The sequence below is a fragment of the Haemophilus sp. 27098_8_127 genome, assembly GCF_041433495.1.
In the GTDB taxonomy this organism is placed as follows: domain Bacteria; phylum Pseudomonadota; class Gammaproteobacteria; order Enterobacterales; family Pasteurellaceae; genus Haemophilus_D.
Window position 1 is genome coordinate 461,374 of the sequence record NZ_JAPWBP010000001.1, and the last position, 54,019, is coordinate 515,392.

71 protein-coding genes and 1 pseudogene (1 of these 72 cut by a window edge) are annotated in these 54,019 nt (G+C 41.9%); 6 read left to right on the forward strand and 66 right to left on the reverse strand.

Features of this window, described 5'->3' with window-relative positions; genetic code table 11:
* Nucleotides 1–42: 42 nt before the first annotated feature.
* From O3746_RS02160 to pheS, 3 genes are all read right to left on the reverse strand, one after another.
* A complete protein-coding gene (locus tag O3746_RS02160) occupies nt 43–342 on the reverse strand; it encodes an integration host factor subunit alpha (protein ID WP_005697518.1) in 300 nt (99 codons plus the stop codon).
* Between the two features lie 13 nt (nt 343–355).
* Entirely contained in the window at nt 356–2,746 is a 2,391-nt protein-coding gene (pheT, locus tag O3746_RS02165; protein WP_371447689.1) for a phenylalanine--tRNA ligase subunit beta, read from the reverse strand.
* 75 nt (nt 2,747–2,821) lie between these two features.
* Nucleotides 2,822–3,811 (reverse strand): phenylalanine--tRNA ligase subunit alpha, encoded by a 990-nt coding sequence (gene pheS, locus O3746_RS02170; RefSeq protein WP_049365446.1) that lies wholly within the window; start codon nt 3,809–3,811, stop codon nt 2,822–2,824.
* A 199-nt stretch (nt 3,812–4,010) separates the two neighbouring features.
* On the opposite strand from pheS, the gene O3746_RS02175 reads away from it, so the two are divergent.
* Entirely contained in the window at nt 4,011–4,874 is an 864-nt protein-coding gene (locus O3746_RS02175) for a fructosamine kinase family protein (RefSeq protein WP_049368722.1), read from the forward strand.
* A gap of 64 nt (nt 4,875–4,938) precedes the next feature.
* On the opposite strand, the gene O3746_RS02180 is transcribed toward O3746_RS02175, so the two are convergent.
* Together O3746_RS02180 and sohB are read right to left on the reverse strand one after the other, a co-directional pair.
* A complete protein-coding gene (locus O3746_RS02180; protein WP_049365443.1) occupies nt 4,939–5,796 on the reverse strand; it encodes an OmpA family protein in 858 nt (285 codons plus the stop codon).
* 213 nt (nt 5,797–6,009) lie between these two features.
* Nucleotides 6,010–7,065, reverse strand: a complete 1,056-nt coding sequence (gene sohB, locus O3746_RS02185; protein ID WP_371447690.1) for a protease SohB — start codon at nt 7,063–7,065, stop codon at nt 6,010–6,012.
* A gap of 140 nt (nt 7,066–7,205) precedes the next feature.
* Between sohB and asnS the strand changes: the two genes are divergently transcribed.
* Nucleotides 7,206–8,609 (forward strand): asparagine--tRNA ligase, encoded by a 1,404-nt coding sequence (gene asnS, locus O3746_RS02190; RefSeq protein ID WP_371447691.1) that lies wholly within the window; start codon nt 7,206–7,208, stop codon nt 8,607–8,609.
* 128 nt (nt 8,610–8,737) lie between these two features.
* On the forward strand, nt 8,738–9,427 hold the full coding sequence (gene can / locus O3746_RS02195) for a carbonate dehydratase (protein WP_371447692.1): 690 nt from the start codon (nt 8,738–8,740) through the stop codon (nt 9,425–9,427).
* A 192-nt stretch (nt 9,428–9,619) separates the two neighbouring features.
* On the opposite strand, the gene O3746_RS02200 is transcribed toward can, so the two are convergent.
* From O3746_RS02200 to O3746_RS02275, 16 genes are all read right to left on the reverse strand, one after another.
* Nucleotides 9,620–10,450 (reverse strand): hypothetical protein, encoded by an 831-nt coding sequence (locus O3746_RS02200; protein ID WP_371447693.1) that lies wholly within the window; start codon nt 10,448–10,450, stop codon nt 9,620–9,622.
* A gap of 62 nt (nt 10,451–10,512) precedes the next feature.
* Nucleotides 10,513–11,202, reverse strand: coding sequence for a hypothetical protein (locus tag O3746_RS02205; protein ID WP_371447694.1), 690 nt, complete (start codon nt 11,200–11,202; stop codon nt 10,513–10,515).
* Nucleotides 11,202–11,690, reverse strand: a complete 489-nt coding sequence (locus tag O3746_RS02210) for a hypothetical protein (RefSeq protein ID WP_371447695.1) — start codon at nt 11,688–11,690, stop codon at nt 11,202–11,204. Before O3746_RS02210 ends, O3746_RS02205 begins: the two co-directional genes overlap by 1 nt.
* A gap of 2 nt (nt 11,691–11,692) precedes the next feature.
* Nucleotides 11,693–11,842, reverse strand: a complete 150-nt coding sequence (locus tag O3746_RS02215) for a hypothetical protein (RefSeq protein WP_290915456.1) — start codon at nt 11,840–11,842, stop codon at nt 11,693–11,695.
* Entirely contained in the window at nt 11,835–12,215 is a 381-nt protein-coding gene (locus O3746_RS02220; protein WP_371447696.1) for a hypothetical protein, read from the reverse strand. Before O3746_RS02220 ends, O3746_RS02215 begins: the two co-directional genes overlap by 8 nt.
* Nucleotides 12,208–12,696 carry an enoyl-CoA hydratase gene (locus O3746_RS02225; RefSeq protein ID WP_371447697.1) on the reverse strand — a complete coding sequence of 163 codons (489 nt, stop codon included), beginning with the start codon at nt 12,694–12,696 and terminating at the stop codon, nt 12,208–12,210. The genes O3746_RS02220 and O3746_RS02225 overlap by 8 nt, the downstream gene beginning before the upstream one ends.
* Nucleotides 12,689–13,444: a hypothetical protein gene (locus O3746_RS02230; RefSeq protein ID WP_371447698.1), complete on the reverse strand. Its 756-nt coding sequence runs from the start codon at nt 13,442–13,444 to the stop codon at nt 12,689–12,691. Before O3746_RS02230 ends, O3746_RS02225 begins: the two co-directional genes overlap by 8 nt.
* Nucleotides 13,445–13,454: 10 nt before the next feature.
* A complete protein-coding gene (locus O3746_RS02235; RefSeq protein ID WP_371447699.1) occupies nt 13,455–14,393 on the reverse strand; it encodes a phage tail protein in 939 nt (312 codons plus the stop codon).
* Nucleotides 14,394–14,411: 18 nt separating this feature from the next.
* Nucleotides 14,412–14,990 (reverse strand): phage tail protein, encoded by a 579-nt coding sequence (locus O3746_RS02240; protein WP_371447700.1) that lies wholly within the window; start codon nt 14,988–14,990, stop codon nt 14,412–14,414.
* Entirely contained in the window at nt 14,983–16,083 is a 1,101-nt protein-coding gene (locus O3746_RS02245; protein ID WP_371447701.1) for a baseplate J/gp47 family protein, read from the reverse strand. Before O3746_RS02245 ends, O3746_RS02240 begins: the two co-directional genes overlap by 8 nt.
* Nucleotides 16,065–16,457, reverse strand: a complete 393-nt coding sequence (locus O3746_RS02250; RefSeq protein ID WP_371447702.1) for a GPW/gp25 family protein — start codon at nt 16,455–16,457, stop codon at nt 16,065–16,067. Before O3746_RS02250 ends, O3746_RS02245 begins: the two co-directional genes overlap by 19 nt.
* A 59-nt stretch (nt 16,458–16,516) precedes the next feature.
* Complete coding sequence (locus tag O3746_RS02255) at nt 16,517–17,065, reverse strand: phage baseplate assembly protein V (RefSeq protein ID WP_371447703.1); 549 nt, start codon at nt 17,063–17,065, stop codon at nt 16,517–16,519.
* Entirely contained in the window at nt 17,066–18,136 is a 1,071-nt protein-coding gene (locus O3746_RS02260; protein ID WP_371447704.1) for a phage late control D family protein, read from the reverse strand.
* A complete protein-coding gene (locus O3746_RS02265; RefSeq protein WP_048750473.1) occupies nt 18,129–18,362 on the reverse strand; it encodes a tail protein X in 234 nt (77 codons plus the stop codon). Before O3746_RS02265 ends, O3746_RS02260 begins: the two co-directional genes overlap by 8 nt.
* Nucleotides 18,340–19,281, reverse strand: a complete 942-nt coding sequence (locus tag O3746_RS02270; protein ID WP_371447705.1) for a phage tail protein — start codon at nt 19,279–19,281, stop codon at nt 18,340–18,342. The genes O3746_RS02265 and O3746_RS02270 overlap by 23 nt, the downstream gene beginning before the upstream one ends.
* Nucleotides 19,281–21,434: a phage tail tape measure protein gene (locus tag O3746_RS02275; protein ID WP_371447706.1), complete on the reverse strand. Its 2,154-nt coding sequence runs from the start codon at nt 21,432–21,434 to the stop codon at nt 19,281–19,283. Before O3746_RS02275 ends, O3746_RS02270 begins: the two co-directional genes overlap by 1 nt.
* A 162-nt stretch (nt 21,435–21,596) precedes the next feature.
* On the opposite strand from O3746_RS02275, the gene O3746_RS02280 reads away from it, so the two are divergent.
* Nucleotides 21,597–21,857 (forward strand): hypothetical protein, encoded by a 261-nt coding sequence (locus tag O3746_RS02280; RefSeq protein WP_371447707.1) that lies wholly within the window; start codon nt 21,597–21,599, stop codon nt 21,855–21,857.
* A gap of 12 nt (nt 21,858–21,869) precedes the next feature.
* Here O3746_RS02280 and O3746_RS02285 read toward each other — a convergent pair whose 3' ends face one another.
* From O3746_RS02285 to O3746_RS02455, 35 genes and pseudogenes are all read right to left on the reverse strand, one after another.
* Nucleotides 21,870–21,992 (reverse strand): GpE family phage tail protein, encoded by a 123-nt coding sequence (locus tag O3746_RS02285; protein WP_080970302.1) that lies wholly within the window; start codon nt 21,990–21,992, stop codon nt 21,870–21,872.
* Nucleotides 21,993–22,024: 32 nt separating this feature from the next.
* Nucleotides 22,025–22,273: a phage tail assembly protein gene (locus tag O3746_RS02290; RefSeq protein ID WP_290915493.1), complete on the reverse strand. Its 249-nt coding sequence runs from the start codon at nt 22,271–22,273 to the stop codon at nt 22,025–22,027.
* A gap of 100 nt (nt 22,274–22,373) precedes the next feature.
* On the reverse strand, nt 22,374–22,892 hold the full coding sequence (locus tag O3746_RS02295) for a phage major tail tube protein (protein WP_371447708.1): 519 nt from the start codon (nt 22,890–22,892) through the stop codon (nt 22,374–22,376).
* 13 nt (nt 22,893–22,905) lie between these two features.
* A complete protein-coding gene (locus O3746_RS02300) occupies nt 22,906–24,288 on the reverse strand; it encodes a phage tail sheath family protein (RefSeq protein WP_371447709.1) in 1,383 nt (460 codons plus the stop codon).
* Between the two features lie 9 nt (nt 24,289–24,297).
* Complete coding sequence (locus O3746_RS02305; RefSeq protein WP_371447710.1) at nt 24,298–24,783, reverse strand: Gp37 family protein; 486 nt, start codon at nt 24,781–24,783, stop codon at nt 24,298–24,300.
* 1 nt (nt 24,784) lies between these two features.
* A complete protein-coding gene (locus O3746_RS02310) occupies nt 24,785–25,219 on the reverse strand; it encodes a gp436 family protein (RefSeq protein WP_371447711.1) in 435 nt (144 codons plus the stop codon).
* Nucleotides 25,219–25,569, reverse strand: coding sequence for a hypothetical protein (locus O3746_RS02315; protein WP_371447712.1), 351 nt, complete (start codon nt 25,567–25,569; stop codon nt 25,219–25,221). The genes O3746_RS02310 and O3746_RS02315 overlap by 1 nt, the downstream gene beginning before the upstream one ends.
* A 70-nt stretch (nt 25,570–25,639) precedes the next feature.
* Entirely contained in the window at nt 25,640–26,566 is a 927-nt protein-coding gene (locus O3746_RS02320; RefSeq protein ID WP_126470430.1) for a hypothetical protein, read from the reverse strand.
* Nucleotides 26,567–26,577: 11 nt separating this feature from the next.
* A complete protein-coding gene (locus tag O3746_RS02325) occupies nt 26,578–27,681 on the reverse strand; it encodes a peptidase (RefSeq protein ID WP_371447713.1) in 1,104 nt (367 codons plus the stop codon).
* A 248-nt stretch (nt 27,682–27,929) separates the two neighbouring features.
* Entirely contained in the window at nt 27,930–28,394 is a 465-nt protein-coding gene (locus tag O3746_RS02330; RefSeq protein WP_371447714.1) for a phage virion morphogenesis protein, read from the reverse strand.
* Between the two features lie 125 nt (nt 28,395–28,519).
* Entirely contained in the window at nt 28,520–29,776 is a 1,257-nt protein-coding gene (locus tag O3746_RS02335; RefSeq protein WP_371447715.1) for a phage minor head protein, read from the reverse strand.
* A 1-nt stretch (nt 29,777) separates the two neighbouring features.
* Complete coding sequence (locus O3746_RS02340) at nt 29,778–31,205, reverse strand: DUF935 domain-containing protein (protein WP_371447716.1); 1,428 nt, start codon at nt 31,203–31,205, stop codon at nt 29,778–29,780.
* A 2-nt stretch (nt 31,206–31,207) separates the two neighbouring features.
* A complete protein-coding gene (locus tag O3746_RS02345; protein WP_371447717.1) occupies nt 31,208–32,437 on the reverse strand; it encodes a terminase large subunit domain-containing protein in 1,230 nt (409 codons plus the stop codon).
* Nucleotides 32,438–32,498: 61 nt separating this feature from the next.
* Nucleotides 32,499–33,068, reverse strand: a complete 570-nt coding sequence (locus O3746_RS02350) for a DUF3486 family protein (protein ID WP_049370702.1) — start codon at nt 33,066–33,068, stop codon at nt 32,499–32,501.
* Nucleotides 33,069–33,090: 22 nt separating this feature from the next.
* A complete protein-coding gene (locus tag O3746_RS02355) occupies nt 33,091–33,393 on the reverse strand; it encodes a hypothetical protein (RefSeq protein WP_371447746.1) in 303 nt (100 codons plus the stop codon).
* A complete protein-coding gene (locus tag O3746_RS02360) occupies nt 33,393–33,722 on the reverse strand; it encodes a DUF2730 family protein (protein ID WP_048750455.1) in 330 nt (109 codons plus the stop codon). Before O3746_RS02360 ends, O3746_RS02355 begins: the two co-directional genes overlap by 1 nt.
* A gap of 120 nt (nt 33,723–33,842) precedes the next feature.
* Nucleotides 33,843–34,094 (reverse strand): DUF2681 domain-containing protein, encoded by a 252-nt coding sequence (locus O3746_RS02365; RefSeq protein WP_053085468.1) that lies wholly within the window; start codon nt 34,092–34,094, stop codon nt 33,843–33,845.
* Entirely contained in the window at nt 34,087–34,323 is a 237-nt protein-coding gene (locus tag O3746_RS02370) for a DUF2644 domain-containing protein (protein WP_204699166.1), read from the reverse strand. The genes O3746_RS02365 and O3746_RS02370 overlap by 8 nt, the downstream gene beginning before the upstream one ends.
* Nucleotides 34,292–34,663, reverse strand: coding sequence for a hypothetical protein (locus O3746_RS02375; protein WP_371447718.1), 372 nt, complete (start codon nt 34,661–34,663; stop codon nt 34,292–34,294). The genes O3746_RS02370 and O3746_RS02375 overlap by 32 nt, the downstream gene beginning before the upstream one ends.
* Nucleotides 34,660–34,800, reverse strand: a complete 141-nt coding sequence (locus tag O3746_RS02380; protein ID WP_371447719.1) for a hypothetical protein — start codon at nt 34,798–34,800, stop codon at nt 34,660–34,662. Before O3746_RS02380 ends, O3746_RS02375 begins: the two co-directional genes overlap by 4 nt.
* Entirely contained in the window at nt 34,797–35,018 is a 222-nt protein-coding gene (locus O3746_RS02385; protein WP_371447720.1) for a hypothetical protein, read from the reverse strand. Before O3746_RS02385 ends, O3746_RS02380 begins: the two co-directional genes overlap by 4 nt.
* Nucleotides 35,019–35,020: 2 nt before the next feature.
* Nucleotides 35,021–35,572: an N-acetylmuramoyl-L-alanine amidase gene (locus tag O3746_RS02390; RefSeq protein ID WP_371447721.1), complete on the reverse strand. Its 552-nt coding sequence runs from the start codon at nt 35,570–35,572 to the stop codon at nt 35,021–35,023.
* 82 nt (nt 35,573–35,654) lie between these two features.
* The gene (locus O3746_RS02395; protein WP_053085469.1) at nt 35,655–36,218 is read right to left on the reverse strand and encodes a hypothetical protein; all 564 of its coding nucleotides are present in this window, start codon (nt 36,216–36,218) and stop codon (nt 35,655–35,657) included.
* 96 nt (nt 36,219–36,314) lie between these two features.
* Nucleotides 36,315–36,695 (reverse strand): Mor transcription activator family protein, encoded by a 381-nt coding sequence (locus tag O3746_RS02400; RefSeq protein ID WP_049370715.1) that lies wholly within the window; start codon nt 36,693–36,695, stop codon nt 36,315–36,317.
* A 153-nt stretch (nt 36,696–36,848) separates the two neighbouring features.
* Nucleotides 36,849–37,391, reverse strand: a pseudogene (locus O3746_RS02405) (hypothetical protein).
* Nucleotides 37,388–37,849, reverse strand: coding sequence for a gp16 family protein (locus O3746_RS02410; protein ID WP_371447722.1), 462 nt, complete (start codon nt 37,847–37,849; stop codon nt 37,388–37,390). The pseudogene O3746_RS02405 and the gene O3746_RS02410 overlap by 4 nt, the downstream one beginning before the upstream one ends.
* A gap of 72 nt (nt 37,850–37,921) precedes the next feature.
* Nucleotides 37,922–38,386 (reverse strand): hypothetical protein, encoded by a 465-nt coding sequence (locus tag O3746_RS02415; RefSeq protein WP_371447723.1) that lies wholly within the window; start codon nt 38,384–38,386, stop codon nt 37,922–37,924.
* Nucleotides 38,383–38,553, reverse strand: coding sequence for a hypothetical protein (locus O3746_RS02420; protein WP_371447724.1), 171 nt, complete (start codon nt 38,551–38,553; stop codon nt 38,383–38,385). Before O3746_RS02420 ends, O3746_RS02415 begins: the two co-directional genes overlap by 4 nt.
* The gene (locus O3746_RS02425) at nt 38,550–38,714 is read right to left on the reverse strand and encodes a hypothetical protein (RefSeq protein WP_162836983.1); all 165 of its coding nucleotides are present in this window, start codon (nt 38,712–38,714) and stop codon (nt 38,550–38,552) included. Before O3746_RS02425 ends, O3746_RS02420 begins: the two co-directional genes overlap by 4 nt.
* 9 nt (nt 38,715–38,723) lie before the next feature.
* A complete protein-coding gene (locus O3746_RS02430; protein ID WP_126470464.1) occupies nt 38,724–38,918 on the reverse strand; it encodes an ANR family transcriptional regulator in 195 nt (64 codons plus the stop codon).
* A 166-nt stretch (nt 38,919–39,084) separates the two neighbouring features.
* The gene (locus O3746_RS02435; RefSeq protein WP_371447725.1) at nt 39,085–39,606 is read right to left on the reverse strand and encodes a host-nuclease inhibitor Gam family protein; all 522 of its coding nucleotides are present in this window, start codon (nt 39,604–39,606) and stop codon (nt 39,085–39,087) included.
* 16 nt (nt 39,607–39,622) lie between these two features.
* A complete protein-coding gene (locus tag O3746_RS02440) occupies nt 39,623–39,949 on the reverse strand; it encodes a hypothetical protein (RefSeq protein WP_371447726.1) in 327 nt (108 codons plus the stop codon).
* Nucleotides 39,949–40,866 (reverse strand): AAA family ATPase, encoded by a 918-nt coding sequence (locus O3746_RS02445; protein WP_049370728.1) that lies wholly within the window; start codon nt 40,864–40,866, stop codon nt 39,949–39,951. Before O3746_RS02445 ends, O3746_RS02440 begins: the two co-directional genes overlap by 1 nt.
* Nucleotides 40,867–40,889: 23 nt before the next feature.
* On the reverse strand, nt 40,890–42,851 hold the full coding sequence (locus O3746_RS02450) for a transposase domain-containing protein (RefSeq protein ID WP_371447727.1): 1,962 nt from the start codon (nt 42,849–42,851) through the stop codon (nt 40,890–40,892).
* A 14-nt stretch (nt 42,852–42,865) separates the two neighbouring features.
* The gene (locus O3746_RS02455; RefSeq protein WP_118855492.1) at nt 42,866–43,087 is read right to left on the reverse strand and encodes a helix-turn-helix transcriptional regulator; all 222 of its coding nucleotides are present in this window, start codon (nt 43,085–43,087) and stop codon (nt 42,866–42,868) included.
* Between the two features lie 217 nt (nt 43,088–43,304).
* On the opposite strand from O3746_RS02455, the gene O3746_RS02460 reads away from it, so the two are divergent.
* Nucleotides 43,305–44,009, forward strand: coding sequence for a S24 family peptidase (locus O3746_RS02460; protein WP_371447728.1), 705 nt, complete (start codon nt 43,305–43,307; stop codon nt 44,007–44,009).
* A gap of 268 nt (nt 44,010–44,277) precedes the next feature.
* Here O3746_RS02460 and bioD read toward each other — a convergent pair whose 3' ends face one another.
* From bioD to rlmE, 9 genes are all read right to left on the reverse strand, one after another.
* Complete coding sequence (gene bioD / locus O3746_RS02465) at nt 44,278–45,012, reverse strand: dethiobiotin synthase (protein ID WP_371447729.1); 735 nt, start codon at nt 45,010–45,012, stop codon at nt 44,278–44,280.
* A 103-nt stretch (nt 45,013–45,115) separates the two neighbouring features.
* Nucleotides 45,116–45,382 carry a YcgL domain-containing protein gene (locus O3746_RS02470; RefSeq protein WP_265469480.1) on the reverse strand — a complete coding sequence of 89 codons (267 nt, stop codon included), beginning with the start codon at nt 45,380–45,382 and terminating at the stop codon, nt 45,116–45,118.
* A gap of 67 nt (nt 45,383–45,449) precedes the next feature.
* Entirely contained in the window at nt 45,450–46,061 is a 612-nt protein-coding gene (locus tag O3746_RS02475; RefSeq protein ID WP_371447730.1) for a histone, read from the reverse strand.
* A 302-nt stretch (nt 46,062–46,363) separates the two neighbouring features.
* Nucleotides 46,364–47,596 (reverse strand): hypothetical protein, encoded by a 1,233-nt coding sequence (locus O3746_RS02480; protein WP_371447731.1) that lies wholly within the window; start codon nt 47,594–47,596, stop codon nt 46,364–46,366.
* A gap of 180 nt (nt 47,597–47,776) precedes the next feature.
* Nucleotides 47,777–48,250: a phosphohistidine phosphatase SixA gene (gene sixA, locus O3746_RS02485; protein WP_371447732.1), complete on the reverse strand. Its 474-nt coding sequence runs from the start codon at nt 48,248–48,250 to the stop codon at nt 47,777–47,779.
* A gap of 70 nt (nt 48,251–48,320) precedes the next feature.
* Nucleotides 48,321–49,655, reverse strand: a complete 1,335-nt coding sequence (glmM, locus tag O3746_RS02490; protein WP_065242654.1) for a phosphoglucosamine mutase — start codon at nt 49,653–49,655, stop codon at nt 48,321–48,323.
* A 75-nt stretch (nt 49,656–49,730) separates the two neighbouring features.
* Nucleotides 49,731–50,558: a dihydropteroate synthase gene (gene folP / locus O3746_RS02495; protein ID WP_371447733.1), complete on the reverse strand. Its 828-nt coding sequence runs from the start codon at nt 50,556–50,558 to the stop codon at nt 49,731–49,733.
* Nucleotides 50,559–50,672: 114 nt separating this feature from the next.
* Nucleotides 50,673–52,571, reverse strand: a complete 1,899-nt coding sequence (gene ftsH, locus O3746_RS02500) for an ATP-dependent zinc metalloprotease FtsH (RefSeq protein ID WP_371447734.1) — start codon at nt 52,569–52,571, stop codon at nt 50,673–50,675.
* A gap of 96 nt (nt 52,572–52,667) precedes the next feature.
* Entirely contained in the window at nt 52,668–53,300 is a 633-nt protein-coding gene (gene rlmE / locus O3746_RS02505; protein ID WP_005697532.1) for a 23S rRNA (uridine(2552)-2'-O)-methyltransferase RlmE, read from the reverse strand.
* Between the two features lie 166 nt (nt 53,301–53,466).
* Here rlmE and yhbY point away from each other — a divergent pair, with 166 nt between their 5' ends.
* Nucleotides 53,467–53,766, forward strand: coding sequence for a ribosome assembly RNA-binding protein YhbY (yhbY, locus tag O3746_RS02510; protein ID WP_005696198.1), 300 nt, complete (start codon nt 53,467–53,469; stop codon nt 53,764–53,766).
* A gap of 33 nt (nt 53,767–53,799) precedes the next feature.
* On the opposite strand, the gene greA is transcribed toward yhbY, so the two are convergent.
* Nucleotides 53,800–54,019, reverse strand: partial view of a transcription elongation factor GreA gene (gene greA / locus O3746_RS02515; RefSeq protein ID WP_005697514.1) — the 3' end only. 257 nt of this gene lie beyond the right edge of the window; only the last 220 of its 477 coding nucleotides appear in the window; the start codon falls outside the window, past its right edge; the stop codon is at nt 53,800–53,802.

Here is a 54,019-nt window from a genome sequence, read left to right on the forward strand (position 1 = left end):
ATCCTGACAAAAGTGCGGTCAAAAACGACCGCACTTTTCTTACTATTGTTTTGGCTTGGTATTTTCCACACGAGCACGTAATTTTTGCCCTGGCTTGAATGCCACTACACGGCGCGCAGAAACAGGAATACTTTCACCTGTTTTTGGATTACGGCCTGGACGGGAAGCTTTATTACGAAGTTCAAAATTACCAAAACCGGATAATTTCACTTCACCACCAGATTCTAACGATAAACGAATTTCCTCAAAAAAGTCTTCCACTAATGCTTTAGCTTCCGCTTTTTGTAATTGATACTTATCTAATAAGTATTCAGTAATATCAATTTTTGTAATCGTTGCCATGTTAGTCTCCTGTTTAGTCTCTAAGCTCCGCATTAAAGCGTTGTTTAACTTCGTTTAATACAGCAGAGATTACCGCATTAATCTCATCATCTTCAAGCGTTTTTTCATTATCTTGAATGGTTAAACTGATTGCTAAGCTCTTATGTCCGCTAGCAACGCCAATGCCTTGATATACGTCGAATAAATTAACTTGTGTTAATTTTTCTCCGCCGGCTTGTTTACATGCTTCGATAATATCGCCTGCAGGGACATTATCTGCAACAACTAAAGCTAAGTCACGACGGTTCGCAGGGAATTTTGAAATCTCTTTGGCTTGAACCACACGACGATTTGCAATGGCATCCCATAAAATTTCAAAAACAACTGCTTTGCCATTTAATCCTAGTTTTTGAGCAATAAGTGGATGAATAGTTCCAGTAAAACCAATTTCTTTTCCATCTAATTCAATTGCAGCAGATTGACCTGGGTGCAAGGCACTGTACGCTTTTGCCACGAATTTAACTCGATTACCCACTTCGGTAAGAGAAAGAATACTTTCTAAATCACCTTTAAGATCAAAGAAATCAACCGTTTCGGCTTTACCTGTCCAACATTCTGATTTTGCTGTACCGGTAATCACACCTGCAAGAACAAATTCTTGGCGCACACCAAATTCTGCATTGGCATCAGGAACAAAACGTAATCCCGTTTCAAATAAACGCACGCGATTTTGTTGACGATTTTGGTTGTATAGTACCGCACCGAGTAATCCACTTAACAATGAAACGCGCATTGCTGACATTTCAACTGAAATTGGGTTTGGCAATACAAGCGCTTCAATTTCTGGATGAAGTAAAGTTTGTACTTTTGGATCAACGAAGCTATAAGTAATCGCCTCTTGATAATCTGCGTCAACAAGTGCGGTCTTAATTCGGCTTAAGTCTAAATCTGACTCTTTATGCTCACGCATACGAAGATGGGCTAATGGTGCATTATTTGGAATGCTGTTATAGCCATAAATACGTGCTACTTCTTCAATGAGATCTTCTTCAATTTCAATATCAAAACGCCAGCTTGCTGAAGTCACGGTCCAAACATCATTAGCATATTTCACGGCAAAACCTAAACGCTCAAAAATCTCTGTCACGGTTTCAGTTTCGATATGATGACCTAATAAGCTATCTAATTTTTCACGACGTAAAGTGACTTCATTGACTTTTGGTAAATATTGCTCGCTCACGACTTCACAAATTTCGCCTGCTTCACCACCACAAATTTCAAGTAACAATGCTGTTGCACGTTCCATTGCGTGACGTTGTAGCGTAAAATCAACACCGCGTTCAAAACGATGTGAAGAATCAGTGTGTAAACCGTATTGTCTTGCACGTCCAGCAATCGCTAATGGTGCGAAGAATGCTGCTTCTAAAATCACATCTTTTGTTGTTTCAGCATCAACACCACTTGCTTGACCACCAAAGATACCCGCCATTGCGAGTGGACCAGTTTGGTCTGCAATCACTAAAGTATTCGGTTGTAATTTTGCCGTTGTGCCATCTAATAAAACAAGTTCTTCGCCGTTATTGGCTAAACGTACTTGAACAGGTTGAGATACTTTTGATGCATCAAAAGCATGCATTGGTTGGCCTAATTCAAGTAAAACATAGTTGGTAATATCCACAATAGGATCGATAGAACGAATACCACAACGACGTAATTTTTCTTGCAACCAAATTGGTGATTGCGCTTTAACATTCACATTTTTCACCACGCGCAATAAATAACGAGGGCATGCTTCTGGTGCTTTTAATTCAATTTGAACTTTATCTGAAATCGTTGCAGGTACGGCATCAAAGTGCGGTTGATTAACAACTTGTTTATTCACCACACCAACTTCACGTGCAACACCTGCAATACTTAAACAATCTGCACGGTTTGGCGTTAAGCTGATTTCAATTGCTTTATCATCTAAATCTAAATATTCACGTAGATTTTTACCCACTGGTGCATCTAATGGTAGCTCAATAATACCATCTGCATCTACGTCAATGCCTAATTCAGAGAATGAGCAAAGCATCCCTTCTGAAGGTTGGCCACGTAATTTAGTCTTCTTAATTTTAAAATCACCAGGTAATACCGCACCTTCAGTTGCACATGCCACTTTTAAACCTTGACGGCAATTTGGTGCACCACAAACGATATCTAATAAACGGTCGCCACCAACATTTACTTTAGTGACACGTAATTTGTCTGCATCTGGGTGTTGAGCACATTCAACAACTTCACCTACAACAACACCTGTAAAGTCACCAGCTACCTTTTCAACGCCATCAACTTCTAAGCCAAGCATCGTGATTTGATCACATAACTGCTCTGTTGAAATTGATGGATTAACCCATTCTCTCACCCAATTTTCGCTAAATTTCATTATCTCTGTATCCTTTATTGATGAACGTGTTACGTTCTAAATTAATCATTATCGTCAATTTAACCAAACGGTTAATTACTTAAATTGTTTTAAAAAACGTAAGTCGTTTTCAAAGAATGAACGTAAATCTGTGACGTTGTAGCGTAACATGGTTAAACGCTCAACCCCCATGCCTACTGCGAAGCCAGAATATTCATTGGGATCAATACCTACGTTACGTAACACATTAGGATGCACCATACCACAACCTAATACTTCTAACCATTTACCATTTTTACCCATTACATCGACTTCTGCAGAAGGTTCGGTAAATGGGAAATAAGAAGGACGGAAACGAACTTGTAAATCTTCTTCAAAAAATGCACGTAAGAAATCGTGTAATAAACCTTTTAACTCGGTGAAGTTTGCTTTTTTATCTACATAAAGCAATTCAATTTGATGGAACATTGGCGTGTGTGTTTGATCGTAGTCGTTACGATATACACGACCTGGCGCCATAATACGAATAGGTGGCTGCATTTTTTCCATGGTACGAATTTGCACACCTGAGGTTTGTGTACGAAGTAATAATTCAGGATTAAACCAGAATGTATCGTGATCAGCACGTGCTGGGTGATGTTTAGGGATATTTAATGCATCGAAATTGTAATAATCACTTTCAATTTCGGGACCGGTTTCCACAGAAAAACCTAACTCTGAAAAGAATTTTGTTACGCGATTGATGGTAATGGTCACTGGGTGTAAACCACCAGTTTCTGTTTTACGACCTGGAAGGCTCACATCAATACGTTCTTTTTCTAATTTCGCATTGAGTTCAGCTTGTTCCCATTCTGCTTTTTTAGCATTTAAAAAATCTAACGCAGCTTGTTTCGCTTCATTGATTTTAGCGCCCATTGCGGGACGCTCTTCCGCAGCAACATTACGCAATTCCTGCATAAGTTGGGTAAAATGCCCTTTTTTACCAAAATATTCCACACGAATTTCATCTAATGTGGTTAAACTTTTATTTTCGATTTGTTCAATCGCCGATTTTGCTTTCTCAACAAGATCTTTCAGATGTTGCATAGTTTCCCCTGATTATCTTTTCTAACTAAAATACACCTAATGATAATACTAACTCATTAAAAAATCACGCGTTTATTGGTGAATTGATGTTTCAGATAAAAAATGACAAAAATTTTTGCTATTTTTTGAGATATATCACAGTAATTTTTAGTGCTTTCGTTAGAATGAAGAAGAATCGACCATGTCTAGGAGGCGTATTATGTGGAAATCAATTTCTCAAGTCTTAGCTGATCAATTTGGTGCTTACTATAACATCAAAGAAAAAAACAAAGTGCCTGGTGGCGAAGTAAATGAAACTTGGCTCATTACGGATGGAATCCAACCGGTCTTTGTTAAAGTGAATGAACGGTCCTATCGTTCAATGTTTCGTGCAGAAGCTGACCAATTAAACCTACTAGGCAAAACCAATACAATCCGACTTCCGCAAGTATATGGCGTAGGCTGTTCTCAAAACCATAGTTTCTTATTATTAGAAGCGCTTCCTATTACTCAACAAACCAATGCAACGCCACATTTTGCTGAAGAATTAGCAAAACTCCATCAAGTGTCTGGCACTAAAAACTATGGATTAGATTTTGATACTTGGCTTGGTCCTGAGTATCAGCCAAATAAATGGAATGGAAGTTGGGCGAAGTTTTTTGCAGAACAGCGTATTGGATGGCAATTACAACTCTGCAAAGATAAAGGTTTAGACTTTGGTCATATTGATTTAATTATTGAAAAAGTAAAACACAAACTTTCAAAACATAATCCTAAACCTTCTTTGTTACATGGTAACTTATGGATTGAAAATACCGCTATTGTAGGAAATCAAACCTTTACTTACGATCCTGCTTGCTACTGGGGTGATAGAGAGTGCGATTTAGCATTCAGTGAGCTTTTCCAACCTTTCTCAGCTGAATTCTATGAAATTTATGACCGTACTTTCCCACTTGATAAAGAAGGTTTTGAAGAAAGAAAACACCTTTATCAGCTCTATTATTTACTAAATTTCAGCCATCGTTTTAATGGAAGTTATATCAACTTAACCACTAAATTGATTGAAGAACTTTTACTTGAATAATTTCTTAACATAAAATAAAAAAGAGCGTAATTTTTATTACGCTCTTTTTGTCTTCTCTATCTAATTATTTTTGATAAAGAGGTGCTGGACCTTGAGTTCCACCGTTAACTTGACCACCTTCTTGTAATTTTAATACAGAACCAGAAGCAGTGATTTCTACACGACGGTTTGGACGTAAACAGTCTTTCTCAGCTTTACTTGCGTGTTTGTAACCATTACAAGCTTTAACTTGTGGCACTTTACCGTAACCAACAGCTGTAATTTCAGATGTTACGCCATCTTCAATTAAACGAGCTTTAACACGGTTTGCACGACGTTGAGAAAGATCTAAGTTGTAAGCATCAGAACCTAAACGGTCAGTATAACCTGCAACTTTAACTTCTTTAGCACCAGTTTCTTTTAATTGTGCTGCAACGTTATCAACAACTTCTTTACCACGTGGAGTTAAAGTATCTTTATCGAAGTCGAATAAGAAGTCACCACTTAAAGTAAATGCTGAGTTACCGTTACAACCGTTTGGATACCAGAAGAAGCTTTGAGCATTGTGGTTTTTGTCAAATAATATTTTGTATTGACAAATTTTGTGAACACCGTTCTCACGATAGTTGAACGCATAATCCCACTCTTCAACACCGTATAAACCTTCAGAGAAGTGTGGACGACCGATTAGGTTATATAATTGGTCTTTGTTCATACCACGTTCGATCATACGAACGTTATCCCAGTTTGGCCATGAACCAAATTGGCTACCGTCATGGTTGAAACCAGCTTTATCAATCTTAGGCCATACGAGTTGTGGTACTTGTTGACCATCAACTTCTTTATATTCTGGAGTACCAGCTTCTGTAACTTTGCTTAAGTTACCACAAGCAGCAACTGTCGCTACTGCTACTGCAGATAATAAAATACGAGATAATTTCATTTCTTTACCTTTTTACTGTTAAGGTGCAATCCTTGCAAGAAGAACCTACACAACTAAACTTTATAAATTTTACAAATAAAACTATAAAAAGTTTCATAGCGTATGGTAGTCATAATTCTTTAACTTGTAAATAAAAAAACATTAAAAAATGATTTTTTATGGAACTTTTTTGTAAAGTTGTGTAAAGAGTTGTCAAATAAGTAAATTTTTTTCTTATTGAATAAAATCCTGTCCATTTTTTGTTAAATTTCGATAGATAATTCCCTCAATACTCTCTTCAGCTTGCTTACCTATTTTTTGTAAAAGTGGCTTTTTCACTTTATATTTCACAGCGATCACAGACTTATCTTTCATTTTTTCAAGAATAATATCATCGCTAGTTGCTAACTCATCGACTAGCTGAAGCGCTAGAGCTTGCTGACCGAACCAATGCTCACCAGTTGCGACTTTATCCACATCTAAGTGCGGTCGATTTTGAGTGACAAATTGTTTAAATAATTGATGAGTTTCTTCAAGTTCGGCTTGGAATTTCTGTTTTCCTTTTTCAGTATTTTCACCTAATACTGTAACGGTGCGTTTAAATTCTCCTGCTGTCATCACATCAACATCAACATCATGTTTTTTTAATAAACGATGAATATTGGGAATTTGCGCAACCACACCAATAGAACCAATGATCGCAAAGGGCGCAGAAACAATTTTATCTGCCACACAAGCCATCATGTATCCACCACTTGCAGCGACCTTATCTACTGCAACCGTTAATTTAATCCCTTTTTGTTTTAAACGAGCTAACTGTGAAGCAGCTAAGCCATAACCATGAACAACACCACCAGGGCTTTCTAAACGTAATAAGACTTCATCATCGGCTTTTGCCACATTAATAATCGCCGAAATTTCCTCACGAAGTGCGGTTGTTTCTGATGCAGAAATATCACCCTTAAAATCGAGCACGTAAACACAAGGCTTAGGTGCTGCTTTCTCACCGTTTTTTAATTTTGCTTTTAAAGCCTTTGCTTCTTGTTTTTTGGCTTTCTTCTCTGTTTTTTCCGCTTGTTTAAGCTCTTCTTCTGAAAGTTGGAAATCGCGTAAATGCTTAACTGTTTCCTTAAATTCTTCAGAAAGATCTGTCACAACTAATTCACCATGATGTGCCGCATTACGTTGCTTTGCAGAAATAATCATTGCCACGATAGCTGCGATTACAAGTAAAATCGTTAAAATCTCCAAAATAAAAATGCCATAGCCGGTCAAAATATCAGACCACATAGTTTTCTCCTAAAATAAAGTGAAGGCATTATTTTACTGTGCAAGCCTGATTTACACTAACTTTTTATGGAAAATTTTGCGATTTAAGGTAAACTAACGCAGTTTTATTGCCTAATTTATAATGAATTACAGAGGTTTATATGTCTAAAGTTGCATCCATTGTTGATGTGTTACAAGGTAAAATCGCTATTGGCGAAAAAGTTACCGTACGCGGCTGGGTTCGTACCCGTCGTGATTCTAAAGCTGGTCTTTCTTTCCTCGCTGTTTATGACGGCTCTTGCTTTGATCCTATTCAAGTCATCGTCAATAACGATATTGAAAATTATGAAAGTGAAGTATTACGCTTAACAACGGGTTGTTCTGTTATCGTAACCGGTACTATTGTTAAGTCACCTGCTGAAGGTCAAGCTGTTGAACTTCAAGCTGAAAAAGTAGAAGTGACAGGGTTTGTAGAAGATCCTGACACTTATCCAATGGCAGCAAAACGTCACTCAATTGAATACTTACGTGAAGTAGCTCACTTACGTCCTCGTACCAATATTATCGGTGCCGTGGCGCGTGTTCGTCACTGCTTAGCACAAGCTATTCATCGTTTCTTCTATGAACAAGGCTTCTATTGGGTGGCTACCCCATTAATTACTGCATCTGATACTGAAGGTGCTGGTGAAATGTTCCGTGTTTCAACACTTGATTTAGAAAATCTTCCTCGTGGTGAAGATGGTAAAGTCGATTTCAGCCAAGATTTCTTCGGTAAAGAGTCATTTTTAACGGTTTCAGGTCAATTAAATGGTGAAACTTACGCGTGTGCATTAAGTAAAATCTATACTTTCGGTCCAACATTCCGTGCTGAAAATTCAAATACAACTCGTCACCTTGCAGAATTCTGGATGGTTGAACCTGAAGTCGCTTTTGCAACGCTTGCTGACAATGCTAAATTAGCAGAAGACATGTTGAAATATGTATTCCGCGCAGTGCTTGCTGAGCGAAAAGATGACTTAAAATTCTTTGAAAAACATGTAGATAAAGATGTTATTACTCGTTTAGAAAACTTCGTAAATTCTGATTTTGCTCAAATCGACTATACCGATGCGATCGATGTATTATTAAAATCAGGTAAAAAATTCGAGTTCCCAGTATCTTGGGGGATTGATTTGTCTTCTGAACATGAACGTTTCTTAGCGGAAGAATATTTCAAATCACCAGTTGTCGTGAAAAACTATCCGAAAGATATTAAAGCTTTCTATATGCGTTTAAATGATGATGGTAAAACCGTTGCAGCAATGGATGTTCTCGCCCCAGGAATTGGTGAAATCATCGGTGGTTCTCAACGTGAAGAACGTTTAGATATTTTAGATAAACGTATGGAAGAAATGGGCTTAAACCCTGAAGATTACTGGTGGTATCGTGATCTCCGTAAATACGGTACCGTACCACATTCAGGCTTTGGTCTTGGTTTTGAGCGCTTAATCGTTTATGTAACAGGCGTACAAAATATTCGCGATGTGATTCCATTCCCGCGCGCACCAAGAAATGCAAATTTCTAAAAATATTGTTTAAATTGACCGCACTTTCTTTAAAGTGCGGTTATCATTTTAGGCGATAAATTTTATCCCTATTTTATTTATTGTGTTTGAATCAATCTTTCAAATACATCATATTAAGGAAAGTTTAAATGGACAAAATTAAACAACTCTTTGCAAACAACTACAGTTGGGCGCAAAGAATGAAAGAAGAAAATTCCACTTATTTTAAAGAACTTGCCGATCACCAAACACCTCATTATCTTTGGATTGGCTGCTCTGATAGTCGTGTTCCTGCTGAAAAACTCACAAATCTTGAACCGGGCGAATTATTTGTTCATCGTAATGTTGCTAACCAAGTTATTCATACGGATTTTAACTGCCTTTCAGTTGTACAATATGCCGTTGATGTACTCAAAATTGAACATATCATTATCTGTGGCCACACAAATTGCGGTGGTATTAAAGCTGCTATGCAAGATCACGATCTAGGGTTAATCAATAACTGGTTGCTCCATATTCGTGATATTTGGTTTAAACACGGGCATCTATTAGGCAATCTTTCAGCAGAAAAACGTTCAGATATGCTCACTAAATTAAATGTTGCAGAGCAAGTTTATAACCTAGGACGCACATCTATCGTAAAAAGCGCTTGGGAACGTGGACAAAAACTCTCCCTACATGGCTGGGTATATGATGTAAATGATGGATTCTTAGTTGATCAAGGTGTAATTGCAACAAGCCGAGAAACCCTTGAAATCTCTTATCGCAATGCCATTGCTCGTTTATCTAGCCTAGCGGAAGAGGATATTCTGAAAAAAGAACTCTCTGAAGGTGAATAATAAAAAAGTGCGGTTAAAATCTAATAAGTTTTAACCGCTGTTGCCGTTCGCGAATTTTGAGAAACGTAACCGCTAAAAGTGAGAATTTTAAAATATCGCAAGTTTCTCATTTTTAGCGGTTAAAATCCAAGAATTTTGAGAAATAAAAAACGCCCTTTAAATCATCATTAAAGGGCGTTTAAATTTCAAGTCTTAAAACTTATAAACCATATTATCTTCGTATTTCCCGGAATAACTTGCTGAAGCCTTAACAACTACGCGCTCGGCGTTATAGAAAGCCTCCCAATTATCAACCTTATCCTCGACCATATACTCAATAAAACGAACAAACTCGCTCTTTGTTGAGCTGAAGAATACATAAGGCGGGCGAGTGATATTGATTAATCGGAGGAAGTCGATTAAATCAAAATACGTCGCCTGTTTATAGCTTTCCTGGCGCGTGCATAAATACGGCGGGTCTAGGATAAATAAGGCTTTAGGGTCGCTGCTAAATTTAGGTAAAAGCGTGTGGAATGACTCGTGCGTAATCTCAAGGCCGTCTAAATATCCATCCGCTTTTGGATAGTCTGACTGTCTAATACAATGCCAAAAATCATTCTGAAATAAGTCGTCCAATGTTGCCACTTGTTGGCCACTAAAAAGAAGCCAGCTCGCTAGACAATTTAAGTCAATATAGCCTTTGAAATTCTGAATGATTTTGACGCATTCTGCTTTACAATCCTTCGTTAATCTTTTGTTTTTTTGCGTAGCGTTACCGACTACCGCGTAAAGCTGCGCACGAAGCGCGTTAATGTCGTCAATATGAGACAATCGCTCAGCATACCCATCGAAGTCGTTATAAATTACGCGTGCTTTAGGCTTGAGTTGTTTAGCAACGTGGCTTAATAAACCGCTTCCGCCAAATGTATCAATGATAGTCCATCCCTCGCCATCGTTTTTAATATTAGCGTTTAACACTTCCTCGAAGTGTTTTAAAAACATTCGCTTTTGGCCAATGAATGGAAGTGGAGCTTGTTTAAACATAATACGTTCCGTTTGTTTGGTTGTTTGTTTGTTTGGTTGTCATTATTATTCCTTGGTTGAAATTAAGGTAGAGTTTCCGGAAATGGTTCGTCAGTTATCCAACTGACAACTGGCATTCTCATATAGTTGAGGTCTGCCGTTGGTACGCTATCCTTAAACCGCAACTCAATATAATTGCTATCAGCTCTGCTACCAATATATACCGTTGCAATGGCTTCACCGTCATCGCTATAAAAAGGAAGCATAATAGGGACGGAAGTGCGGAATCCAAGTGGTATTTTTGAATTGGGTAAAATATCCATCCGCTTGGCGTGGTTTTTTCTTCTAAAGTTAGAGCTACTACTCCCTAAAAAAGAAATGGTGTCCCATCGACCTTTACTGAAAGAACACTCCACGGTATTGTTTACTCGTCTTAGTGAAATAAAACCTTCTTTAATATTTACAGAAGTTTTTGACATATTTCTTGACCCAGTGTCAGCAGAAATAACAATCCATTTGTTATTCTGTTTATGCCACAAGTACGCGCCAACTCCAGCACCATTTGTTGAGTTATAAAAAGCTCCGTTCGGCTCGCTACCTGTAATCTTGCCGTTAGTAGTGTCAGGCTTATCCGGCCGTCCTTCGCCGGTAATAATCTGAGCGCTAGCTGGGCTATTGGATTGCCCGCCGACCGTTGGGATTTTGTTCTCAACTCGCCGAATCTCGCTACCTATATATTCGACTAATTCAGTTAAACTTGCCTCTATTGCCATTATCGGTTATATCCTCGGTTGTATGCATCCTTGAGGTTAATACCATCGAGAACGGTAAATCGTTGAACAAGTAATGTTAACGATTGGTTGGTTTGAGTCACTTTTTGGATCAGCTTATTAAGTCCATCCTCGCCGGTTTTAATGCCATTTAACATGTCACCAAGCTCTTTTAGAGTATCAATACTGGCATCCACTTCGCCGCCTAACAACTCATTTTTAACATCGGCTTTTGCCTGTTTTAATAGCTCGAGGATTTTTTTAGCTGATAGCGTCGATGCATCATCGGTTGCGCTATCATTGATACCGGCAGAGCGGCTTGATAGCGTGTTGATAGTTTGCTTCATCTCGTTCAACGCTCCAACTAACGTTGCTTTCTGCGTTGTTGTTAGGGTTTGCGGGTCGCCGATAAGTTGTCTGATTTCCTTATCTTTACCCCCCAAAAATTCGGCGAACTCTGTTAAAATCTGTGCGAAGTCTGGTCTTGCCATTGCTAAATTGCTCCTATATTAAAAAATGCCTTCAACTCTTCAAGAGTTGGTAATTTATCTGCTTGGTCGCTTTCAAGTTTGATAACCTCTCCCTTTTCTACAACCGCCACTATTTCTTGTGGTGGGTCAACCACTGCAACAATGTCATCCATTACGCGCCTCTGTCATATCAGGTGTAACATCAAATTTGAGGTTAATTCGACCACCTTGAATTGGCGTTTTAACCCGTCCTTTATTAGATACCGCCTGTAAATCATAGTCCGCTTGAGACCACGTCGCGTCTTTTGTTAAACTGTGACTAAACGTAATTTTTAAAACGCCGCCTGGGGCATCTACAACTTCGATTTCACCTGTTGTGGATGATAGTGTTAGCACAGACTTGTTTCTGACTGTAGCCCACAAATCAAAGCGAGCCATATCACTTAAATCAAACGGCTTTAATGATTTATCCAGCTGCTTTTCAAACAGGCGAACAATACATTCCTCATCATCACCACGGTAAAGGTTAATCGTTGTTTTATCCATTTTTACGCACCATCGCTGCAAGTTGGCTTGGGCTAAATCGCCAGCCTTCATCGCTGTTATAAATTGCGTTAAAGCACCATTCCGAGCAAAAATATTTGCTTCGTTTTTGTTTAATTCCAAGCACAATACCTAACGCGCCCCACCAGTCATATTTAGCGCCGGACGTGCGATTGTGATAAGATTTAATCTGTGCTTCTGTTACATTATCTAGTAAGACTAAATCCCACTTGTCTGTGTCTGACAAATCAATCTGCTTACATCGAACACCGCCATCACGCACGGACGCTGAATAGCAATCAAAAACTGTAACGTGTTCATAGTGGTCGCCTTGAGTAAATTCTAGTCGCTCAACTGCTATCTCGCAGTGTGAGTATTTACCTTTTGTAAAAAAGCGAGTCACTGCATCGGCCAAGGCTTTAAAAGGCTCTTTTAAGAAGCTGCGTTTGTATTTATAAAATGCAAGATAGATACGGTTAGCCATTGTTATAAGCCTCCATTAATGCGTCCATTTGCTTAATAATATCGTCATGGATTGACTGCATCTTTTCGATTGTCAATCCTGGTACTTTAAGCTCATACTTACGCATGCGCTGGTTGGCAAGCTCGACCTGTAATTTCTCAAGCCCAGCGGCTTGCACCAAAATCAAATCTGTTGCGACTTGGTTATTTAACCCTGCGCGTTTAGCAAAGTCCGTGATATATCGACTGCACTCGCCTTGATAGTTTGCACTTTTAAAAGCTTCAGCAGCTGCTTGGCGTTCACGATACTCAGACTCAAAACGTGTCCAAGTGTTGTAGATTTTTGCGGCGTGTTCATCAATGTTTGCGATAAATTGCGTTTGTTTTTTTGTAAAATTCTCAGCTATTTTCGCTTCATCTTTTACCCATTCTGAACCATTCCATTTGCATGGTTCAGCAAGAGGCTCAAGCGAGGTTAAATTTTCGGGCAATTCACCTAGTGCGGTATATTCAACCTTTTCGCCTGTTTCTTTGTTGTAATATGTGCCACGATGGTCGGCTTGGTATTGCCAACTATTATCTGTTCGGACAATGACAAAGCCTTGTTTCGGTTGAGGCGGAGCATCCAAATAACTGCCTACGGAAAGGCTTCCGCCTTCGCTCACATATTCGGTGGCACTGTGGCTGTAAATACCTTGGTTGTCAGTGCAATACACGGTGATTTCACCACTGGTTTCGGCAAAGCCTTCTTGGTTAAATGTTACGGTCATGTTGTACTCCTTATTCAGCTAGGCAGATGTAGTGATAGGCGATGTTGCGTGGGCGAGTTTCACTTCCACTGCCAATCCAGAATTTTTTAAACATATCATTGGCTTGTAGTTCTCTTAAACCTGCGCTAGTAGTGCTCCCGTTAATCGAATAGGAGTTATATTTATTTGAGTCTATTTTTTCCCAATTATTTGAGGCGCTATTCCATTGCCATGTTTCCTGTCTGGCGTCACCGCTTACGCTTGAAATATTAGAATCAGCAATATCTAATGTCTGGAATTCGAAAAAAGCCTCTTTGGTTTTATCGGTTTGATTGGATAACAACGCCCGCCCCTCATCTACACCACGCCCATTATCCAACCCACGAATAAATTCACCACGCATATCAGGGAGAGTGCCTGATGGGTATTTCTGTGCCAATTTTGGATAACGACGAGTATCAAACCGCTGTCCGTTCATGGCCAAGCAACCTGCAGGGACTGTAGAGAGCGGATAAGGAATAGGGATACCAATAAACAAATCATGTAAGGCATTAAAATCAGTGGCGTTGGCTTTTTTCCCGATTTCAGCGAGCAAAGTCGCTTTTAAGTTTGCATCGCCTGCTAATGCTCGTGCCAATTCTTCCAACGTGTCCAATGCTGCAGGGGCTGAACCTACCAATGCGGCGATTGCGTTTTTCACAAATGCGGTTGTGGCGATTTGTGTGCTGTTCGTGCCTGAATTAGCTGTTGGGGCGGTTGGGATACCGGTGAACGCTGGGCTTGCTTTTGGGGCGTAGCCTGTACGGTCTTGGTTGATACCGTCCACTTGGTCTTTTAAGTAATTGGTTCTCGCCCCTAGTTCTTTGGCTTGGCGATTATCCACACCATCAGGCCCGCCCATTACAGGGTCGGAGGTTTCCAGTTGATAGATGTTTTCCACCCATTGTCGGGATAAGGTTAAATTTGCCATTTTATTTCCTTTTTTTAGTTAAGCTGTGCCACGATTAAATCTGCCGTTACGCATTGCCATACCGTTGTGCCGAAGTGCTGCTTGACGGTAGTCTAAGCTCGCTAACACACAACGAGCAGGAGCGAAAACACGCAAAGTTTTTCGCAGTAAATCGGCTTGGTCGTTAGTAATGGTTTGTTGCATAATCACGCGGTAATGCGCCCATTTGGAGTGGTCGCCGTGAAAATATGTACCGTCTCGGGTAAATAAACCGTCGTGACGTTTATCGAATAAACCTTCAATAATCTCCACTTCCCCAAACCCAAGCTGGCGGATAATTTCACGCATTGACCACGGTGTGCCTTTGTAGCGGTGCAGTTCGACCGCTCGTTTAATCAGCTTACGTTTGGCATCAATACTTTCGGCGAGCAACCAGCCGTCATAGCCTGTCACACTCCATTTTTCAGCAAGCAGCTCTAAAAACTCGGTCGGGACTAAATCCACAAAACTAGTCATAATTTGCGATTTATCCAGCCGATTTAACCGATTGCCAAGGTCGGCAAGTGCGGTCAGTTTTGGCGATGTTTCAATGATAGATGGATATTGCAACTTAGCCATCTTTCCGCTCCGCGTTGATATTTATCGTAATGCTTTCGCACTCTGCCCATTGTTCAGGCGTGAGCTCGGTAAGTTGTGGGCTTGTTAAATGCACGTTATATACGCCTGCGACTTTCAGCACGCTTTGAATATCGAGCGGTACGATGTCCAGCCCCAATTTTTGCGTGCGTGATGATAGATAGGTTCTCAAAGCGGTTTCGGCTTTGGCTTTCACTTCATTTTCGGCGACGGTAGCGAGCAAATCTAAGTTAGCAACCACACGATAGCTTTTGCGTTCAGGCGCAGCCACAATCACGGTGTCGCACAGCGGTCGGCGTTTTTCGCCACTGATGTAATGGCGAATTTTCTCCTGTAAAATTGCTGACGGCAGCCCGTGCTTGGTAAGCACCGTGACTTTGACCGTGCCACCTTGAGGGGTGGAAATCACCACATCAGAAATCACTTGCGACACGCTACGAGTGTGATATTCGTAAGCGGCAACTGAACCGCAAGTGGTAAAGGCTTCAGGGGCGAGCAAAATACGCTTGCGGTAGTCATCATCGCTTTCATTGTCGATGCCATTTGCAGACACATCAATATTGGAGACGGTTACATCGGTTGGCAGTTCGCTTTTAAGTGTCTTTACTTGCCCGATTTGCCAGCCATTGCCACTTTCGCCTGTGGTTTTGCAAATGGCGGTAACGTCTACATATTGCTCGGTGGGGTTAATTCGCACCTCGGTTTGCGTAGCGAATAATAGGCTGTCGGTTGCACCAACCAGCGTGCCTTGTGGAATAACAATGGCGGAATGCGAACCACTCACGCTAAAACGCAAAGTGACTTCGGCAGCTTGGTCTGATAAGCGATAACAGCCCATCGGTTCGCCGCATAAATCCAACGCCAGCCCAGTGGCGAATTGCGGAAAGGTTTGCAAAAAAGCGTGGTTAATGCCTTGTCGCACCAGCATTTCTCGGTAAGCATAAGATTGAATAATAGAGCGTTCAATGTGTGCTGGTTGCAATGTTTTACCAGTGCGCTGCTCGTAATCGGCAATGGTATCAGCCAAAATTTGCTTAATATCATCGGAGACAATTTTCACATTTTCTTTTTCCATTTAGTTCCCCCGATTTGTACGCTGGTTTGATAAATTTCCCTATAGACATCGTCCACTAACGTCCAAAAAATCAAAAAATCAAAGTGCGGGGCAGTCCCTTCTACATTGACCGAGTCAACATTGATTCTTTTTTCCCAACGCTGAAGTGCTAACGTAACCTCGCGCACGATGTTTGGAATTGCAACATCTTCCGGTTGGTCGATATATTGAAAGTGATCACTACCAAATTCAGGTCGCAACACATCCGTCCCTTTCATCGTTGAAAGGATGTGGCCAATACATTGATGGATGTCATCAATACCTTGCACAACTTGATTTTCAATGTTAGGTGCAATCTGCCAGTGTGTTGTGATAAGAGTGCTTTGTGTGTTCATAGCCTTGATGATACAAGGCTATGCTAAAGAGTGCTTTTAAAGCGATTTAAAGAAGTGGGCTATTCCGGAAGGCCTGTTTTACCGCCGGAGTCGCCTGGGTGTTTGTGAGTACCAAGCTCAATAGAGCCTTGTTTAACTTTTGGAGCAGATACTTCTGTGCTGGACGTAATTTTTCCTGACACTGTTAGTTTCCCGCTAATTGACGTATCAGCATTGATTTTTACACCTCCGCCAGCGGTCACGGTAACGCTGCCGCTTGTGTTGATATTAATCTCGCCACTTTTACGATTGTGCGAAATCACTGTCCCGTTTGTGAACTTTTTCACCCACATGTTGTTATCATTCGCCGGCGTGGTGTCTTTCTCATTGTAAATTGCTCCAAGCACACAGCCACCTTCCCCGCGCGCATCAAGTAACACTGCCACCAATTCGCCCTCATCAGGCAGACAATAAAACTGATTTCCGCCAGCATTAGGTGTTAAATAAGACAGCCAGGCTGTTTCTAAATCTTCAAGGGCGGGAATTTTGCACCGCACTTTATGGTTCGCGGCATCAACTGCTGAAATAATGCCTTCTTGATAAGTTGCCCCAAAGTCATGCGTTTTCATTTATTCCCTCGCTTGATTTTCCGTTAGTGCGCCTGTGCTAAGCAAATCATCCGGGATAAACTCTAGCATTCGCACATCAATACTTGTGGTATAGCCGCCACCCCGGACAATACTATGCCGGGATGATTTTATTAAATATTTCCCACTAAAAATGCCAAGGTTGCGCAGTAATATTGTGCTGCCAGCCACGAGCTTAGGATTGCCGACCAGCATGATATTTCCCGCCGTTTGGTCGTCATTTTGCTCTGCCAACGCCGCATCAGCTCGTGCATCAATTTGCTCCTGGGTTTCCCCACGGGTAACAATCTTCAATGTATCCCCGCTTGCCGCCTGGGCTTGCTTCATCTTTTCGCGCAACGGCTTTGCTTTTTTACGCTTCTTGATGACCTTTTTCCCGGCAGCATCATATCCACTCACATCAACTTCCTTGGCCGTATCCTTGATTCTATCTCGCAAGGTAATCGATATCGTATCTCGCTCTTCAAGCGCCGCCACGGCTTCTTCTTTGCCTAGCTCGTCTTTATCCGTGAACACAAGCTGATCACCCACTATCTTAAAGCTGTGATGATATTCTCTTGCCAATCTTGCCAAAAACTCAACATCACGCTCTTGATATTGCGTCACGCGCTTAACCGGAATAGGCTTAATTGTCCCGACTACTTTTAACTTTAATTTTTCTGCAATAATGCCCACTATTTGCTTGAGTGTTGTGTTTTCATAGGCTTTAGGCTTTAACGTGCGATTTGCCTTTCCAATACCTGTACTCAACGCCTTGATTTGAATATATGAAGGTCGGTAGTTATATTCCACCTCGTCAATTTCAAACGCCCCAATATCGGCCAGCAGCGCCCCTTTGTAACCAATAGCCGCCTTTAATTTATCCCCTTGCGTTGGATACCACTGCCGCACCCATTTTCCGCTAATATCCTCAAACGTTAGCGTCAGCTCGTCTGACTCGCCCTCAAGATTATCGGTGTACGCTAGCTCAATTAAGTGGGGTTCAATGTCAGCGGTAATATTGGTCTTTTCGTATAAAATGGAAAAGTCAGGGGTTGGCACGTTACTATTCATTATTACCTCTTAACCACGGCGGCATTGATTCATTATTTGTAGGCTTAATATTTAGCACCGGAATATAAACCGTTGCCCCTGTTGGCAGCACTTCGCACAATCCTATGTGCGGGTTGGCATTAATAATGCGTTCAAAGTCCAATGCGTTGCCATAATAGTAATAGGCAAGGTTGTCCCAACGCTCGCCTTGTTTTACGGTATGTTTAAGTACGGTCTGTTGTGTCATCAATTACGTCCTCATCTTTGCGTAAAACGACCCAGGCTGTCATTTCTGCCACAGGTGCAGCTGCGTTATCAATCCGCTCATTAATATTGTCCAGCGCGCTATCGGCGGGCTTAAACCAGTTATTCCAATCAGCTCCACCGGATTGTTTTCCTAGCGTTAGACTATCTTTCATAGACATTAAATCTTCATAAATACCCGCACTTTCCCTGGCTAAATCGCTCGCCGCCGGCAGCACTTTATGCATGCCTTCCAGCAAATCTCTCATCCCGGTAAGCTCACCAAAATTACCAATCGCCCCGTCAAGATTTTTTAAAATACCAGGCAAATATGCCAACGCGGCAGCCGGGTCATCAGATAGTTGGCGAACAACGGCCACGGTATCTCTAACGCTGTCAATAATTTGTCGGCCTTGGTTAAATAACTCCGCACCTTTTTGCACGGTTTCTTTTACCTGGGATAACGCCTTTACCGCACCCGCTGGCAAAATAGATCCGAGCAAAGAGTTTCCACCAATATTTAATGCTGCACCTAAAGGGTTCTCTTCAATATCGCCTACAAATTCCCGCAAGCTAATATTCATCTCGCGGCATAGGGCGTTCCCGAGCTTATCTGTAAACAAGGTGACCGATGATATATCGGTGATCACAAAATTGCCCTTATACTTCCCGCGACCAATAATCAATGGCAGCGCGTCTTGTTTTGATTTTGCCCCCAACAATTCTTGATAACGACGCTCAACTCCGCCAAGCGTATGATGCAAACGAATTGCGAAATTAAGCTCGGTGAGCTTCTCGCCCATAGCTTGCAAGCGTGGTTTTCCTTTTAAGACTGCATGCTCAGCGAAATCTGCAGCATGGGTTTCGTTAAAATCAGTTAAATCAACAGGCTCAAATGACACACTTCCTAACATAAAATACATTAATATGCTCTCCGTTGTTGTTGGTCTAACACGCGCTTCAACATTATTTCAAACTCGCTTAAACTCATCTTTAAGCCTTGTTGAACCTGGTTTAAAACGCCGTTTCCGTCACCATTTGAGCCGCCATTGACGTTGATTGTCGGGTTAAAATTCACCACCACACTATTGGCAGCCCCAGCGGCTTGTGGCATGATGTCAGCACGATTGAGCGGCTGATAATTTGCAAGAACGCCAGTGTTATGGGTCACACCATTTAACCCCACATCCCCCGCAAGGTTATCTGACGCCGCTTCTGCGATGGATGTTGATTTATCCATCCCAATCGCCAACCCCTCTACAACATTCACACCATAGCCTTTAAACACTCGGCTTGGCGAATGAATACCCAGCTTATCAGCAAACCACCCCTTAATGCCGTCGCCTAAATCGGAAACAATCTTTTTCGCTTCTTCCCAGGCGTTTTTAATACCGTTCACTAATCCGTCTATCATATTTCGGCCAAAATCCATAAACTTAGCCGGCACATCAATTCCGAACCAGGAAAGCACAGAAGAAAAGACTTGCTGAAATAAAGCCAAAGGTGACCAGCTTAGAATGGTCGATGTGATATTTCCGATGCCGGATGTGAAGAAATTGCTGATATTTGTCCAGGCAGTTGAGCAGAAATTTGTGATACCGTTCCAGGCGTTAGAAAACACCCCAGAAACATTGCTCCATAATTCAGAGAACCATGGCCCAACTTTCGCCCAATTTTCATAAATTAAATACGCCGCAACCGCAATCCCCGTAACGATTAATCCGATTGGGTTGGTAAGCAAAGCACGACTCATAATTAAGATCGCTTTTCCAAACATCATCGCGCCCTTTATCACATAGCCTATTAAATAACCAAGCCCAAGTGACAGTTTGCTGATTGCTGAAAATAAAAATTTCCCTAGAATGACGCCAAGGAATTTTCCCGCTTTAATAAACGGCAATAATCCAGCCGCCACAAAAGAAAACGCTGAGTGAAGCGTTAATAAACCGCCCACCACAGCCGCAACACCGCCACCAATCGTCAAGACCCAGTCCATAATTTGCGGGTTAGTTTCCACCCATTTTGTGATGCTATAAATGACCGGCGTGATGTTTTCAACAAATGAAGAAATCACTGGCAAAAATGCAGACCCAATTTTTGTCGCCAATTCTGAAATGCTGCTTTTTAACTTGGTGAGCTTGTTTTCTGCTGTATTACTCCGATTCTCAAACTCGCGCTGCATAGAGCCGATATATTTTAAATTCCCTTGCTCATCGGTTTCTTGCAATAACCCTAACTGGCGGTTATATTCCCCGGTGTTTTGCGCGAGCAACAACACATCATCGGCATATTGTTTACCGAATATCTTGGCAAGAAGCGGATATTGCTTGTCATCAGGCATCTGTTTCACCTTTTTGATGAAAGAAGAAATCGCCCCTTGCGCATCTTTATTCATCGCAGCGGCGAAGCTTTTTGTCGTAAACCCTAGCTGTCTTAACTCTTTTGCATGCTCGCCAGCTTTAAGTTGTAAAAACGCTGCAGACATACCTTTTACTGATTGCGCAGCAAGCTCAGGTGCTTTCCCCATTGAAAGAAAGGTAGATCCTAGCGCGGCTGATTGTTTTTCGGAAAGCCCAAGCATTCGTGTATCAGAGCCGGCACGCGTAATGACATTTACAATATCTTTCGCTTTCGAGTTGGCATTATCGGATAGGTGGTTAATCACATCCCCAAATTGCGCCATCTCTGTTATTGGCTTGCCCAACACGTTAGCCATGGTTGCCATTGCCTCACCCGCATCCCCAGCCGCCATATCAAACGCCACGCCCATTGTGGCTGCGTCCTTAGCGTATCCGAGTAGATTTTCGCGCGCCACGCCGGATTGACCGCCAGCTGCAACGATAGCGGCAATTTCTTCCCCAGCCATAGGGATTGTGCGGGTTAGTTTAAGAATATCATCGCCCATCTCTTTAAATTGAGCCGGCGTATCAAAATTTACGACCTTTTTAACATCGGCCATCGCGCTTTCAAACTTAATTGCGGGGTCTGCCAACCCTCGAATAGTCCCCATAGTGGCTGTAACGGATGAAGCTAGCGCAGCAAACCCAGCCACACCTGTTTTTGCCAGCGCTCCCATCTTTTTAGACGTGCTAAGGCTTTGGTCTTGCAATATTTTAAAACTATTGCAAACAGAACGGATGCCCTTAACCGCACCTGTCACGCCGGCGGTAATGACTAATCCTATTGCTAGATTGTTTGACATGTTTTATAGTCCCGTTTAATTAATAAGGAGGAAGAAATGACAAGAGAAAAATGGGTGGAAAACACACAGGCTGTTTTATTGCTTGCACTTGTTTTAAGTTATCTCGGCAGCCTTTATCATTTTTTAGTTTTTTATTCAGAAAGTAACTCGCTCTCATGGATTTCCGTTTGCGTATCTGCTTTTTTATTTGCACTACCGTGGATATTGGTCGGCGTCCTGGTGATATTTTCGTGTAGAGTTATTATCATCTCGCTTTTTGGCTTATTCACCACGCTTCAAACCCTACTTAAACACTAAACAAAAAGCCGCTTAAATAGCGGCTTTTGTGTACCTTGCTTTTATCTGCCGCTCCGCTTGAATAATCCAACGTTCCACTTCATCAAGCGTCATCTCTTCCAGCTCGCTTGGCTGGAATCCAAACCAAAAGGCCAAGTCTGCCAGGGCTGCATTAAGGCTTTCCGCGACTACTTTCCCTTTTGCATTTTCTCAACAATTTTTGATGCGGCTTGGAAGTCGGCAATATCAAGCTCGTCAATATCTTCAGGCACTAAACCTGTGACGATTGCAAGCAAACTCACCGCCATTTCGGTTTCGGTTTTACCTGTCATTTTGCGGATATCACGTACTTTAGGACGGCGAATTTTTAACTCGGTGATGGTATTTCCTTGCCCGTCATGGAATGGGAACTCTAATTTAAGAATGGTTTCAGACATAAAAAAACTCCTTTGTGAGTCGATTTGTTTAACTTCACAAAGGAGAATACAACTTTGACCGGTTGAATGATTTTAAATAGATTTAAAGGTTTTCACCCCTTTATTGACCGATATTAGTGCGGTATTTTTGCAACACATCTTGGCCGTTTACACGGTAGATATTTGCAAGCACATCAATAAATAAGATCTCTTTGCCGGCCACGGTCTGTTTGATTGAATAAACATCTACCGTATCACCAAACTCTGAATTCTCTTTATTTTTCTGCGCCGTACCACCAATTTTGCTGGCTGACACATTCATAATGGTCACCATCGGCTCTTCAGCAGCTAACCCGCGTGAATCAAACACCTGTAGGTTTGAGCGGATCATTAGCTGTGAATTTTTATAAGGGTTCAACAACAACGCGCGCACTTCCGGGTAAAAGCTATCCCAGGTGATTTCTGCTTCGATAGCGTTCGTGCCGGCCGGAAGTTTAATTTCACCATGCAGCCCTAAGCCTTTGTGAGCAACCTTTTCAAACTCAATGTCCGGGATTTTCACTTCATTCGCACGCCCCATTTGACTGTTACCGTTAATGTACACGTTGCCGTTGACGATTTGATTAATAGAAATACTCATCGGTTTTTACTCCTTAGCGTTGTGAAACTAAATTCACTAAGTATTTACGGGTCATGACGGACTTGTTAGAAATCAATTCCGCTGGAAGTTTAGGGGTGTAGTCATAAACTAACGGCACGTGACCTTTGCTGAATTCATCAACTAAATCAGTGTCATAATCAAGACTTACGCTGTAGCCCACAATACTCGGAAGCGCACGCAAATAGGTATCTACCGTTTCAAGCAAGCTGTCAATTAATGCATCGTCGATTGGACGGTCAATGAATTGCAACTCTGTGCGGCGGATGCTTTCATCAATTAAGTCACCGGTGCGAAGCGCGGTTTCAAAGTTGATGATATGCGTTACGGTCGGATAATTTGATGAGCGGTTACCCCATAATCTGAAACCTGTACCGAAGCTGTTGAAAATGGTTGTAATGCCCACCGCATTTAACTGGTTGGTCTCTGATTGTTCATCATCAACGCGCGCAGTCAATGGGATTTCCATGCCAATCACCCCTTGTAATGGGCGGTTTGATGTCGAGAACCAGTACCCGTTTTCGGTATCGGTTTTCATTCGCAAGCCAGCCGCATGCACCGCAAGGCTTTCTAACGTATTGCTTGAGCCGATAGCATAAGGGAAGAAGTGGCGCGCACGCTCTGTGCTTGCAGACGCGTTGATTGTTCCCAATGGGCCACGGCCTTTGATTGCATCAGAATAACTTGTGCCTTTTGGTAATTGCACATAAGCCACCGCTTTCAACTGTTCTGCAAGCGTTATTAAAGCAGCCGCACAGCTTGCTGTTTTATCAAACTCAGGGCAGATTAAAATCTTCGCGTCAGCACCGTATAGGTTAAAACCATCGCGCAATAACTCAAACCCTTTGCGTTTACCGGTTGCAGAATCAATGCCACCTTTGATGTCGTCTTCCGTTACTTTTGTTGGGTCGGCGTATTCATAGGTCGCTTTTAATGTTTCGTGTTTTGCTTTAAATGTAATCTCACCTGTTTGCAAATCTACCGCATAGTCTTGACCGAGTGTCAATGGGCGATCAGTGCTTAAGGTTAAATTTAAAAGGCCAGGGTGTGCTGTTTTAGCGCGCAAGGTGTTTGCATCTTGCGTTAATGCTTCATCGGTAACGCTTGTTTTGTGTTTTGCCGGGTCTAAAACATTGACCACATACACTTTACCCGCTGAATAGCGCGATAAAACATCAAAGGCGTCAGGAAGCGTAAAGCCCTTGCCCAAGATTACGCCAAATTTTGAAAAATCTTTGGTTGTTTGACACACTGTCAATTCATTCACCGCGCCGATAGGTGCTGTACCAACGATACCAATAATTGCACCGTCGACAGTTTCCACTGCAACAGAACCACCTGCTACGCGAATTGTTTTCGTCCCGTGATGGAATGCCATAATTTTCTCCTATGGTTGTTTGGGATTAGGTTTATCCGCACGGCGATAGCGTGCGGTGGTAAATTTAGGTAAATTGCTTGGTTCGCAAAGCTCTACTTGCCATGTTTCGGTCTGCACTAAAAGCTGATACTGCCAAAGGCCGTCTGACTCGCCGCCAAACTCTTCACTCACTAAACTACACGCTGTGCAGTTAGTTGGTTTAAACCCAACTATTGCCAAGCGGAGTTGGTCTAACATTTCGATTGCCCCGTGGTCGTCATGCTGACTTCGAGCAATCACAGTAAGCGCAACCATCACCACTCGGCGTTGCTGGATAACATCCACGCTGTCGATGCTTTCAAACTTCGACCCAGCGTATTGCACCAAAACAGCACCGAATTCGTCTGTGAGATTGTAGTGATCCAAATCGTCAGGAAATAACTCAATGCTGAACTTGTCCGTTTTATGGGCTATCCGTTGTTGTATGCTTTCTAAAATAGGAAGCGTTGCACTCATATTAATATCCTGTCAAATCGAGCTTCTGTGGCGCGCGTGTGTTGAATTTCAGCGCAGTTGGGTAGTTGTCATCAGCCGCACTCCCGATTTCCGTTAGACCGAGATGCAGTTTGCCGTTTTGAATCCGCTCCAGGTCTTTCAAGGCTTGTGCATGGGTTTCGCGGACATTGTCCGGAAATCCTTTGCCGTCAGGGCGGCGGGAATACAACCAATGACGTGCGATTTGCAAACAAATATTGCGCACCAAGGTCGGCACTTGATTTAATGGCAAGACGTAACGCGAGCGCAAATAGCCGTCCACGGTTTCCGTGGCGTATTCGCAAGCCTTATCCAATGTCATCTGATTTGCGGTAGTCGCGCGTGATGTATCATTAGATAGAGCGATTAGCGTACTTTCACTCATTACATCTTCTAAATCTTGTGCCGTGATATACATTACTTATTTTTACCTTTGCTTGATTTTGGATTTTCGCCAGCTTCTTCGCCAGCTTCTTCGCCTGGCTCTTCCACAGACGTTTCAGCAGCCGCTTCTTCTGCAGACGTTTCAGCCGCCGCTTCTTCCGCATCGCTTTCAACCTGTTCAGCAGCAGTTAATTCATCACTTGCGGTTTGTTCAGCTTGCTCGCGTTGCTCGCTGTTAGTTTCGGCCGGCTTAATGTAAATCGCGAGCTTGTCGGCTTCATCTTCGGTAAGCTCAATAACATCATTTTGCTCATATCGCTTGCCGTTGTGTAAAATTGCCATCGCCGCGGCGACTAAAAATGCCGTTTTTTGTTTATCTGACATAATTCACCCTTAAAATAAGTTGAAATTAAACCGCACTTAAATCGCGTTTAAATGCGGTTCAAATTGGGGGTTAAATACAACCTTTGATTAAGTAACCCGCAGATTTACCCACGATGTATGGTTTATTGATATCGGTCGTGCGAACGATTTCAACTTTGCCACCCACTTCTGGGTAAGTATCTACATATAAGCCTTTTTTGCGGCGTACGGTATAACCAAATGATGGTTCGTAGATGTTTTGTTTTTGCTCTTTTGATGGCGGCGCAACATAAGCCAACACAATGGCTTTCGACCAAATATCTTTCAACTCACCGCTTTCTTCGTACACGGCTTCACCAACCACAACACGATCTACTTTGATTAATTTTGCAAAGTCTTCCGGCGTTAATACGGCAGTCGCCACGTATTTGATTTTTTCCAACACTTTCGGGTGTTCGCTTAATACTTCCCATACATCACCAGAAATTGCGCACACGTTCGGTTTACGACCGGTCGAACGTTTAATTGCACGAATACCGGTTTTAATCACACCAATAGGGTCTGAATTAGGGTCGGTAAATTGAGACGTGCCGCTTAAGGTCACTTTGTTTGTGGTTTCGTAATTAGCTTCGTTTAAAGCTAAGTCCGCACAAGCTTTTTCACGACCAAGCACGATGACATCTTGTGTCACACCTGTCGCAAATTGGCGTAATGGATAAACATCTTCGGTTTCATTCACTTCGCGAATGTCGATTGGGTATTCTATGTCGTTTTCTTCTAAAACAACGGTCAATGAGCCAATGTCTTCCGGCGTTAAGCGATTTGATGCTGCACGAAGCTCACGTTTTGTGGTTTGTAAACGGAACGCTAAGCGACCGAATGTAGGGATTTTGCCACCTTCTTTTTTAGCTTCTGCGATAGGGAACAACACTTCGGAAATCATGTTGCCGTTGTAATAACCTTGCGCAAGTTCGGTTAATACCGGGTCAACCACGCGTTGTTTTGATAAATCAGTCATGCATTTGCTCCTTATTGAGTGATTGCGTTAAATGCGGTTGTGTAGCCCACATTGTGTTCTTTCATATAAGCGCGGACTTTTTTGTCCATATCAATGGACTCAGCGCTTGTGCCTTCGGCGTATTCCACCGTGCCGTCTTCTGCGGTTGTGGCATTTTCTTTGGTAGCCACTTCGTTAAATTCAACGATAGCGGGCTGCGCTTCTAAAAACGCCTTGATTTTTCCGTGTAGGCTTTCACCTTCACCAAATTCAACCACGCCGCCAGCTGCGCTTGTTGAACCGAGATTTAATAAATCAATGGCCTGTTGTTTTGCCACCGGGGCTAATTTGCCCGCTTTTACTAAACCTTCGGCAAAGTCGGCATTGTCGGCTTTGGCTTGGTTGAGTGCTGCTTCAGCTTTTTCGGCTTTCAACTGTTGGTTTTCTGCCTTGAGCTGTTCAATTTCTTCAGGGGTCATTTCAGGTTCTCCTTGTGGTTCTGAAGGTTGTTCTAAAGTGGGTTCGTTAAAACTAGTAATAGGCGAGCCGACTTCCGTTTGGTTGATACGTTTATATTCGTTTCGGATGTACTCTTCTTGCACGCTTGACACGAGATAGTCCGGGATGGCTTTATCAGCTTCTTCCTGGCCGTGCGTGCCAATAAACCAATCGCGCAAGCGACGCCAAAGGCTGGCTTCTGCCCAATCAGAAAAATCAACCACGCCTTGCTCGTCTTCAGCAAATTCCGGGTTGCGTAGGCCTTTTACCGCTGGCGGCATAGCACCTAAAAATCCAACATGGCGCAAATACAGGTTGCCTGGGCAAGGGTTGTTTGGGCTGTCTGCTAAATAAAATGATGATGAGACTTTTTTGAATCGCCCTTTATCTACCATTTCGGCAAATTCAGGGTCTACCTGGTCGAATTCGGCTTTTAATACATCGCCGTCTAATTCAAGGCGTTTTACCCAACCATACGCGGGTGCGTTGTGTTTAGGATGGCCAATTACCGCCGGGGACTCATGAAAGTTTACGTTGTAGGCATTGACCGCTTGCTGCAAATCTTCTGTGGTAATTTCCACTTCTAAACCATTTGCGTCGGTGCGTTTGCCCGCTTTGAAAATCTCAATTAATTGCATAGGGTATCCTCGTTTGAATACCGCTAGCATAGAGAAAAAATGCGGACTTGAATTTTAAAGTGGTTGAAAGAATAAAAGAGGGATTTTTGACGCGGGATTAAAATGCACTTTATCTTTAAATTTAAAACGCTTTAAATGGCGTTCAAATCGCTTCAAATCGATTTAAATTTTTTCGGTCGATAAATTGCATTAATTTCAAATAAAAGCTCTGTGGCGCGAATTTGTGTCGTTATTTTGATTTTTTGCTTTTACTTTAAATTTTTGTCAATTTGTCGTTGTAAAAGTGCGGTAGATTTTTTTAGAAGTTTTTGACCATCACTTTCATTGATACCCAACCATGGGCGCGCGGGAATTTTAACTTTACGACCACGTCCGGCGTTTCCACCGAATTGATGTAGGCGAGCATATTTTGCATCACTACCAAACTCAACATGGTCATTATCGTAATTATACGCGGTTCTGTCTGATAGGTAACCATCTTGACGTAAAATCTTTGTGCTTTTCCCGCGTTTCATTTTTAACGCTTTCGTGTGTGGCGATAACGCTTGCCAGCGATTACCTTTTGGATCAATCTCAGCTTTAAATCGGGCATCATGAATTTTTTTCAATGTTTCACCCAGCAAGCCATACAGCTGACGTGGCTTTTCTAATTGATTTGCAATGCTTGTCAATTTCTGAATAGCTTGATTATCGTTAATGGTAATCTTTAACATAATTTTCTCTTGATAAAAATAATGCCTGGGCGTATAGTGAATTTGCGGTGGGGGTTTCCTACTGGAAAGGTTGCCTGGCATAAGCCCGCATTATCCTGTTCGAATCAGGCAAACCACCGCAATAATCACAACTCCCCATATAACACTTCGAAACGTCCTAACGAGCTTAAATCTTCTAAACGACTTGCTGTTCTGACCATGTTCAATTTATGCGGTAGCTTCTTCCCGCTCAACGCGTCTTTTAGCTTAATTTCATAGTCCATTTTAACCGCCACTTTGCCTTGTTCGGTTTCATAAACGAATAACAGGGTCGGTTGTTTTTGTTGGTCGTCCAATAAGATCGCTTTCGGGTGGCGCAGTTTTTCCGGTAATTGTTCCCAAAACTCCACCGGCAAGCTAATGCCTTTTGCTTGCTTGGTATCGCGTAATGCATGCAGCACATCTTCATCACGCACAGCGATTACCGCGCTCTGCGGAGCTTTTTCTAAATTATCCAGCTTAGTTAATACCGGTTCAGGAATCGCTCCCACATACTTCATATTGCCACGTGCGATTTTTTGCTGACTGACTGTGTCGACCATTTCTTTCATCGCGCCGTTTAATAGCACCATGGCTTTCGGGTTTTTCAATACATCATCAATTAACAGGCTCGCCAAATGCGGCTCGGCATTTGTCATTTTTTGTAATAACAACTTGTCCACATCAACATCGCGAGATTGCGTTAGGCGCTCAAAGTTATAAGGTGCAAATCCCACGTCATAACCTTTCGGCACGCGTACTGTTCGCGGATTGCCGGAGCGAACGCCTACCAGTTTTTCTTCCCACTCAATTTCAGGTGATGGACTCACTTTTCGTCCCATTTCGGCTAAATCATCGGCATCGTGAGCTGATACCGTGCAGTGGCAGCCGTACGCTTTAATTGGGTAATAGTAGCGCCAAAACGGATCTGTGGCGGGTAGAATTGTGCCGTCTAACGCGATATGTTCCTCGCGCGGGTGTTCATTATCATGGTGGTGATATTCCCAATAAGGCAATACATCAACCAAATCCAAATGCTGCGCCAAGCGCCCCCGGTTATATGCGCCATAAACGTTGGTGTCGTAAATAATCCGTGTGCGCCAGTTTCGCCCGCCGTTATATTGCCAGCCGGTATTTGCCACGATTTCATCAAAACGCTTGCGAAATCCCTCTAAGGTTTCACCATTTGCAATGGCATCATCTACCGCTTCGCGAAATGCCGTCAGCACTTCATTACGGTTTGCGCCGGCCACCATAAAAAAGTAGTCATGTTCTTCACCTAGCACGTCTAAATAGCTATTAGTAGGCAAATTGAGTTTTTTCTCAAAATATTTGACCTGCTCTTCAAAAGTGAATTTACTCATTTTATTTACGCTCATCTTCAACGGACTGACGACCGGCAAAGTGTGCTGCTGTTGATGCCCACGCCATTACTTTGCCGTATTCTGCAAAACTCAATTCAGGGATTAAGCTGTCTAACTGGTTGCGAAAATCTTCCAGACTTTCTGCTTGAGATAGCTTATCCTGGATAGCTTGCAGCCATTCTTCTACAAATGGTTCACCTTCGACTTCTAGCTGCTCCCCAATGGTTTCCACAATAGACTTAGGAATCGCCTCGGCGAAATCAGCCGTATTTTTGGCCGCACTTTTTTCAGGTGCTGCAACTACAATGTCGCCTTCTTCAAACCCATAGGTTCGCATGATGTATTGCTCGGTGAATTGAACGCCTAATACCGCCAATAATCCGTCGCGCTCGGCTTGTAATTTATCAATGCTTTCCTGTTCGTAAAGCTCAAATGTCGGCAGCGTGTCCACGTGGAAATTTAACTCACAAATCCAGGCTAATAATTGGTTAAATACACTTTCAACCATGCTGGCATCATCATCGCGAATATCGCGGGTCACTTCTAAGCCAGCTGTCGCGCTTGCACGATTTGCTTCAGCTTCTGTGGTTTGGTTTTGCCCCAATAACGCGATGGCGATTTCTGATTTGCAGTAGCGCAAGAAATCATCAAACACTTGTGATGAACCGCCTTTGCTTCCGCTTTCAAGCATATCAATAGAGCTGTCGTCCGGGATAGCTGCCACGGCCGTGCCGAGCATTTTTTCCATGCTATCTAACAACTCATCAATTTCATGAGCGTTAGCGTTTCGTGGGTATTTACCAACCAACCACGGCGAGCCGTATTTTTCAGCAAACTCTAACCAAAACTTGAACCCGCCTTTCTTAAAGGTCGCCGCCCAAAAACACATCGCCAGGTCTGCGCGACCGTATGGGTTCATATAGTCGGCCTGTTGGGTTGCGAGTAAAAATTTCTTTTCCGGCACAATGTCACCATTGCGGTTCTCTTTTGTGCGCAGCATTAAACGGTTATCTTCATCAAATACAAACCACTCTTGTGGCTTTCCGACTATTTCAGACGGGAGTAATAACCCGTTCTCGCTCGTCCACATTACCTCAAGCGCCTGGTAACCAAACAGGGTGGCGTCTAAAATTTGATTGATGATTTGATTTACAGGTAAACGGTCAAAAAGCGCGGCCAGGATTTCATCTGTTTTTTCATTCCCGGTTGGGGTAATGCGCCACTCTAAACCTTTAATTGCAGCTTTACGGCGGCGAACACAACCGCCCACATGACTATCTGACAAAATTTCGCGATAGACTGAAATGTCGCGCCCCATTTTCTTCAATACAGGATCAGGGTTTGGGAGGTAGTGCATAAACGACCAAAAGTCGATAGCCTTCGCGCGGGTAGCGATGACGCCGATTAAATCTTGTTTTTTTGTTGTCATAATTAATATCCTTGGGTCATTTTACGACTTGTTCGTTGTTTACGGCTGTACGCCTTGACCGGTTGCATAACTGCCTCCGTTGCGGCGGTTAAAGCTAAAAAGCACGCCCAGGTTCGGTCGGCGTGACCGTTGCTGTCGCTTTCTGCGGTAAACCGTGGTTGGCCGTTGCTGCCGGTTATTTTTTTGAGCTTGTGTAAATCTTCTCGCAAATCTGCGTCACCTTGCGGGATGCGAATTTTGCGGTCTTCAAATGCCGTTTTACCGATAGTGGCCATTTTTAGTTTTGTGGAAACGTTAAAAAGGACACCTTGAATTCGCTTGCCGTGTTCATATTGCGCGTCCTCGACCATTTTTTCACCCATGCCTGTTTGGTCGAGATTACCGCCTACCACGTGATACTGGCGCATGATGCGGTTTAATTCTTCTTGTTGTTGGCGTAATTGCACGCGTTTTAATGTCACAATCTCTCGCGTCCAATACACATCGCCTACCAATTCAACCACCCAAATCACCGTCAAGTCATTGCGCACCGCGATATCCATTCCCACAAAACAAGCACCGCCTTGATAGAGTTCAGGTTTGCCCGCGTCCGGATGTTCTACACCGTCAATTAAGTCGTATGATAGCCACGCGCTGGCTTCATCTAGCCATTTGAGTTCAAATTCTTGCGCCCAAGCGTCTTCATCATTTAAACCACGGCGAAGCTGTTCAACATCACGCGGTAATCCGTCTGCGACCGCCTGGTAAATATCAACTGTGTGGCGAGACCATTCGGTGTTATTGACATCGGTCATTAATTCGTAAAACTTATTCCCCTTGCCGTTTGGTGTTGATACCACGCGCAATTTCCAACCGGCAGAGATTACCGGGAATAAGGCTTTCCAAATCTCGCGGCTATCCGCATGGAAAGCAAACTCATCTAGGAATACATTCGCTGAGAAACCACGTGCTGTATCGGGGTTGGCTGGAAGTGCGGTGATTTTTGAGCCGCCTGGGAAAACAACTTCGAGTGCGTTGATTGTTGAATTAAACGGCACTTCTAATACTTCACAAACCATGCCTAATGCTTCAAGGTGGCGTTTTACCCCCTCGTTCATTGCTTCTTTTGCCTGCCGTTCCCCGCGAGATAAGATCACCCAGCGCGTGCGTTCACCCTTGGCTTCTGCCGCTAAACAATCCATCACAATTTCAAATGTGGTCGTAAATGTTTTACCCGTCTGACGAGCAAACATAGCCACCTTGAACCGGCTTTTATCATTTAGCCAGTTTTTCTGATAGTTATAGAGAACGGTTTTATTCGATGCCATAAACTGCTTTTACCATTTTTTGCACATCTTCAAGACTCACGCCTTGTTCTTTCCCAACTTCTTCTACGGCTTCTGCAGCACGCTTAATAGTTTCCTGGCGTATTGCTTGCTCACGTTTAAAACTTAAACTTTCAGCCTGTTCTAAGCGTTGAATGGCGGACGATAATAACGCAAGGTCTTTTGGTTCTGCCTGGCCGTTTTCACTCATACCGATGGACGTTTCAAACGCCAGGTTCTTAACAATTTCCATCAATAGCTTGCCAATATCACTCTGCGGTGCTTCACCGAATTGTTTCGTCCAAATTTCGGCGACTTCACGCGCATTGCGAATTTTGCTCGCCATTTGTTCCATGCGGCTGGCGTAACGGTTGAGGCCTGTGCGGCTTAATTGATAGCTGTCATCTAACCCGCAATCACGGATCAGGTCGTTGATTTCTTCAAGGATTTGCGCTTGTGAAAGGTGTTTGTCCCGCAACATCATTGCCAGTTGGGTTTTGATATTAGGTGGAAGCAAGTCCACTTTGCTTGCACGGCCGCGTGTATTTTTATCGGTCATTTAAACCTCCTTTAAATTGGGTTTAAATCTTTGGACTTGGCTTTTTTACGCCGTCCACAAAAGCGCGACCTTGTGCCACATCCAGCCCACGCTGCGTAATAGTAGCCACGAAGAAATCTTTGCCGTTATTGTTTAAACGAGCCAGCGTAATTAAGCCTTGCTCTTCAAGCCATAACAGGTGGTTTCGCACTAAGTCTCGGCTAATATCGTGGCCATACATATCTAAGCAATCATTTAAAATGCTTTCATTGGCATCATAACCACACTCTTCAAGCGAGCGCAGAATAACCAATCTTTGATCTTTGGTGAAAATATCTTGGCGCATCATTCTTTATTTACCTCTTTTTCAATTAACAACTTCACTTGATGGTTAAGGCTGCCAATGTTGGTATTTAATACGTCGGTTTTGCCTTTCATTTCCGTCATTAATAAACGCAAATCGGCCACTTCTTTTGAAGTTGGCAGATGTCTTAATTCGCCTTTCACTTCCGATAGGCTTTTTTCGTTGTTTTCAATCGCCTTGCGCAAGTCTGACACATCGGTTTTGCGCGCGTATTTGCTGTCCATGGTCAACCAAAAATAAGTCCACACAGCCCCGCCAATCGCCACAACGATTGCCCAATGACGTTGGATAAACTCCAGTGTTTCTAGCATTATTTAGGTTCCTTCTTTTGGCAGATCTTTTCATAAGTCAAGTTATGATTAAGCACCTGCCGTTTGGTTTCTTCTGTATCTTTACGGCTTGGATAAATAAGACCGAATGCTGAACATCCGCTAGTCTTCACGGAAATAACCTTTTGACTGCAGCTGCTCATCAACAGACTTGCTAGACAAAGTGCGGTTAGTTTCAGTAATGTTTTTTGCAGTGTTTGCATTTTCTAACTCCTGTGCGACTGCGGCCGCTTCACGTTTTACGAATTCGATCTCTTCTTGTTGCTTGCGAATTTTGGCCGCTTGCACGCGACCATGGATAAACACACCAGCCAAAACGGCGAAAGCCGCCCCTACAATGTAAAGATTAATCACCGTTACCTCCTTGCCCATTGCGGCTTTGCATTGCATTGGCGAAGCCTTTCGTTGCCGCGCCACCGCCGCAAAAAATAGCAAATGTCGTAAACAATTCGCCCACATAACTACGATCCAACCATACGGTATAGACCAGCACGCCGGCCATTAATAGCGCGCCAAAAAACTGGATGAACGCAGTCGTTGATAATCGTCCATCATTGTTGGTGATCAGTTCTTTCATTCCCATTTTCTGTTTCCTTATTGAAATAATCTTGTTGCGCTGAAACATACCCCCATAATGTCAGTACACTCGCGCAGAAAAAATAACCGTAATAGGCCAACATTAAGCCCAGCAGAGTGCTGGTTACCATTTCCCAATAAAACTTGGCTCTTGTATATTGGTATAGAGAAGAAGTACCACATAAAAGCGCCAACAACGAAATCGCTGTAAAAAAGTAAAACAACCACTCATAGGCTTGAACAAGGTTCTTTATTGCAAGCTCATTGGCAGATATAAAGCCACCAAAAATCATGATCTCCCATAACACTGAAAACAGTGTGATGCCACGTACTTCTCGCTCCATCATGGTCTCCAACGAGCATAAAAAACGGTGGCGGCGGTCATACCTTTATTTACAACTCGGTTGCGTTGCGCGTTATTGCTTGATTTCCAGCCGCGTGAAAATGATTTTTTAGCCTTTGCTGAATAGGTTGGCGCGCTCATTTCCCCTCCTGAATTTTTTGGCATTGATAGAAATTACCGCCCACATTAAATTTGCCGTAACTCTGGCAGGTGTCCTGAATGTTGATCATTGTGATGATAACGACAAAACAACATACCGCTCCGCCAGCGCACAAAAGTGCAGCAAACTCTTGGTCTATAATTAGTAAAATAACGGCTAAAAAGACGAACACGCCGAATAAAAACATTGCAAGCCCCATATTTACCCCCGAAATAAATGGTCAACGTTAATCACTTGCTCACTATCCAACCACGTCCAAACATCAAAACATGGGCAGTCTTTAATCCACTCATTCGGGGTGATTGTGCCGTCACCATTAACGTCTGGACTCAAATCACGATGTCCACAAATGCGTGCGCTGGGGTGTTCGCTCTCTAGTTTTTGCAATAATTTGTGCAAGGCGAGCCATTGTTCTTCGGTATATTCACCATGGTTTTTGCCAGTTGTGGTAATACCGCCAACAAGACAAATGCCTAGCGAGTGTTGATTATGACCTTTCACGTGCGCGCCAATTTCGCCAACCATTCGGCCTGTTTCAACCGTGCCGTCGGTGTCAATTACAAAGTGATAGCCAATATTAGGCAGGTGCGGGTTGAATTTTTTGGCTAAAATTGGGTCGCGTTTAAATCCGCGTTGAGAGTGCCAGTCATTAATACGCTGGGCGGCAGTTTGATTAACTGTTCTGAGTTGCTTGCCGTTACGAGTAGCGGAGCAATGGATCACAATTTTTGTGATAGGTAAGGATAAAGACATAAAAAAACTCCTTTTGTAAGACTACAAAGGAGTTTAAAACGGATGTTTTTTTATTGATTTTAAATTGATTTAAAGATAATCGTTACGAAAAAATCTTATATACGGCCCAGATAATTGCTAGAAATATGATAAGCCCAATTATATCACTAGGCTTAGTGGGTTCGTTTTTAGCTTTATTAATACCAGTTTTTAGAGCTTGAATAATTGACAATGGTTTCTCTGAATCCTCAATTGGTTCAGATTTTGATGTGTTTTCTGTAAAAGAAAGCGTTTTGGGAAGTTCTAAAATATAGCTACGTCCAGCTTTCTTCCTTATAACCTCTCCACGATAATCCGCATAATAAAGTACATAACGTAACAATTCCGCGCCTCTTTCGCCGTGATCCTGTTTAACTATATTAGTGAGTTTACTTTGTAATAAAGGCTCCTTTTCTAACATAATTTGACTTATAACTAACTTTAAAATCTCCTGATACATAGGGTCTTCACCGGCAAAAATCGACACTTCTTTTGTGAATGCTTCCTTTTCCGGCTCAGTAAAGTAGTTGTAACCATACGCTACTTGTTGGTAGAAATCCCGTGCGGCATTGTAGTCTTTTTTTTTCCATGCTTTTCTTGCTATGTTTAATATATCTTCGTCAATCATAAATTAATCCTTAGATTGCTAAATTGAAATCTCATGATATAAAAATTCTGCCCACAAAAAAACGCCCTTTCGGACGTTTTTTGTCATTTTTATCGGTTATGAGTTGCCAAACATATCAAACTGACGTCTTGCGATTTCTTCTTTTGTGATTTTCTTCACAATCTGATAAATCCACTGCATTGATACGTTGTATTTTCGCGCAAGTTCACGGTGATTTGTGCCGTTGAATTCGTTAAAAATCTTACGGTCACGCTCGTTTAGTAATAAAACAAGGTTGCGCGGGATATAAATCACCTCACCGCCCCAGCATTGTGCGATATGGTTTGCCACTTCAATGCTGATTTGCTGGGCGAGTTTTGGCTCAATATCAGCGATTTTTTCTTTAATTTTTACTTCTGTATGTTTTGCTAAATCCGCCAAAATTTCAGGCGCTTTCTCATTAAACGTTTCAATTTGTTCATTGCTTGCATTCAACATAGCCACCCCTACTGGTTGGACGATCACTATTGTTCAAAATTATAGCGATTTTACAATGCGTTGTGCGGATTATTTTTGCAAGTCAAGTCTTTGTTTGAAAATAATTACTTGATTTATAAATAAAAAAACCGCCTTTCGGCGGTTAAAAAAAGTTCATTTTTGCTGTTTATCTTTCCACTTTTTCCATACTTCATAGCCTGGCAAGTGTTCCACCGGTTGGCCTAGCTGATAAAAACGCTCAATATATAAAATGGTGTTTTCAATATCATCATTGCCGTGATTGGCGCGCTCTGCCTGTTGGCGTTCCGCGTTGTTTACGGCAGCCGAGCCTGTACCGGAAAAGAGTGGTCGGTTCGTTTCCATCACTTGCATTAAGTAGCGGTGATTGTTAAGCGGGGCGAGATTTCGGCTTTCTCGGCGCTTTTTCTGCACTGAATTGACCGTTTCACTCAAACAGTGGGCTAATAATTGAGAAGGCGGGAATAAATCCAGCACTTCGCGCATTAATTTAACCGCTCTTGAGTTGCTTAGCGCTGATTTATCTGGGCGAAATAGTGCAATGTATTAAACTAAAGGGCGGGCTACGCCATATTTTAACTCAGTGAGCAGCCCTAAAATTTCGCGCCCCGCTTCATCTTCTAAAAGTTGGTCTAAATGAATATCGGAGTGGCATACAGGACAGCGGCATAATTTCATAGACCACCTCTTGCTTGCCATTTTTTCAATCGCTCAAGCACTAGACTGGCCATATCATCGCGTAAAGCGCCCACGTTAAGCACTTGAATATTCATCCCACGCTTAGCGTAAATTGGGTTCACTACGCCGCGCACAAACGCATTGAGCGCGTTTTCTGAGCCGTCTCGCACAAGCCCTTGTTTGCTCATTTCAATCCAAATGGCGCGAATTTTGTACGCAATATTGCTTTTTACAACCGCACTTTTTCCGCTTGGCGAATGATTTCGGCGGCTGGTTTTCTTAAATCCTTTGGCTTCCATTTCCGCTTCCACTTTCATTAACTCTGCCACGCTCATTTCTTTGCATGATGTTTTCCCGGTAACGCGCTCAAGCATGGCGCGGTAGCTATATTCATCCATTGCCAGTTTTTGCTTGGCTATATGAATTAGCTGGATCAGCTTTGGTTTAGTTTTATGCATTGTTTATTCCTTTTTAAAACACATTATTCAGCCCACTTAAACGTGGCTTAAATGGGCTGTAAATGGGTTTTATTACTTATAATTCGGATATTTACTTCTCAAAATCAGATAACAATTTGTCTTTAACTCAAAAATGCTTCTCGGCAGAGCGTTAATTGTTAAGGTTTTACAGGCTTTCCCTGTGTCGTCCATACCATACGGCACACCGATTGCACGCCAACATCGTGCGGCTTGTACCGCTACGTCTTTAATCACATCTGAGTTAATCACAAAGATATTTGGCCCAATGCGTTGCAATAAAATGCCTTGTGCCATTAGTTTTTTAACCCGTTTCCTAAATTGACTATCGCTTAATCCGGATCCTGCAATAAGTTGGCTTACACTCAATGTTGCAAAGTTTTCTGCGTCTTTCGCCGCATGCTCGTCGCTATATGTACCAACGAAGCCACCGATATAATTCACTAAAGTTCCTTGCGCAATCCTGTCTAATGTTTCGTCCCAGATATATTCAAGGATGTGTTCATCTAGCACTTTCATACTTTCACCAATCTCATTCTTAAACCGGGCAGCAAGTTTTGTACGTTGCCAACATAAACCGCTGCGTGTTGATTTTGCCCCATGCGTAACGCGCGGAGCGCGTGTGTGAGCTGTTTTGCCGCTTGTTCTAATTGCTCGTCTAAGCGCATTTTTTCTTGCTCAGTCATACTTCCTCCACTTCAACCACATCGTCAATTTCTGTAATGGTGTGTGGCAGTTTATTTACATCGCATACATTTAGGTCGCACATATCTAAAACTTGTTCGTTGCTTTCTGCTTCAACAACGGCTTCTACTAAACAGTAAAAACGTGCTATATATTTCGCCATAATTTCCTCCTAGAAAGGTTTTCTAATTACTCGGTCACAAAATGCGCCACGCCATTTGCACCATTCTTTATTTTTTTGGCCGCTCGCATTTAACTCTGCGATTGCCCATTGTTCCTTGGCATCTTGTAAGTCGCCTTGGCGTTCACTTTCTGCCGCTTTTTCACTGTAATATTTGAAGCGGTTAAACTTGTGGATGTTTTCCATTTTTTGTTTCCTTTTATGGTTGGTTAAAACTTATTATGAACGCCCCTTAAATTAGGGTTTAAAGAGCGTTTAAATAGGCTTTATTCCTGGTCTAATAAGCCCACGATTAGGCTTAGAATTACCCCGATAATCAAATATGACACCGGGTTCAATGCCCAGGTCGGCATTATTTCGCCTCCTGTTCAAAAGGGGTGATCACAAAATCTTCCACACCGGTTTTAATTGTTACACCCGCCACTGTTGCGGCTAAGTCAGGCTCATTTAACATGGCCTCTTTGTTGACTTCTTCCTTGGTGCGAATAAAACGAACCAGGCCTAACGTGTGCAAACTTTCAATCACGCTCTCTGTGCCGCGAATACCGACTGACGGTGGGCGTTGTCGCCATTGCACTTCACCGGTGTTGAAAGTGCCTGTTTTGGTTTTGCCGTTTAATGTCAATTCATCTCGGCGGCTTTCACACCAGGCTTGCACCGCATCTTGTTTTGGCGCGAGCTTTTCTTTGATTGCGTTCATCAACGGGGCGTATTCTTCGGTGATTGCGGCCAAGCGGTCGTTTTGTTCAATCGCTAGGCGTTCTAATTCGCGGTTTAAATCGCCGATCTCTTTAATTGCCACTTCCACTTCATCGCGCGTTTGATAACGCACTGCAAAGGTGTCGGTTTTAATTCGGGTTGGTTTTTTTGCCATTTTTTCCTCCTGGTTTTTAGTGTAAATAACTGCGCCAAATTACCTTGATGCCTTCGACCATCATTTGATATTCGGTAAAATGCACGCCGTCGTTGCCTTGGATATACGCAAGCGCCTGGCCTGTTTTTTCAAATTTCTTCGTTAATACGTTCGGTTCAATGCGCACGCGCGGTTTGATTTTGTCAAACTCAATGCTTAATACATGCAACCCCATTTTGTTTAACTCAAACACGCATTTTTGCGTTTGTGATAAGTAACCTAGGGCAATTTTGTTGCAGCCACCAAACACTGGATGTGGTTTAGTTTGCTCGCGCAAGGAGTTGTTTTTTGTAATGCTTGTCATTAGTTCGCTCCTTTCATTTGTGCTTGGGCGGTTAAAATTAGGTCTAGTGTGATGACAGTGCCTTGTCCTTTCGCTGTCATGCCGGCTAGGCGTAAATATTGCGTTAAAGCGCGTAAGCCGCCCGCCTTGCCACCGATGTCATAAAGGACGGTCATTAAATCCTTATCGGCTATATCAAGCCCCCAGGCTTGCGCGATGGCTTTAATATCGCCTTTTGTGCTAGCTTTAACGCCGCAGTTGTTACCAATTCGTGACCAAAGACGCGCGTATTCATGCGCCTGGTTCACGCCGCCTTGGATGCGGGTGTAAACTTTATCGTTACCAATTAATGCAAAGCCTACTTCAGCTTCTTCTTGGATAATTCGGATCTCTTCTAACGCGTCATAAGGAAGGTGGTCGCTTTCATCAATGATGACCAAACCCTGTGTGCCTTTGAGCTTTTTAGTAATTAGGCGTGATAGGCGGTCTTTACGGCGTGGCGCATCGTTAATACCTAACTCAAGGGCTAACTCATACAAAATACTGCTTAATGTTGCACGCGCTGGGCTTGCGGTAATCATCCACACGTTTTGGTTGGCTTTTTTGTATTCTTGGCATGCTTTTGTTTTACCTACACCGCTCGCGCCGTAAACGGTCACCATGGTTGGCAAAATCTTGGCCATATCTAACGCTGAAAAAACTTTCTTGGCGGTCGGAATTTCGATAAAGTGCGGTGCTTCTACAAACACTTTTTCTTTTTTCTCGCGGGTTGAAAGCCAGTTTTTTAATGCAACTTCTACGTTTTCCACGTTCCCGGTATAAGTGCCTTTTAAATATGCACTCAAAGCACCGGCTGAAATCCCAGCTTGCGCGGCAATTTCGCGCTGCGTGTGGACTTGGTTGTCTAAAAGTTGTTTGATTTGTTCAATTAAAGTCATGTTTAACGCTCCTTAAATGCGGCTTAAAGCCCTTTTTCTTCTTTCAGCATGGCTAATCCTTTGCGCCAGCCTTGTTCAAAATCGTTGGTATCTTCATCGTCATCTAATACCGCTTCGTGTTTGCGCACTGCGTTACCTTCTTGTCGGAATAGCTCGATGATTTTCGGTTCTAGCGGTTCTTCTTCCTCGAATTGAGGCTGATAACGCGCAGCTTCTTGTGCATTCATAGTGAGTGTGGCTTTCGCTTGTGCTTTCACCGCTTTCACCATTTGTTTGCGTGCTTTATCGTGTTCGCGGCCTTTCGCTTTATCACCAAATGCCACTGCATCTGTACATTTCGCCTCGGCTAAGAACACACCATCCAAACCGTAAACCCACACTTTGTTGTGCAAGTCTTGCGGGTCGAATTTCACCACCACCTTGCGGTGCGCTGTGGCAATAAGCTCGCTCGCTAAATAGCGGTTTTTGCGATTATTGACCTTGCCACCAGCTTCTAACTCAAATGTGCCGTCTTTTCTCAATGTAACGGCCTCGCTCATCAACATTAAAAACCGCATTTGTTCTGCGCTTGCCTTGCGAATTTGCGCCTTGGCGTAATCGCGCTCAAACACTTGGCTGAAACTGTAAATACCTTGGCATATTTCGGTTTGTCTGCCTTCGCGTTCGTTGAAAGTGCGGATGCCATCTTCTATGGCTAAAATAAATGTGTCGTAATCTACGCCGTCTTTGCCGCCGTTATAGTTGTCAGGTTTGCTGTAAACATTTTCCCCGGCGTAAAAGCCAGCCAGGCTTGGGTGTTTATCAACTAACTCGCCTAAACCACCGTGTGAAAACGCACGTTCGATTGGTTTTGCTTGCCCGTGACCTTTGCCAAATTGCACCGATGTCCACAACAATTCGATGCCAAGCATCGGGATAATCCCGGTCACATCATCTTCTTTTACTTTGAAGCGGTAGCGGTTCTTAACGCCCCCTGTCATCCATTTATTTGCCGCTGCGCGGGTGTTATCAATGGTGCATTTTTTCGGGATGCCGTATTTCCAAATCAGATCCATCAAACTTAATCGGATGGTGTCGCTGTTTTCGCTTAAATCTACGCGGTAGGCGAGAATTTTGCGGGTGCGAATGTCTTGCCAAATCCAGGTTTTAGGGCGGACAATTTCGCCGTTATGCCAACGCACAAATACGTTGTGTTGATAACCGTCGCCGTTAATCCACTCAAGGGCTTCAATTTCGGCCACTGTGCGGCGCATTGATGGATAATATTGCATGACTGCATGGTCACCTTCGCGTAATTGCACTTGCACTAATTTCGGCACTTCTCGCGCGATTTTGCGCTTAATGCTGCTCGCTGACGGAATTGACCAGCCGTTTTCTCGTGCAGCGCGTTTTAAACGCTCGTAACAACTGCCAAATTGCGGGCATTCAGGTCTAAAATAGTCGGCCTTAAATGCCTCCCAGGCTTCTTCTGTGAAGTCTGCTTCTTTGCCAGCTTTTTTGTTGCTGTGTTTATCCAACAATAAAGGTAACCAATCCGGGCGTTCAAAAGACCGCACTTTGTAATACCAACGTTTGAGCGACCCTTTTGCGATTTCATACTCGGTAGAAACCGCATCAAGCGCCATCATTAATGCCACGTTGTTTCTCACTAAATCGTCTAGCTTGTGCAGCGGGGCGAGTTTCGCTTTTGCTTCTTCCTTTTGTTTATCGGTCGCTTTTTCATAAGGCTTCCAAATAACTTCCGGTAGGTAGTTGAGTTCTTTTTGTTTTTTTGGAATTTCTACTGTCTGGCTTTGTTTTAATAAGAGTTCTGCTTGGACTTCTTCCGGTAATGAATTAAAAGAGAATTCATAACTAACCCCTTTCGCCCCTTCCACCTGTCTAAATTCCCAAGATAGGCTTTTGGCTTTTCGAGTTACATTACTTGGGCTACTTGGCAACCCGCCAACACCAGCAAGTTCTTTAGAGTTAAACCATTCTTTCATAATGCCTCCAAACCTTACTCGCGATAGCGGCTAGGCCAAATATCTGAAGGTTTAAGCCCTAATGCATTTGCAATTATCCATTCTCCTTTTGGATATGGTTTATCCAAGGCATTACGAACCGTTGTTCTTGATAACCCGTTCTCAATTCCAAGCTGAGCTAATGATGTTCCTTTTTTCTCTAACTCCGCTCGAATATCTGCGCGATGCATGTCAATAATTCTTTTTTTTCCTGCCATTTTGTGAGATCCTTGGTTAGTTTTAACACTAGCTCACGAAGTACATTTTGATGTAGTTCGCTAACTATGATTTGAATAATATAGTGAATTCTTTGTGAAATCAACTAAGGAATTCAAAAGAATTCACAAATTTTTACTCTATTTTTCTATGCTCTTGATTTTAAATTAGTTTTAAAGAAACTCTTTTTGAATTCAAGATGAATTTAAAAGGTATCATATGAATTCACAACCTAAACAAGAATGGTTTACAGCTTTTGAGTTAGAAGGGATAGGGAATTTGCCAGGCAAGGCTACTAACATCACCAGACGCGCAACTAAAGAAAACTGGAAAAAGAAACAAGTTCAAGGAAAGAAAGGAGTGGCTTATGAATATCACTATTCGTCACTTCCTCCAGAAGTACAAAAAGAGCTAGGCTTTTATCCCGCTGAAACGCGCATGCACGTTCCGGATATTGCAGAAACGGCGGGGCGTTATATAAAAGAAGCCTTAAATAAAGCCACTGAGCTTGTTAGCGTGCCTTTTTATAAGACGTTCGCTTCTGCCGGCTTTGGGGCGTTTAATGATGACGTGTATGAACCGGATGATTTTGTTGGGCTAAGCGCGCGCTGGTTGCAGCAACGCGGCCTTCAAAAGAATAAGCTGGCATTTATTCTAACCTCCGGCGATAGCATGACCCCAACAATCCACCACGGCGATATGTTATTAATCAACCGAGCCGTAACCACGCCGCGTGATGGGCAGATATATGTTATCCGTTCAGGCGATCAGCTTTGGGTTAAGCGCGTCCAGGGTATTCCTGGCGGCATTCGCTTGATTAGCGATAATAAAGAAATCTACGCCCCGATAGAGTTGATGTTTGAAGATAATTTAAACTTTGAAGTGCTGGGCCAGGTTGTTTTTATAGGCCACGACTTAATTTAAAGATTTAAACCTAAATTTAAAGGCATTTAAACCGCGTTTAATGTTTCCCATTTTTAGCGGTTAAACTGCCAATATTTAGAAAAATTTTCTCATTTCATTATTTCTATTTTTTAGCTAATAAAAAAGGGGCTGGCACACCGCCAAGCCCCGTTTTATCTATATTCATCCCGCTTAATCCCGAAAATTCCCGCCCAATCCCTATTTGTTTTTATGTTTCTCATATTTAGTGGTTGGATACAACCGCACTTTTACTTTTTATTTAAAGTGACTATTTAACTAATTCTGTCTGCATATACATTAAGCGATCAATATTCGTTAAATAATGCCCTAACTCTTGGGATTCTGGTCTATGAATGTAAGGGATTTTTCCTAACAATGGCGCATCAATCTGAGCTTCTAAAATCTCTATAACTTCTTTGTAGTGGCCTAAGCAAGGATTAATTCGATTTGCAATCCACCCCAGTAAAGGCACGCCAAGTTGTTTAATTACTTGAGCGGTAAGTAGTGCATGGTTGATACAGCCTTCCTTAATACCAACAACCAATACAATAGGCATTTTATGCTCAACAACCCAATCAGCAAAGCTTTTACCTTCCGCCATGGGGGTGAGTAAGCCAAATGAGCCTTCCACGACAACAGATTGATATTTTTTCACTAATGTCGTTAAAGTCTGATCAATCTTGCTTAATTTAATGCGTGATTTATCGCGAGTCAGCATCGGCATAGGATGTGCAAAAGTATAACTATTCACTTCCTGATAGGATACAGGCTCATTTGTTGCATCCATTAAAGCCAACACATCTGAATTATTTTCAGCATCATAATCTGTTTCAGATTCATCAGCTTGATTTTCTATAGGATAGATACCAGCTTCACAGCTATAAGCAATCGGCTTATAACCCACAATTCGTACGCCCTTTGCTTGTAATGCCTGAATAATGGCACGACAGGCGGTGGTCTTACCCACGTCAGTATCTGTACCTGCCACAAAGAAACTACTCATTTTTATTCTCCTTTTAAAAGTGCAGTCAATTCTAAAGGAGTTTTTTGAAGAAAATATTGAGATAACTCAAGATTTAAAGATTTTTAGGAAAAAAATAAAAGGCTTATTTGATCTCACTCAAACTATTAAACAAGCCATCATCTTGTTTTGGCATTTGGAGATAAAATCCTTGCTGAGTAATTTTTTCCATTACCTCATTTTTATCTGCATGAACAAGTGGTTTGCTTCCCTTCAAATTAAATGGCATAAGAAAATGAGGCTTGCCAAAACTTTGCATTAATACCTCTGGTACAGCTGAAAAATCATCTCGTTTCGAAATATAGAGGTAGCAGCCTGGCTTACGTAAACTTTTATAAATTGCACATAACATTTTATTACTCCAAAAGAAAAAACCTACCAGATAATCTCTGATAGGTTTTCATTTTACAAAAGTTTAATTATTTAGTCACAGCATCTTTCACTTCAGCTGCTTTGTCAGATGTAGCCTCTTTTGCTTCAGCCGCTTTATTAGCTGCGGCATCTTTCATTTCAGCTGCTTTATCTACTACAGCATCTTTTGTTTCTGAAACTGAGTTTTTTGCTGCTTCCATTTTAGAAGACATTGCTTCTTTTGCTTCAGCCATTTTATCTGCTGCTGCATCTTTCATTTCAACTGCTTTATCTGCTGCTGCATCTTTTGCTTCAGAAGCTGCATTTTTTACTTCTTCCATTTTAGAAGACATTGCATCTTTTGCCTCTGCCATTTTATTTGCAGCAGCATCTTTCATTTCAGAAGTTTTATCAGCTACAGCTTCCTTTGTTTCAGCCATTTTATTTGCAGCTGAATCTTTTGCATCAATTGCCGCATTTTTAACATCAGTTGCAACTTCTTTTGCTGCATCTTTAACATCAGTTGCAACTTCTTTTGCTGCATCTTTAACTTGTGTTGCTGCATTTGCTGTTGCATCTTTTGCTGCTTCAACTTTTTGAGCTGTTTCTTGTTTATCGAAACAACCAGTTACGGCTAAAGATGCACCTAATACTAATACGGCTAATACTGATTTTTTCATTGTCATTCTCCATTTTATAATTAAGAATTAATCCAAAGCTATTTGCTTTGTGTGATCTAGTTTACGTAAAAAAACTTAAAATAAAACATCTTCCAAAAAAATTTACATTTCTAAAGATATAGTTTTTTTATAACACCTTTCTAAAACAACTATAACCCTATGAATTTAAAAGACTTGTAAAAAAGTTCATTATAAAAATTTTATTTTTTGTAAAGATAAAAAATTACTTTTTTTGTGTTTTTTTTGAACAACCCCAACTCAGTTAATTTGAATAATCCTTAACCATTGCTTTTACTTTTCAGTTACTTTTTTACGGCTGCAGATTGATCTTTTGTTTCAGAATCTACATTTTTTACTTCCTCTGCTTTAGAGCACACAGCATCTTTTGCTTCAGTCATTTTATTTTCCGCAACATGTTTAACATAGTTAGCTGCTGCAACCAAAGCATCTTTAACTTGTACTGCCGCGCTTACTGTTGCATCTTTTGCAGCTTCAACTTTAGAAGACATTACATCTTTTGCCTCTGAAAGCGAATCTTTTACTTCAGCAACTTTATCTTCAGCTGCATCTTTTAGCTCAGCTGCTTTATCTGCCACTTCATCTTTTGCTTTTGAAACTGCTTTTTTTACTTCTGATGCTTTATCTTCAGCTTCATCTTTTAACTCAGCTGCTTTATCTGCTGCTTCATCTTTTGCTTCAAAAACTGCATGTTTTACTTCAGCAACTTTATCTACAACAGCATCTTTTAATTTAGCTACTTTGCCTAAGACCGTATCTTTTGCTTCTGACGCTTTATCTTCAGCTTCATCTTTTAGCTCAGCTGCTTTATCTGCCACTTCATCTTTTGCTTCTGAAACTGCTTTTTTCACTTCTGATGCTTTATCTGCTGCTTCATCTTTTGCTTCTGAAACTGCTTTTTTTACTTCTGATGCTTTATCTTCAGCTTCATCTTTTAACTCAGCTGCTTTATCTGCTGCTTCATCTTTTGCTTCAAAAACTGCATTTTTTACTTCTGCAACTTTATCTACAACTGTATCTTTTAATTTAACTACTTTGTCTACAAGTGTATCTTTTACTTCAGAAACTGCTCCTTTTGCTTCTGATACTTTGTCTTCAGCCGCATCTTTCATTTCAGCAACTTTGTCTTCAGCTGCATCTTTTAGCTCTGCTGCTTTATCTGCCGCTTCATCTGTAGCTTCTGAAACTGCTTTTTTCACTTCTGATGCTTTATCTTCGACGGCTCTTTTTACTTCAGAAAATTTGTCATCGATTGCTTTTTTCATTTCAGTAGCTTTATCATCGATTGCTTCTTTTGCTTCAGAAACTGCTTTTCTTACTTCAGATACTTTATCTTCAGTTACATCTTTCACTTCAGTAGCTTTGTCTTCAACCACTTCTTTTGCCTCAGACGCTTTATGTGTCACAGCATCTTTAATATAGTTAGCCGCTGCAACTAATGCATCTTTAACTTGTGTTGCAGCATTCACTGTCGTATCTTTTACTTCAGTTGCTTTATCTTCGATTTTATTGTTCATAGCTACTCTCCTTGTGTCATTATGATGGCTTAATTTAAGCTATTTATTTATAGCTCATTTTCAGTCTATCAAAAAAAATTTAAAAAAACACCTAAAAATACACATTTTTAGGTGTTGTTTATTTTTGACTGCTTTTAAAAAGTAAATCATATAAACTTTGTTTTTCGTATTTTAGCCATTCTATTTTGGATAATGGAAAGTTTCAATGGTGCCTTTTTCACCATTCCAGTCAATTTGAACAATCGTTGAGGGATAAAAACTGATTGGATTTCGCTTGCCATAAAGCTCTGAAACAATACTTCCTACTAAAGGTAAATGAGAAACAAGCAGAACACTTTCAACACCTTGTTCCTGCAAAACAGATAAATAATCTGCTACCAGCGTCGCATTCCCATAAGGTGTAATCCCACTCCAAGTTTCAACATCATTAAGAATATTGTCTAACGCTGAATTGACGAGTTCAAACGTTTCTTGAGCACGAACATAAGGACTGACAATCACTTTCTGAACTGAAAGTGCGGTTGAATTTAGATGCTCTTTAAACCATTGACCTTGTGATATTGATTGTTTGCGTCCATACTCGGTTAAATGCCGCGCCTCATCTGATGAAGCGACAACTTCAGCTTCCCCATGTCGCATAATAAAAACTTTCATCTCTTTGCTTTCCTAAAAATAATAAAAGATAAATTTTATGATCAAAAATGGGGGCAAGCCCCCCATTCAATTAATTCGCTTTAACTGTTTCTGCAATTTCTTCTGCACATTGTTTTGCAAGTGTGCCGTCTTCACATTCCACCATTACGCGAATAAGTGGTTCAGTACCTGACTTACGCAGTAAAATTCGACCTTTACCTTCTAAGCGTTTTTCCACATCAGCGGCTACCGCTTTTACCGCTTCGCTTTCTAATGGATTTGCACCGCCCGCAAAACGAACATTAATCAGCACTTGAGGGAACAACTTCACCGCACTTGCAAGCTCGTTTAATGATAAACGATGTTGAACCATTGCGCTTAATACCGCTAATGATGCAATAATACCATCACCTGTTGTGTTTTTATCAGCAATGATAATATGACCTGAGTTTTCTCCGCCTAATGTCCAGTTATGTTCTACCATTTTTTCTAGCACATAACGGTCGCCAACGTTGGCACGCACAAAAGGTACACCTAACATTTTTAACGCAATCTCTAAGCTCATATTACTCATTAATGTGCCCACTACGCCACCTTTTAGCTGACCTGAACGTAAAGCTTCACGAGCAATAATGAAAAGGATTTGGTCACCATCTACTTTATTACCTAAGTGATCCACCATCATAATGCGGTCACCATCACCATCATAAGCGAGACCAACATCCGCTTTAGTTTCAAGCACTTTTTCCTGTAACGCTTTTACATCGGTTGCACCACATTTTTCATTGATATTGATTCCGTTTGGATCAGTACCAATTTCAATCACTTCCGCGCCTAATTCACGTAATACATTTGGCGCAATATGATAGGTCGCACCATTTGCGCAATCCACCACGATTTTATAACCATCTAAACCTAAATGAGCAGGGAAAGTGCTTTTACAAAATTCAATATAACGTCCTGCGGCATCACTGATACGGCTTGCTTTACCTAAATCAGCAGACTCCACACAATCCATTGGCTGATCAAGCATGGCTTCAATCGCTTCTTCAATATCATCTGGTAATTTTGTGCCTTGTGAAGAAAAGAATTTAATCCCGTTATCATAATAAGGGTTATGTGATGCCGAAATGACAATACCCGCTTCTAAACGGAAAGTGCGGGTTAAATACGCCACGGCAGGTGTTGGCATTGGACCGGTAAATGCAGCAGTTAATCCTGCCGCAGCTAAACCTGCTTCAAGTGCAGATTCCAACATATAACCTGAAATACGGGTATCTTTCCCGATTAATACCGTGCGAGAACCTTGAGAGGCTAAAACCTTACCCGCAGCCCAACCTAATTTCAATGCGAAATCTGGCGTGATTGGATATGTACCTACTTTGCCACGTACACCATCAGTACCAAAATATTTACGATTTGCCATGTTTATTCCTTATTAAATTTGAATAATGATGTTGCAGAAATCATTAGTTCTACAACATATAAAATCTGTTAGTTTTTACGCTTGTTGCGTTGCTTGCCATACTTTTAAAGCATCTGCTGTTGCAGCTACATCATGTACACGCAAAATAGTCGCACCATTTTGAGCAGCAATTAATGCCCCAGCTACACTTCCTACAACACGTTCAGTCACGGGCTTATCCAATACAGCACCAATCATCGATTTGCGTGAAAGCCCTGCTAAAACAGGATATCCGCTTTCACAGAATTGAGCCAACTGTTGTAAAAGCTTGTAGTTATGCTGTACTGTTTTACCAAAACCAAACCCCATATCCCAAATAATATTTTCTTTGGCTATTCCCGCTGCTAAACAAGCTTGAGTTCTATCAGTTAAAAACTGATAAACATCTTGAACCACATCATCGTAATGTGGATTAGTTTGCATTGTACGAGGTTGTCCTTGCATGTGCATAATACAAGTGGGTAAATTCAACTTTCCTGCTATTTCTAGTGCACCAGGTTCACGTAGAGCACGAATATCATTGATTAAATCCATGCCGACCTTAGCCGCTTCTTGCATCACAATTGCTTTAGAGGTATCCACTGAAATCCAACATTCAAAACGTTTTTGCACGGCTTCAACCAAAGGTATCACACGTTGCAATTCTTCAGTTTCAGACACTTCCTCTGCCATCGGACGAGTTGATTCCCCCCCGATATCAATAATTGTTGCACCGTCTTTCAGCATTTTTTCAACTTGAAATAATGCTTTGTCTAGACTAAAAAACTGTCCGCTATCTGAAAATGAATCGGGCGTGAAATTCAAAATTCCCATAATTTGAGGGAATGATAAATCTAGACATTTGTTATTAGCATAAAGTTTCATAAAGTGCGGTCAATTTTTAAATCAAATTTCAAAGACTAGATTATAACGGAATATAGTGATGAAAAGAATGACATTATAAATAAAAAAGCCTTCCAAATTAGGAAGGCTTTATTCTTACTCTTCAGAATCTTCTGAATGATTAACCGCACTTTCAGTGGTTTCTTCTTGCGGCTTAGCTTTTGAGCTTGTGTCTTTGTTATCTTCCCAACCAGATGGTGGTGTAACAGGTTCACGATTCATTAGCTGTTTGATTTGTTCTTCTTCAATGGTTTCATATTTCACTAACGCATCTTTCATGGCGTGAAGAATATCCATATTGTCGATCAAAATCTGTCTTGCTCTCGCATAGTTACGATTTACGATCGCACGAACTTCTTCATCAATTGCATGTGCTGTTTCGTCAGACATATGTTTTGCTTTCGCCATTGAGCGACCTAGGAATACTTCGCCTTCATCTTCAGTATAAAGAATCGGACCGAGTTTATCTGAGAAGCCCCATTGGGTCACCATATTACGAGCAATATTGGTTGCCACTTTAATATCGTTAGATGCACCGGTAGAAATATTTTCTTCACCGTAAATCAAATCTTCAGCTAAGCGTCCTGCATATAGTGTGGAAAGTTTACTTTCTAATTGTTTTTGGCTGATACTAATTTGATCGCCTTCAGGTAAGAAGAAAGTTACACCTAATGCACGGCCACGAGGAATAATCGTCACTTTATGTACCGGATCATGTTCAGGCACTAAGTAACCCACAATCGCGTGACCTGCTTCATGGTACGCTGTCGATTCTTTTTGTTTATCCGTCATGATCATGGTACGGCGTTCTGGTCCCATGTTGATCTTATCTTTTGCTTTTTCAAACTCAAGCATCGATACAGTACGTTTATTGCTACGTGCAGCAAATAATGCCGCTTCATTAACCAAGTTCGCTAAATCAGCACCTGAATAACCAGGTGTACCACGAGCCAGTGTCATTGCATCTACATCATCAGCGACAGGTACTTTACGCATGTGAACTTTTAAAATTTGCTCACGACCTTTCACATCCGGTAAACCCACAACGACTTGACGGTCAAAACGGCCTGGACGCGTTAATGCAGGGTCAAGTACATCTGGACGGTTCGTTGCTGCAATAACGATTACGCCTTCATTACCACCAAAACCATCCATTTCAACTAGCATTTGGTTAAGGGTTTGTTCACGCTCATCGTGTCCACCACCTAAACCAGCACCACGTTGGCGACCTACTGCATCAATTTCATCAATAAAGATTAAGCATGGTGCATTTTTCTTCGCTTGCTCGAACATATCACGTACACGAGAAGCACCAACACCCACAAACATCTCTACAAAGTCAGAACCTGAAATGGTAAAGAAAGGCACTTTTGCTTCACCCGCAATAGCTTTTGCTAATAAGGTTTTACCTGTACCTGGAGGACCTACCATTAAAATCCCTTTTGGAATTTTACCACCAAGGTTTTGGAATTTTTTCGGTTCACGCAAGAAATCAACTACTTCACCGACTTCTTCTTTTGCTTCATCGCAACCTGCAACATCCGCAAAAGTCACTTTGATTTGATCTTGGTTCAGCATTTTAGCGCGGCTTTTACCAAAACTCATGGCCTTGCCACCGCCACCTTGCATTTGACGCATGAAGAAAATCCATACCCCTACAAGGAATAGCATTGGGAACCACGAAATTAAAATTTGTGATAATAAACTGCGTTTTTCAAAAGGCGTACCTTCGATTTTAACTTTTTTATTTAGTAAGTCATCTAAGAGCTTTTTATCTTCCAACGGTGGCATGACGGTCATATATTTAGAACCATCATTTTTGGTCACGGTGATTTCATTCGCATCAAAACGCGCTTCTTTCACTTGACTATTACTCACATCATACACAAAGGTTGTGTAATCTGTTGAGTCACTCACGCCATTGGAATTAAAACTTTGGTAAGCTGTCATCATGACAATTGCTACCACAACCCATAGAACTAGATTTTTAACCATATCGTTCAAGGTTTAACCTGCCTTTCTTAAGTTAATTAAAATTAAACGAGATACTATCTCATCCCCGACACAATGAAAAGCTATCAAAGCAATTATCTATTCGCCTTTATAACCGCTTGCTACAATATAAACTTCGCGAGAACGCCCACGAGAGGCTTCGGGCTTACGCACTTTTACGACACTAAAGAGTGAACGAATTTCGCGCAGATACTCGTCAAAACCTTCTCCTTGGAATACTTTGACCACAAAACTGCCTTTTTTCGCCAAAACTTGCTTACACATATCTAAAGCCAGTTCAACTAAATACATTGCACGAGGAATATCAACAGATGGCATGCCGCTAAAATTTGGCGCCATATCAGACATCACTACATCAACTTTTGCTTCACCAACTCGTTCTAATAATGCATTCAGCACATTTTCGTCACGAAAATCGCCTTGCAAGAAATCCACGCCGACAATTGGGTTCATATCCAAAATATCACAAGCAATCACTCTGCCTTTTCCACCAATTTGGCTCACAACATACTGTGACCAACCACCTGGTGCGGCACCGAGATCCACCACAGTCATTCCCGGTTTAAACAATTTATCCGTTTGTTGAATTTCATCTAACTTAAAGTAAGCACGTGAGCGTAATTTTTGTTTATGTGCTTTCTGAACAAACGGATCTTTAAAATGTTCGTTTAGCCAACGAGAAGAACTCGCCGAACGTTTTTTCTTTCCCATAATCTCTTTCTTTTGTACTATTTTTTGTAGTAGTTTCGTCTATATTTGGGTACAATCTGCCAAATTCAAGGCTAGACTTACCAAAAAGTGCTGAAAAACCACGTTTTTTCTGACCGCTCTTTTCGGTCTTTTTTTGACTCATATTCATCTATTTAAAGGATTCCTTATGACAATATTATCAACAAAACAAAAACAATTTTTAAAAGGACTCGCTCATCACCTTAGCCCTGTCGTCATGCTTGGCGGTAACGGCTTAACCGAAGGTGTATTAGCCGAAATCGATAATGCGTTAAATCATCACGAACTAATCAAAGTAAAAATTGCTGGCGCAGATCGCGAAACCAAACAATTAATTATTGATGCGATTGTTCGTGAAACCAAATCATCTAATGTTCAAACCATCGGACATATTTTGGTGCTTTATCGACCAAGCGAGGAAGGTAAAATCCAGCTGCCTCGTAAATAATTGTTATCCCCTCAATTTGAGGGGATGTTTTTTTTAGATGTAATTTACTTCAATAATCTCGAACTCAACCGTTCCACCTGGTGTGGTAATATTTACGGTATCATCCAACTCTTTCCCTACCAAGCCACGAGCAATCGGTGAATTCACAGAAATCAAACCTGATTTAATATCTGCCTCATCATCGCCCACAATTTGATAAGTGACTTCTTCATCAGTATCGGTATTCACTAATACAACTGTCGCACCAAAAATA

What these genes read in the sequence shown, in the direction of transcription:
- O3746_RS02480 (WP_371447731.1), bottom strand. Translation starts at nt 47,596, where the DNA reads ATGAACAATAAAATCGAAGATAAAGCAACTGAAGTAAAAGATACGACA.
- O3746_RS02450 (WP_371447727.1), bottom strand. Translation starts at nt 42,851, where the DNA reads ATGAAAGAATGGTTTAACTCTAAAGAACTTGCTGGTGTTGGCGGGTTG.
- folP (WP_371447733.1), bottom strand. Translation starts at nt 50,558, where the DNA reads ATGAAACTTTATGCTAATAACAAATGTCTAGATTTATCATTCCCTCAA.
- O3746_RS02280 (WP_371447707.1), top strand. Translation starts at nt 21,597, where the DNA reads ATGACAAGAGAAAAATGGGTGGAAAACACACAGGCTGTTTTATTGCTT.
- O3746_RS02425 (WP_162836983.1), bottom strand. Translation starts at nt 38,714, where the DNA reads ATGGCGAAATATATAGCACGTTTTTACTGTTTAGTAGAAGCCGTTGTT.
- O3746_RS02250 (WP_371447702.1), bottom strand. Translation starts at nt 16,457, where the DNA reads ATGAACACACAAAGCACTCTTATCACAACACACTGGCAGATTGCACCT.
- glmM (WP_065242654.1), bottom strand. Translation starts at nt 49,655, where the DNA reads ATGGCAAATCGTAAATATTTTGGTACTGATGGTGTACGTGGCAAAGTA.
- O3746_RS02410 (WP_371447722.1), bottom strand. Translation starts at nt 37,849, where the DNA reads ATGCATAAAACTAAACCAAAGCTGATCCAGCTAATTCATATAGCCAAG.
- sixA (WP_371447732.1), bottom strand. Translation starts at nt 48,250, where the DNA reads ATGAAAGTTTTTATTATGCGACATGGGGAAGCTGAAGTTGTCGCTTCA.
- O3746_RS02360 (WP_048750455.1), bottom strand. Translation starts at nt 33,722, where the DNA reads ATGCTAGAAACACTGGAGTTTATCCAACGTCATTGGGCAATCGTTGTG.
- sohB (WP_371447690.1), bottom strand. Translation starts at nt 7,065, where the DNA reads ATGTGGTCTGATATTTTGACCGGCTATGGCATTTTTATTTTGGAGATT.
- bioD (WP_371447729.1), bottom strand. Translation starts at nt 45,012, where the DNA reads ATGAGTAGTTTCTTTGTGGCAGGTACAGATACTGACGTGGGTAAGACC.
- O3746_RS02395 (WP_053085469.1), bottom strand. Translation starts at nt 36,218, where the DNA reads ATGATTGACGAAGATATATTAAACATAGCAAGAAAAGCATGGAAAAAA.
- O3746_RS02370 (WP_204699166.1), bottom strand. Translation starts at nt 34,323, where the DNA reads ATGGGAATGAAAGAACTGATCACCAACAATGATGGACGATTATCAACG.
- O3746_RS02180 (WP_049365443.1), bottom strand. Translation starts at nt 5,796, where the DNA reads ATGAAATTATCTCGTATTTTATTATCTGCAGTAGCAGTAGCGACAGTT.
- O3746_RS02380 (WP_371447719.1), bottom strand. Translation starts at nt 34,800, where the DNA reads ATGAGCGCGCCAACCTATTCAGCAAAGGCTAAAAAATCATTTTCACGC.
- O3746_RS02260 (WP_371447704.1), bottom strand. Translation starts at nt 18,136, where the DNA reads ATGAATAGTAACGTGCCAACCCCTGACTTTTCCATTTTATACGAAAAG.
- ftsH (WP_371447734.1), bottom strand. Translation starts at nt 52,571, where the DNA reads ATGGTTAAAAATCTAGTTCTATGGGTTGTGGTAGCAATTGTCATGATG.
- pheS (WP_049365446.1), bottom strand. Translation starts at nt 3,811, where the DNA reads ATGCAACATCTGAAAGATCTTGTTGAGAAAGCAAAATCGGCGATTGAA.
- rlmE (WP_005697532.1), bottom strand. Translation starts at nt 53,300, where the DNA reads ATGGGAAAGAAAAAACGTTCGGCGAGTTCTTCTCGTTGGCTAAACGAA.
- O3746_RS02200 (WP_371447693.1), bottom strand. Translation starts at nt 10,450, where the DNA reads ATGTTTAAACAAGCTCCACTTCCATTCATTGGCCAAAAGCGAATGTTT.
- O3746_RS02455 (WP_118855492.1), bottom strand. Translation starts at nt 43,087, where the DNA reads ATGGCAGGAAAAAAAAGAATTATTGACATGCATCGCGCAGATATTCGA.
- O3746_RS02390 (WP_371447721.1), bottom strand. Translation starts at nt 35,572, where the DNA reads ATGTCTTTATCCTTACCTATCACAAAAATTGTGATCCATTGCTCCGCT.
- O3746_RS02255 (WP_371447703.1), bottom strand. Translation starts at nt 17,065, where the DNA reads ATGAAAACGCATGACTTTGGGGCAACTTATCAAGAAGGCATTATTTCA.
- O3746_RS02385 (WP_371447720.1), bottom strand. Translation starts at nt 35,018, where the DNA reads ATGGGGCTTGCAATGTTTTTATTCGGCGTGTTCGTCTTTTTAGCCGTT.
- O3746_RS02475 (WP_371447730.1), bottom strand. Translation starts at nt 46,061, where the DNA reads ATGAAAAAATCAGTATTAGCCGTATTAGTATTAGGTGCATCTTTAGCC.
- asnS (WP_371447691.1), top strand. Translation starts at nt 7,206, where the DNA reads ATGTCTAAAGTTGCATCCATTGTTGATGTGTTACAAGGTAAAATCGCT.
- O3746_RS02440 (WP_371447726.1), bottom strand. Translation starts at nt 39,949, where the DNA reads ATGACAAGCATTACAAAAAACAACTCCTTGCGCGAGCAAACTAAACCA.
- O3746_RS02210 (WP_371447695.1), bottom strand. Translation starts at nt 11,690, where the DNA reads ATGGCAAGACCAGACTTCGCACAGATTTTAACAGAGTTCGCCGAATTT.
- O3746_RS02160 (WP_005697518.1), bottom strand. Translation starts at nt 342, where the DNA reads ATGGCAACGATTACAAAAATTGATATTACTGAATACTTATTAGATAAG.
- O3746_RS02350 (WP_049370702.1), bottom strand. Translation starts at nt 33,068, where the DNA reads ATGACCGATAAAAATACACGCGGCCGTGCAAGCAAAGTGGACTTGCTT.
- O3746_RS02375 (WP_371447718.1), bottom strand. Translation starts at nt 34,663, where the DNA reads ATGATGGAGCGAGAAGTACGTGGCATCACACTGTTTTCAGTGTTATGG.
- O3746_RS02270 (WP_371447705.1), bottom strand. Translation starts at nt 19,281, where the DNA reads ATGTATTTTATGTTAGGAAGTGTGTCATTTGAGCCTGTTGATTTAACT.
- O3746_RS02225 (WP_371447697.1), bottom strand. Translation starts at nt 12,696, where the DNA reads ATGGCTAACCGTATCTATCTTGCATTTTATAAATACAAACGCAGCTTC.
- O3746_RS02355 (WP_371447746.1), bottom strand. Translation starts at nt 33,393, where the DNA reads ATGCGCCAAGATATTTTCACCAAAGATCAAAGATTGGTTATTCTGCGC.
- O3746_RS02265 (WP_048750473.1), bottom strand. Translation starts at nt 18,362, where the DNA reads ATGACACAACAGACCGTACTTAAACATACCGTAAAACAAGGCGAGCGT.
- can (WP_371447692.1), top strand. Translation starts at nt 8,738, where the DNA reads ATGGACAAAATTAAACAACTCTTTGCAAACAACTACAGTTGGGCGCAA.
- pheT (WP_371447689.1), bottom strand. Translation starts at nt 2,746, where the DNA reads ATGAAATTTAGCGAAAATTGGGTGAGAGAATGGGTTAATCCATCAATT.
- yhbY (WP_005696198.1), top strand. Translation starts at nt 53,467, where the DNA reads ATGACAATATTATCAACAAAACAAAAACAATTTTTAAAAGGACTCGCT.
- O3746_RS02400 (WP_049370715.1), bottom strand. Translation starts at nt 36,695, where the DNA reads ATGTTGAATGCAAGCAATGAACAAATTGAAACGTTTAATGAGAAAGCG.
- O3746_RS02240 (WP_371447700.1), bottom strand. Translation starts at nt 14,990, where the DNA reads ATGGCTAAGTTGCAATATCCATCTATCATTGAAACATCGCCAAAACTG.
- O3746_RS02345 (WP_371447717.1), bottom strand. Translation starts at nt 32,437, where the DNA reads ATGTTTGCTCGTCAGACGGGTAAAACATTTACGACCACATTTGAAATT.
- O3746_RS02435 (WP_371447725.1), bottom strand. Translation starts at nt 39,606, where the DNA reads ATGGCAAAAAAACCAACCCGAATTAAAACCGACACCTTTGCAGTGCGT.
- O3746_RS02295 (WP_371447708.1), bottom strand. Translation starts at nt 22,892, where the DNA reads ATGAGTATTTCTATTAATCAAATCGTCAACGGCAACGTGTACATTAAC.
- O3746_RS02175 (WP_049368722.1), top strand. Translation starts at nt 4,011, where the DNA reads ATGTGGAAATCAATTTCTCAAGTCTTAGCTGATCAATTTGGTGCTTAC.
- O3746_RS02235 (WP_371447699.1), bottom strand. Translation starts at nt 14,393, where the DNA reads ATGGCAAATTTAACCTTATCCCGACAATGGGTGGAAAACATCTATCAA.
- O3746_RS02460 (WP_371447728.1), top strand. Translation starts at nt 43,305, where the DNA reads ATGAATTCACAACCTAAACAAGAATGGTTTACAGCTTTTGAGTTAGAA.
- O3746_RS02445 (WP_049370728.1), bottom strand. Translation starts at nt 40,866, where the DNA reads ATGACTTTAATTGAACAAATCAAACAACTTTTAGACAACCAAGTCCAC.
- O3746_RS02320 (WP_126470430.1), bottom strand. Translation starts at nt 26,566, where the DNA reads ATGACTGATTTATCAAAACAACGCGTGGTTGACCCGGTATTAACCGAA.
- O3746_RS02420 (WP_371447724.1), bottom strand. Translation starts at nt 38,553, where the DNA reads ATGACTGAGCAAGAAAAAATGCGCTTAGACGAGCAATTAGAACAAGCG.
- O3746_RS02415 (WP_371447723.1), bottom strand. Translation starts at nt 38,386, where the DNA reads ATGAAAGTGCTAGATGAACACATCCTTGAATATATCTGGGACGAAACA.
- O3746_RS02315 (WP_371447712.1), bottom strand. Translation starts at nt 25,569, where the DNA reads ATGTCAGATAAACAAAAAACGGCATTTTTAGTCGCCGCGGCGATGGCA.
- O3746_RS02430 (WP_126470464.1), bottom strand. Translation starts at nt 38,918, where the DNA reads ATGGAAAACATCCACAAGTTTAACCGCTTCAAATATTACAGTGAAAAA.
- O3746_RS02205 (WP_371447694.1), bottom strand. Translation starts at nt 11,202, where the DNA reads ATGGCAATAGAGGCAAGTTTAACTGAATTAGTCGAATATATAGGTAGC.
- O3746_RS02300 (WP_371447709.1), bottom strand. Translation starts at nt 24,288, where the DNA reads ATGGCATTCCATCACGGGACGAAAACAATTCGCGTAGCAGGTGGTTCT.
- O3746_RS02275 (WP_371447706.1), bottom strand. Translation starts at nt 21,434, where the DNA reads ATGGGAGCGCTGGCAAAAACAGGTGTGGCTGGGTTTGCTGCGCTAGCT.
- O3746_RS02470 (WP_265469480.1), bottom strand. Translation starts at nt 45,382, where the DNA reads ATGTTATGTGCAATTTATAAAAGTTTACGTAAGCCAGGCTGCTACCTC.
- O3746_RS02215 (WP_290915456.1), bottom strand. Translation starts at nt 11,842, where the DNA reads ATGGATGACATTGTTGCAGTGGTTGACCCACCACAAGAAATAGTGGCG.
- O3746_RS02335 (WP_371447715.1), bottom strand. Translation starts at nt 29,776, where the DNA reads ATGAGTAAATTCACTTTTGAAGAGCAGGTCAAATATTTTGAGAAAAAA.
- O3746_RS02305 (WP_371447710.1), bottom strand. Translation starts at nt 24,783, where the DNA reads ATGAGTGCAACGCTTCCTATTTTAGAAAGCATACAACAACGGATAGCC.
- O3746_RS02290 (WP_290915493.1), bottom strand. Translation starts at nt 22,273, where the DNA reads ATGTCTGAAACCATTCTTAAATTAGAGTTCCCATTCCATGACGGGCAA.
- O3746_RS02310 (WP_371447711.1), bottom strand. Translation starts at nt 25,219, where the DNA reads ATGTATATCACGGCACAAGATTTAGAAGATGTAATGAGTGAAAGTACG.
- O3746_RS02340 (WP_371447716.1), bottom strand. Translation starts at nt 31,205, where the DNA reads ATGACAACAAAAAAACAAGATTTAATCGGCGTCATCGCTACCCGCGCG.
- O3746_RS02330 (WP_371447714.1), bottom strand. Translation starts at nt 28,394, where the DNA reads ATGTTAAAGATTACCATTAACGATAATCAAGCTATTCAGAAATTGACA.
- O3746_RS02230 (WP_371447698.1), bottom strand. Translation starts at nt 13,444, where the DNA reads ATGACCGTAACATTTAACCAAGAAGGCTTTGCCGAAACCAGTGGTGAA.
- O3746_RS02325 (WP_371447713.1), bottom strand. Translation starts at nt 27,681, where the DNA reads ATGCAATTAATTGAGATTTTCAAAGCGGGCAAACGCACCGACGCAAAT.
- O3746_RS02245 (WP_371447701.1), bottom strand. Translation starts at nt 16,083, where the DNA reads ATGGAAAAAGAAAATGTGAAAATTGTCTCCGATGATATTAAGCAAATT.
- O3746_RS02220 (WP_371447696.1), bottom strand. Translation starts at nt 12,215, where the DNA reads ATGGATAAAACAACGATTAACCTTTACCGTGGTGATGATGAGGAATGT.